We start from the raw sequence: 55,512 nt of genomic DNA on the forward strand, positions 1-55,512 counted from the left end.
TGGCCTACGAGCAACGAGGCAAACCGCAGCAGGTACTGTTTCATTCCGATCAGGGTAGTCAGTACGCCAGCCGCCTTTTCCGGCAGCGGCTATGGCGATATCGGATGGAACAGAGCATGAGTCGCCGGGGAAACTGTTGGGACAACTCGCCAATGGAACGACTGTTCCGCAGCTTGAAATCCGAATGGATTCCGGCGACAGGCTACGTGACCGCTTCGGAAGCTCAACGGGACATCAGTCATTACCTGATGCACCGTTACAACTGGATCAGGCCGCATCAGTACAACGACGGACTGCCACCTGCGGTGGCCGAAGAAAAACTTAACCCACTGTCGGGGGGGGGGGGTTGACCACTACAGAGCTACCGTAGCCCTTCCCGCTGTCAGGATAAGTTTAGGCGCCTTCAAGAGCCTGTAGTTGATCAGCAACGCGTGCTCATTATCCACCTGTGACTGGTGAATAAGAATCCGTCACGCTTGCTGCGGCGCCGTGATGCAAAATAGAGAGGTACCGCACGAGTCAGTCCCTTAAAGCTGGTGAAATTTAAAGGAACTCAGCCGAGTAGTGCGGATAACTGTTCAGTGATTGTAATAAAACCGAAACGGCTGGAAATCTGGCAAAGACACGCCGTATAAAAGCCTACACATTTTGCCGGCTTTCATGATTTCGCAAGCATGAATAAATTTCATGTCACCGCTTAATGAGGAGGATTGCATCAGCGCCAAGGTCAAAGTGTAGTCACTCCTCCTCTTCATTCACCCGATCACGCAATTCCTTGCCCGGCTTGAAGTGCGGCACGAACTTGCCGTCCAGACGCACCGACTGCCCGGTCTTGGGGTTACGGCCTACGCGCGGGGCGCGGTAGTGGAGGGAGAAGCTGCCAAAGCCACGGATTTCGATGCGATCGCCAGTCGCCAGCGCTTGAGACATCTGTTCCAGCATGGTCTTGATAGCCAGTTCGACATCTTTGTTAGAAAGCTGTCCCTGGTGGGTGACGATTCTTTCGATCAGCTCCGACTTGGTCATACTTTTCCCTTCGTTTTCAAGCGGCTATGTCACTCGATGGAAAAGGTTGTAGCACGCTGATCAGCTTTTGAACAGTCTAAAAAACCACCAGCCTTGAAAATGTGATTTACACCCTAAGCTTGATGCCGTCGTTTAAGGCGGATGAATGTAAGTCGTTGACTGTGCAGCAATGTTGTTAAACCAGATGATTGGCCCGCAATATTGCCGTGCGATGGATACGAAAGGTGATCAAAACCTGGCAAGAGCCGTCCAACAGAGCCAATGCATTCAATGGTCAGAGGCCGCCAGCGCCTCAGGAGAAAACCGTGCTGATCCCCGCCAATCTGCTTGAGGCAGATACCCTCACCCGCCTTATCGAAGATTTCGTGACCCGCGATGGCACCGATAACGGCGATGACACACCGCTGGAAACCCGGGTAACCCGCGTGCGTCATGCTCTGGACAAAGGCGAAGCGGTAATCGTGTTCGACCCAGAGAGCCAGCAGTGCCAACTGGCGCTCAAGCGTGATGTACCAAAGGAATGGCTGGTGGAGGATGACGAGTAGCGCTCACGCACTCTCACGAAGGCTGAGGGATCAAGCGTGACAGACGCCAGCACCAATCGGGCTGACCACTCGCACGCATTTACCCGCGCAAGCCTCCTTCCCTTTCCCAGGCGCATCGCACGCGCAAGGGGCCGTCCTGAGGACTGTGCAGACCACTCTCGGACTCCGCCTCCCAACGGAACGTATGGGTGCCACTCAGTTCGGTTTCCAGGTGGACCACGGCGCTGGCCCAGTAGAGCCTTTTGAGCAGCGCTTCGAACTCCGCGACCCACAGCTTCCACTCGTACTCGATGGTCTGGTAACTGGCGCCGAAGTGGATGACCTGGGTCTGATACAGGCCACTGCCCGGCTGCTGGCAGCACGCGAACATCTCGCGACCGAGAAACGGCCAGGCGTCGCCAGTGGGCAGTGCGTCGAGCACCTGCTTATTGAGCAGACGTCGAAGGCGGCTCTCGGATGGACTGTCCGACGGCCAGTCACGAATATTGCCGTAGACGATGGATTCCGATTCCACGGGGGCACTCCGCTAAAACTTGGCAGCCTTCTACCACAGCGCGCGAGGCAACGGAATGCTGTGGGCAGAACGGTCAGTCAGGACAGTGATGGGGATCATTCAATCCGGTACCGATGCTCCCTGGTTTCGCTCCGCTTTACCCAGGCTACAAGGTATTCACACCGAAGGCCGGTGCGGGCCTTTTCTCATCAACCAGGCGAGCAGCACCATCACTGCCGCCATCCCCGTCAGCACCATGAAGGGCACCTGATAGGTGCCCGCCATATCCCGTGCCAGACCGCTGAGCACTGGCGTCAGGCAGGCCACGCTATACCCCATGCCCTGCATCATTGCCGTCCAGCGACTCACTGCCATGGGTGAACCGGCTTCGTAGATGGGCAGCAGCAGCGACAATGCAAATGAGCCGCTCATGCCGAACCCCAAAGTCAGTGCCCAGAACTCCGGGATGAAGGTGGGCTGGAAGGTGATCATGCTCAGGCTGACCAGGGTCAGGCTGCCGCAGGCGACCATCAACAAGTAGTGGTTGAAACGCTGCACCAGCAGCGGTAACAGGAATGAGCTTGGCAAGCCCATCAACATAGCCAGACTGAACAGCGTGTTGCTGTGCATCGCCGGCAGGCCCGCTTCCTGATAGCGCGCAACCGTCCAGGTTGCCACGGCATAGAACAGCCCGGCCTGCAGGGCGAAATAAGCACTGACCAACCACGCGCGGCCCTCACGCCAGGGCAGACTGGCAGAAGCATCTTCGCTACTCAGCGGCGCAGCGTGCTGCTTGGGCAGGAAGCACCAGATGGCGACTGCCAGCGCAGCAGGCAATGCCCAGATGGCCAGGCCATAACTCCAGTCATCACCGAAAAGCTGGGCAACCGGCATGGTCAGCACCACACCGATGGCGCCGCCAATGGCCATGCTCAGTGAGTACCAGGCGAGCACCTGCCCCATACGGCCGGAGAAATGAAGCTTGATGAAACCAGAAAGCAACGGCCCCGCGATGGCGATGGCCGCACCGAGCAACACGGCGCTACCAACCAGAATCACGCTGGAATGGCTGATCAGGCGTAGCAGCAGAGCAAGGGCAATGGTGCCAAGGCACAGGGTGATGGTGCGCTCCAGGCCGATGCGTACAGCCAGCCTGGGTGCAAGCGGCGCCAGCAGGCCCATGCACAGCACCGGCAGAGCCGTGGTCAGGCTGATAAAGCCACGGCTCAGCGAAAGCTCTTGAGCGATGCGTTCGATAAGTGGCGCCAGCGAGGTAATGCCAGGGCGCAGGTTCACTGCGGCGGCAACGAGAGCCAGCAGCAATAAAGCGCGGGAGACGGGTTTCACACAAATTCCTGATCAGACGGCCAAGTATAGCCAGGGCGGCAACCCTACTCGTGCGCTTCGATTAGGGCAAGCGTGACCGCGGGCTCGCTCCATGCAACGGCCTAAGAACCTGTTTACGATCATCAGCCGTAACTCCATCTGCAATGACCGCAACGTGGCGAAAGCAGGCGTAGGGTGGACAACGCTCTTTTTGTCCACCATTGCAATCGCAGAGCGGTGGACGGATAAAGCGTCGTCCACCCTACGAACTGATGGTTATCTGTGGGAGCGGGCCATGCCCGCGAAAAAATCACGGGCATGGACTAGGCGGCTCCGCCCGTTCCCACAGGTAAAGCAACGATGTCCGCTTTTGCCTTATTGAAGGTGATTCACAGGATACAAGCGCCCAGAAACCCAAAGCTCGTGAACAGCTTTATGGCGTCTTCGCTTCGCGCTGCCCCGATGCCTTGGCGCGCATCTTCTCGCACATCAACGTCATCTCGTCGTAGAGCAGCTGTGGGTTCTTCTGCTTGAGCGCCCAGGCCTGACGGCCCTGCTCGTGAGGCAGGATCATGAACTCACCAGCGGCGACGGCCTTGAAGATGTAGTCGGCGATGAACTCGGCATTGATCGGCGAGCTTTCCAGCAACTTGCCGACCTGCGCCTTCATCGCCGGCGTTGGCCCGCGGAACGAGTCGAGCAGATTGGTCTGGAAGAACGATGGGCATACCACATGCACACCGACCTGCAACGGCTTGAGTTCGGCCAGCAGGCTTTCCGACAGCGCCACCACGCCGGCCTTGGCGACGTTGTAGTTGCTCATGCCCGGGCCCTGCATCAGCGCCGCCATGGAGGCGATGTTGACGATGCGCCCGCGGCTGCGTTCGAGCAACGGCAGGAACGCCTTGCAGCCCTTGACCACGCCCATCAGGTTGATCGCCAACTGCCAGTCCCAATCCTCGAGCGACAGCTCGGCGAAGAAGCCGCCCGAGGCCACACCAGCGTTGTTGATGATGATATCGATGCCGCCGAACTTCTCTTCGCACGCCTGAGCCAGGGCGGTCAGCTGACTGTAATCACGCACGTCACAGCGCATCGTGAAGCCATCGCCACCCACCTCGCGCACCAGACGCAAGGTTTCGGCAAGGCCGGCATCATTGACGTCCGACAGCGCCAGGCGCCAGCCCTCACGTGCCCAGCGCAATGCGAGCTCACGCCCCAAGCCAGAACCGGCACCCGTGATCATCATGCGATTGCTCATACCCAACCTGCCCTGCTGGCCAATGAAAGTCAGCTCGAGTGTAGCGAAGGCGCAGGCAGCTCCCAGCCATCATCAGGTTGTTGAATGGGCGTACCGCGGGGTGGGTATGGCGCAGCTTGTACGACCCGTTATTCCTGGGTATCGCTTCGGTCAACCCAGGCTACGGTTCCGGGATCACTGCTAGGTAGCCCGGGTCGAGCGTAGCAACACCCGGGTGTTCAGAGCGCTACTGGAACAGTCGTGTGCTCAGCTCGTGGCTGGCTTCCAGCAGAATCGGCAGAAAGCGGCTTTCCAGCTCCTGGCGCGATACGCGACCCACGTGGGTGCCTACGTTGAGCGCTGCCAGCACTTGGCCGGCAGAATCCTTGAGTGGCACGGCGATGGAGCGCAGGCTGACCTCCAGCTCCTGATCGATGATGACCCAGCCCTGGCGACGAATTTCTTCGATATTGGCGCGCAGGTCATCGGGCGTGTGCAGAGTGCGGCTGGTTTTCACCTGCAAGTCGGCGTGACTCAGGTAATCATCCAGCGCCGCATCATCCAGCGCAGCCAACAGAATGCGGCCCATCGACGTGCAATAGGCCGGCAATCGGCTGCCCACGCTGAGGTCGACGGAGATAAGCCGCTGCGGGGTTGCCGAACGAGCGATATAGAGAATCTCATCGCCTTCCAGGGTGGCCATCGAACAGGCTTCATGCAACTGCTCGCTGATGCGGTCAAGAATCGGTTGGGCGGTAACGGCCATCGGTGTCGAAGACAGATACGCGTGCCCCAGCGTCAAAACCTTGGGCAGCAGCGAGTACACACGCCCGTCAGTGGTCACGTAACCGAGCTTCATCAGGGTATGCAGGCAGCGGCGCACGGCGGCACGGGGAATTTCAGTGCGGTGACTGATCTGCGCGATGGTCAGGTGGCGCTTGCGCTCCTGAAAGGCATGAATCACGGCCAATCCCCGCGCAAGAGAAGTCATGAAATTCGGGTCGCCGGTAAACGCTTCGATACGCTTGGCTGGCGAGGCAATGATCGGCGGCGCCATGGGGCTGGACGCGGAGCGGGACTCTGACATGGCTCTATCACTCATCCGGATGATGTGCGCGATTATCGAACTGTGGTTCGATAATCGCAAGGCAGGCTAATGAGCAACACGCAGCGCGGCCGATGGTCGTCCAAAGGGAAAAATAGATATAGGAATTTAAATCTCTGGAAGCGTGAGCGGCGCCCCTAACTTGATCGGGGCGGCTCACGCCAAACAAGGTGAGAGGCGAGGCTTACTGAGCGTGATGACGATACAGCGCAGGTGGCACACCGGTGCTGTCCACAGGCTCCCAAGGGCCTTGCAGGGTGCCAGCCCAGCTCCAGCCATCCTGCCAGCGGTAAAAGGTGCGCTCGCGATAATAGGTGTCGTGCTCGGAGTCGATCTCATACACGCCAAGCGTGCCATTCCAATGGCTGGAGACGCCCGGTGGCGGCGCGAAGCGTGGGTGGGATTTGGTGACCGTAGGCGAGCCGGGTGGGGCCGATGGGCTACCAGTAGTACCACCCGTACCAGGTGCCGGGCTGTGCAAGGTACAGCCGGCAAGGCTCAACAAAGTTGCTGCCAGAGCAGCCGTCATCAATCTGTTCATGGTTGTGTGCCGTCAGCGCTATCGATGATCAGGCGTTGCACGTCCTGGGTGCTGCTGGCCACCGGTTGCCCCTGGCCGATCCACTCGCCGCTCTTTGCATCGCCGGCGCGCGAAATGCGCGCTACCAGTTGAACCTGGTCGAACGCGGAAAGTTTCAGTTGCGGCATCATCGCATCGCTGTCGGACAGGCTGACCGTGGCCGGCAGATCGGCCACCGTCAAACGCTTGGCCGCCAACGGCATCGGCGGCCCGGCAGCGGCGCGGGCGAAGACGAACACTACGTCGCTCGGCTGCACTTTGTCACGCAGCGCCGGCGCCAGCTCGACGCGCACCTGCAATCCGCCCACCTGCGATGCTTGTACAGCCTTGTCACCGTTTTGCGGATCGAGCTCCTCGCGAGCTCTGGCGATGCCGCCGGCAATCGCCTGACGCGAAGGATCCCCCTCGGGCAACATGGCCACCAAGCGCTCCCAGTAGCCAATGGCATCGGCGAAGCGTTGCTCCTCATAGGCGGCGATACCCAGCAGGCCGAGACTGGTCACCTCCTCCGGGTCAGCTTTTAACGCCTCGCTGGTCAGCGCATCCAGCTGCGGGCTCCACTGCTTGTCAGCGGCGAAATACAGCGCCTGGGCCCATTGCCCGAGCAGCTCAGGCTCACGACCGGCCACCTTGACCGCCTCCTCGAACGCACGGGCAGCATCCGCCGCGCGCTGCTGAGCCATGTAGCTGCGAGCGAGGAAATACCAGCCCTCGGCCGATTTTGGATTGTCCCTCACTGCCTGCTCCAGGCGCACGGTCATCTCTTCGATGCTGTGCGGCTCACCGGCGAAGGTACGCGCCTGCTCGACCTCGTCGATGGCGCCCCACTGCAGGTACAGCAACACGGCCAAAACGGGCACCAAAACCACAGCCATCAGCGGCACCGCGCGGCCCAGGCGGCGAGCCTGCCGGCTCTCACTGCCTTCGGTATCGGCGAGCAACTCACGTGCGGCCTCGTCACGCACGGCCTGCAGCTGCGCAGCGTCGAGAGTACCGGCCAGGTGTTGCTGCTCCAGCTCACGCACGCGTTCTTGATAGAGGGTGACGTTCAGCGCAGTACGGTCTTCCTCGGCCTGCACCTTGCGGCCGCGTAGCAGCGGAATGAGGAGAAAACTCACGGCGACCAGACACAGCAGGCCGGCGGACAACCAGAATTCGATCATGGGGTCTTCTTATCCTCGGACGTCTGCTCAAGCAGTTGCGCCAGACGTTGCTGTTCATCGCTCGACAAACCGGTGGAGACCTCCCCGCCAGCCTTACGGCGGCGCAGGACGATCACTCCGAGCAGCACGAAGCCACCGACCAGCAGCGCTGCCGGGCCGTACCAGAGCAACAGGGTGCGGCCGGTGACCGGCGGCTTGTAGAGCACGAAGTTGCCATAGCGGGCGACCAGGTAATCGATGATCTGCGTGTTGCTGTCGCCCGCCTCGAGCATGCGATAGATCTCGGCACGCAGATCCATGGCGATCGGTGCGTCGGAGTCGGCGATGTTCTGATTCTGGCATTTCGGGCAGCGCAGCTCCTCGGTGAGCTGGCGGTAACGGGCGCGCTCTGCCTCGCTGGCGAACTCGTAGGTGTCGATGGCCGCGTGGGCGACGCCACCCAGCGCCAGCAGCAGAGCCAGGCCGGTCAGCAGGCGCTTCATTGGCGCGCCTCGTCGACCATCTGCTGGTACAGCGGCGCCAGCTTCTCGCGCCAGATCGCCTCGTCTATCACGCCGACGAACTTGTGGCGAATGATGCCCCTGGCGTCGACGAAGAACGTCTCCGGCGCGCCGTACACCCCGAGATCCAGGCCCAAGGTGCCCTTGGGGTCGCTGATATTGAGCTGGTACGGGTCGTGGAATTCGCTCAGCCATTTCTGCGCGGCCGCGTTGTCGTCCTTGTAGTTGACGCCATGAATGTTCACGCCCATGGCGGCCAACTTGTTGAGCACCGGATGCTCGACTTTGCAGGCCACGCACCAGGTAGCCCAGACGTTGACCAGCGAAGGCTTGCCGAGCAGGTTCTCTTGGGTGACCAGCCCATCGCCCTCTACCGCCGGCAACGAGAATGCCGGGAATGGCTTGTCGATCAGCGCCGATGGCAGCTCGGATGGGTCGAGGAACAGCCCACGGTAAAGAAATACCGCCACGCCGAGAAAGATCACCAGCGGTAGCAACAAGATCAGCCGTCTCATGTACGTGCCTCCTGCAGGCCCAGCGCATCACGCACGCGGGTTTTGACCTTCATGCGATAGCGCTTGTCGGCGGCAGCGAGAAAGCCGCCGAAGCCCATCATCATCGCGCCCAGCCAGATCCAGCGCACGAAGGGTTTGATATGGATGCGCACCGCCCAGGCGCCCTGCTCCAGCGGCTCGCCGAGCGCCACGAACAGGTCGCGGGTCAGCCCGGCGTCGATGCCGGCTTCGGTCATTACCGATTGCTGCACGGTGTACAGGCGTTTTTCCGGGTGCAGCACGGCAATCTGCCGCTCGCCTTCGAAGACCCGTACCGTGCCGCGGTCGGAAATGAAGTTCGGCCCTTCGTGATGCGCCGCACCCTCGAACACGAAGCGGTAGCCACCCAGCTCCACTGCCTCGCCAGGCGCCATGCGCATGTCACGCTCAAAACTGCCGAGGCTGGTGAGGATCACGCCGAGCGCGCACACCGCCAGGCCCAGGTGCGCCAACTGCATGCCCCAGTAGCTGCGACCAAGGCTGGCCATGCCTTTGAACAGGCCCTTGTGACGGGTCTTATCCTGAATGTCGCGCAGCCCGGCGAGAACCACCCACGCGGCCAGCATGCAAACACCGAGTACCGCCCAGTGAAAATCGCCCCACAACAGGCTGGCTAGCAACGCCAATACCACGCTGGCGACCAGCACTGGTGTGAGCATGCCGATCAGCCAGCGCAGCGGCGTGTCCTTCCAGCGCACCAGCACGCCAACCGCGAGCACTGCCATCAGCAAGCCCATCAGGGGTACGAACAGCGCATTGAAATACGGCGGGCCGACCGACAGCTTGGCGCCGCTCAGGGCGTCGAGCACCAGCGGATAAAGGGTGCCGAGCAGGATCATCGAAGCGGCGACCACCAGAATCAGGTTGTTGGCCAACAACAGCGTTTCCCGCGACCACAGGCCAAAGCCGACCTGGCTGCGTACCACCGGCGCGCGCAGGGCGAACAGGGTCAGTGAGCCGCCGACCACCAGCAGCAGGAAGGCGAGAATGAACACCCCGCGCTCCGGGTCGCTGGCGAACGCGTGTACCGAGGTCAACACGCCGGAGCGCACCAAGAAGGTACCCAGCAGGCTGAGTGAGAACGCGGCAATGGCGAGCAACACTGTCCAGCTCTTGAATACGCCGCGCTTCTCGGTGACGGCCAGCGAATGGATCAGCGCGGTGCCGACCAGCCACGGCATAAACGAGGCGTTTTCCACCGGGTCCCAGAACCACCAGCCGCCCCAGCCCAGTTCGTAATATGCCCACCAGGAACCCAGGGCGATACCGATGCCGAGAAACGCCCAAGCGACGATGGTCCAGGGCCGCGACCAACGTGCCCAGGCGGCGTCGAGCTTGCCGCCGAGCAGTGCGGCGATGGCGAAAGCGAAGGCCACCGAAAAACCTACGTAGCCCATGTACAGCATCGGCGGGTGAATGATCAGGCCGAAGTCCTGCAGCAGCGGGTTGAGGTCGCGGCCATCAGCCGGCACGTTCGGCAGCAGGCGGGTAAACGGGTTGGAGGTGACGATCAGGAACAGCAGAAAGCCAACGCTGATAATGCCCATCACGCCCAGCACGCGGGCGAGCATTTCCTCGGGCAACTGCCGCGAGAAGATCGCCACGGCAAAGGTCCAGCCACCGAGAATCAGCGCCCAGAGCAGCAGGGAGCCTTCGTGAGCGCCCCACACGGCGCTGAACTTGTAGTACCAGGGCAGTGCGGTGTTGGAGTTCTGCGCCACGTAGGCTACGGAGAAGTCGTCGACCATGAAGGCGTACGTCAGGCAAGCGAAGGCGAACACCAGAAAAGCGAACTGCCCCCAGGCCGCCGGCTGCGCCAGGCTCATCCACTGACGGTCGCCGCGCCAGGCGCCGATCAGCGGTAGGGTCGCCTGCACCAGTGCCAGGCACAGAGCCAGAATCATTGCCAAGTGGCCGAGTTCGGGAATCATTGCTTGGCCTCCCCGGCCTTCCCGTATTGCTTGCTCATACCACTCTGTTCCAAAGCCTGCTTGACCTCTGGCGGCATGTAATTTTCGTCGTGCTTGGCCAAGACTTCGTCGGCGAGCAAGATGCCGTTCTCATCGACCTTGCCCATTGCGACGATGCCCTGCCCTTCGCGGAACAGATCCGGCAGGATGCCATGGAAGCGAATGGTCACCCGCGCCACATAGTCGGTGACCACGAAATCGGTCTGCAACGAATCACCGGAGCGCTTCACCGAACCTTTTTCCACCATGCCGCCGGCGCGGATACGGGTATCGCGCGGTGCTTCGCCGTTGGCGATCTGCGTCGGTGTGTAGAACAGGTTGATGTTCTGCTGCAGCGCGCTCAGGGCCAGCGCCACGGCGATACCGACGCCGGCCACGATGGCCAGCACGATAAACAGGCGCTTCTTGCGAACAGCATTCAACGTGATTCCTCCCGGCGCATACGACGCGCCTCATCCTGCAGATAACGGCGCTTGGCCTGCAGCGGTAGCAGCACATTGAGCACCAGGACGACCAGGCAGATCCCGTAAGCCGACCAGACATAAGCGCCGTGGTTGCCCATGGCGAAAAAGTCGGCAAATGAAGCAAAACTCATCGTTTACCCTCCACCAGCGCGCGGACTTCGGTTTTCACCCAGCTGCTGCGCGCTTCACGGCGCAGCACTTCGAGGCGCATGCGCATCAGCAGCACCGCGGCGAAAAAGCAGTAGAAGCCCAGCACCATGATCAGCAGCGGCAGCCACATCTGCACCGGCATCGCTGGTTTTTCGATCACGCTGAAAGTGGCCGGCTGATGCAGGGTGTTCCACCACTCCACCGAGTACTTGATGATCGGGATGTTGATCACACCGACCACCGCCAGCACCGCGGTGGCCTTGGCGGCGCTGTCGCGGTTGCTGATCGCCTGGCCGAGGGCGATGACGCCGAAGTAGAGGAACAGCAGGATCAGCATCGAGGTCAGGCGCGCATCCCAGATCCAGTAGGTGCCCCAGGTCGGCTTGCCCCAGATGGCGCCGGTGATCAACGCGATGGCGGTCATCCAGGCGCCAATGGGCGCGGCCTGCTGCAGGGCCACATCGGCCAATTTCATCTTCCACACCAGGCGGACCACACCGGCCACGGCGAGCATCACGTAGATCGACTGCGCCAAAAATGCGGCCGGCACGTGGATGTAGATGATCCGAAAGCTGTTGCCCTGCTGGTAGTCCGGCGGCGCGAAAGCCAGGCCCCAGACCGTGCCCACGACCAACAGCACCGCAGCGGCGACTGCCAGCCCAGGTAGCCAGCGACCGCTGATTTCGTAGAACCACTTGGGCGAGCCCAGCTTGTGAAACCATGTCCAGTTCATCAGGTCACTCATCATTCTCCGAGGTAAGGGCCGGCGGCCATCCCCGGTAGCACGTTCAATCACTCGCTGACGCTGATACTCAGGCCGGCGGCAATGGCGAAGGGTGTCAGGGTTACCGTCAGGGCGGTGAGGCTGGCCAGCCACAACAAATGGCCGGCCACAGGCAACCCTTGCAGACTCGCCTGCAAGGCTCCGCTGCCAAGAATCAGCACCGGGATGTACAAAGGCAGAATAAGTAGCGCCAGCAGCAGCCCGCCGCGCTTGAGCCCAACCGTGAGGGCGGCGCCGATAGCGCCCAGCAAACTGAGGACTGGCGTGCCGAGCAACAGGGATGCGAGCAGCACCGGCAGGCAGCGCCCTGGCAGCCCAAGCATCAACGCCAGCAACGGGGAAAGCAGCACCAGCGCCAGGCCGGAAAAAAGCCAGTGGGCCGAGACCTTAGCGAGCACCAGCAGCGGCAGCGGGTGGGAGGACAGCACCCATTGTTCGAGGGAGCCATCTTCGAAGTCGCTACGAAACAGGCCGTCGAGGGAAAGCAGCACCGCTAGCAGCGCCGCGACCCACACCAGGCCGGGCGAGAGGCTCTGCAGCAATTGCGTTTGCGGGCCGACGGCCAGTGGAAACAGGGCGATGACGATAGCGAAAAACACCAGTGGATTGGCCAGCTCTGCAGGGCGCCGACACAGCAGTCGCGCCTCGCGCATGACCAGCAGCATAAACACGCTATTCATGCGGCATGCTGTCCCAGATCAAGATCGCGATAGCCATCGGGCATGCAGCTCAACGAATGGTGTGTGGTCAGGATCACCAGACCGCCGCTCCGGCAATGCGCGGCTAGATGCTCCTCGAGCTGGCTGACGGCGTGCTTGTCGAGAGCCGTGAATGGCTCGTCGAGAATCCACAACGGCGGGCTATCGAGATAGAGCCGCGCCAATGCAACGCGCCGCTGCTGGCCGGCTGAAAGCGTGTGACAGGGCACGTCTTCGAAGCCGCGCAACCCGATCGCCTCCAGGGCTCCCCAGATTTGTTCGCGGCTCGCCGGACGATGCAGAGCGCACAACCAGGCGAGGTTTTCTTCGGCGCTTAACAGCCCCTTGATGCCGGCGGCATGGCCGATCCACAGCAGGTCATTCGCCAAGTCGCCATTGCGGCTGGCAAGCGGCTTGCCCTGCAAACGAATTTGCCCGGAAGTGGGCTGTCTCAATCCGGCGAGTACGCGCAGCAGGCTGGTTTTGCCGCTGCCATTGGGCCCGGAAACCTGCAGCATATGTCCGGCATCCAGGCTGATGTCGAGGTTCTCGAACAGCAGGCGCCAGTCCCGCTCGCAAGACAGCGCAGTTGCTTCGAGAAAGGGACTGCTCACAACGCGGGCACCTGGTTCAAGTCGAGACGATTGTGGCCGCTATACTCTTGCGGACGTTCGGATTGGCCGCGAGTATACATGCCCGCCCTGCTCACCCGCAGCGTGCTTCGGGCCCAGAGTATGAGACTTAATGACCGAGATCAGTGGATCGCGCCCTATTTCACCAACACCTGCGGCGAGCAGACCGGTAGTTAATGCCGCCGACCTGGCGGTAAAGCTGCTCAAGCCTCTCGAAGGCCTGATGGTCACCGGCGAAAATGCCAAGGCCGAGGTGCTCGCGTCCAAAGAGGTTGCACAGAACTTTCAGCTGATGCTGCGCCTGACCCTCGACGGCGGGCGCCAAGCCACCGTGCAAGCACAGAGCCCGCAGCCAATAGCCCAAGGCACCGCGCTGGCTGTCACTGCCCTGTCCGATACCCGTCTGGCGCTGGCTGTTCTAGCCGGTGGCAACAAGCCGCTGACCAGTATCGATCTCGAGCAACTGCCTATCGGCACCCTGCTGCAGGGTAAAGTTATGTCCCGTGAAGCATTGCCGCTGCAAGTTGCCCAGACGACGGTCTACAAGGTGCTGGTCAACTTGCTCAACACTCAATTGGCCGGCAGCAAACTCAGTCTGGAAACCAGCCTCGAGTTGCCTTTGGGCAGCCTGCTCAGTGCGCGAGTGCAGAGTGATCAATCCCTCTCCTTCCTGCCGCTCAGCGGCCGCCTCGATCAACTCGCCCTGCTCCAGCAACTGGGCAATCAGCAAAGCCGTCAGGGCTCTCTTGAGGGTTTGATGTCCGCCCTCAAAGGCATGGGTGACCAGAGCGGCCTGCCGGACGGCCTCAAAGGCAGCATCGACAAACTGCTGGCTGGGCTGCCCACCGGCGAGCAACTGAGCAATGGCAAGAGCCTGATGAAGGCCCTGGAAAACAGCGGGCTGTTTCTCGAGAGCAAACTGCTGGCAGGCCAGACTGGCGGACTGGGCACCGACACCAAAGCCAACCTGCTGCGTCTGGTGAGTCAGTTGCTGCCTTTGCTGCCTGGCGCCACGCCTCTGGCAGCGGCGACCGCCTCGGCCACCGCCATGACGCAGGCACTGCCGGCGTTCGCCCGCAATATGCTGGGCAACATTGGCCAGAGCAGCGGCCGTCAACAGGCCACAGGCTTTCCTCTGCCAAGCCGCCTGCTGCAATCGCTGGACGAAGAAGCTGACCTTGAGGGACTACTGAAGCTCGCGGCTGCAGCCATCTCGCGCCTGCAAACGCACCAGCTGTCCAGCCTGTCGCAGAGCCAGATCGGGCCTGAGGGCCAGCTACTCACCACCTGGCAAATGGAAGTGCCAATGCGCAACCAACACGAACTGGTGCCGCTGCAGGTGAAGATTCAACATGAAGAGCCGGCGGCGTCTGGCAAACAGGATCCCAAGGAGGCGCTCTGGCGTATCGACCTGGCGTTTGATCTGGATCCGCTCGGCCCGCTACAGGTACAAGCGCAACTGGCTCACGGCAGCCTGTCCAGCCAGCTTTGGGCCGAGCGATCCAGCACTGCTGGCTTGATCGACCGCGAACTGGGCAACCTGCGCGAGCGTCTGGTCGCTGCCGGCCTTACCGTTGGCGACCTGGTGTGCAGCCAGGGCACGCCACCACAAGGTCCGAAAACCTCACTGGAACAACGCTGGGTCGATGAAACCGCATGAGCAATAAGCCCACCCGCCAGGCCATCGCCCTCACCTATGACGGCCAGAACGCGCCCAACCTCAGTGCCAAGGGCGATGACGAGCTGGCCGAAGCGATCCTCGCCATCGCCCGCGCTCACGATGTGCCGATCTATGAGAACGCCGAACTGGTACGCTTGCTGGCACGACTGGAATTGGGCGAAGCCATCCCCGAACAGCTTTACCGCTGTATCGCAGAAATCATCGCATTCGCCTGGTACCTGAAAGGCAAATTCCCCGCGGGCTTCGACCCGCGCGGCAAGCCGAAGGACGGCACGCTGCTGCTCGAAGGCCCTGCAGGTAAAAACCGTAAGCGTTAGATCACCAGCCGACCGCTGTTGTCCCGGGTATCGGTTCGCTTAACGCCGGGCTACAGGTACGGAGCGCGCCCGCACGAAACTGCCTTGGCCAGGATATCTGCACGTAGCCTGGGTGGAGCGAAGCGATACCCAGGTGCGAGACTAGAAGGGATAAAAAGAACGCTTAGGAGCGGCGCGCCTGGTGCAGCTTGGCGACCAGTTCCGCTTCGGCCTTGCTGAGGCCACAGGATTGGGTCAGGTCGTCAGCACTGGCGCCCATACCAACCAGGCGCGCAGCCTGGGTGAACGACAGGCTGGTGGGGTCGCGTTGTTCGATCTGGGTCAGTTTGTCCGGCAACGGCGCCACGGTACGGCGCAGCTCGTGGAGCTCCTCGCCCATGCGAATGCTGCCGGTCAGGTAGGTGTCCAGCCGCTTGCCGAGCTCGCGGATACGCTGGTCGCGCTGAGCATCGCGCTCGGCCTGCAGTTGACTGGCCAGGCGCAAGCGCCCTGCGAGCCACACGCAGGTACCCACCAACCCGGCACAGACCAATGCCAGAACTATCAGAGCAGCTTCGAGCACGTCAGATGCTCTCCAGCTCCGACCACTCCTCCTCGCTCATCATCTTGTCCAGCTCGACCAGAATCAGCAGTTCGCCGTTCTTGTTGCAGACGCCCTGGATGAACTTGGCCGACTCGTCGTTACCGACGTTCGGTGCGGTTTCCACTTCGGACTGACGCAGGTAAACCACTTCGGCGACGCTGTCGACCAAGATACCTACGACCTGCTTGTCCGCCTCGATGATGACGATACGGGTGTTGTCGCTAACGTCGGACGAATCCAGGCCAAAACGCTGACGCGTGTCGATCACGGTGACCACGTTGCCGCGCAGGTTGATGATCCCCAGCACGTAGCTCGGCGCACCGGGTACCGGAGCGATCTCGGTGTAGCGCAGCACTTCCTGCACCTGCATCACGTTGATGCCGTAGGTTTCGTTATCCAGACGGAACGTGACCCACTGCAGGATCGGATCTTCAGCGCCTTGTGCAGAGCTTTTCTTCATGGCCTAGCCTCGTCAATGACCGCGCGTTGCGGTGCGCGGGAGTCCCGCTATTCAAGTGGTCGCACGTGTTATCGCACGGTCGACCGGTATCAGTGTATCTGTCCGTTGCTCATGCGCTTGGTCGCGCCGCTGGCGATCAGTTCAGCCAATGCGGCAACGTCCAACAGCGCACACATGTGTTCGATCACGGTACCCGCCAGCCATGGCCGCTGCGACCGCTGGCTGCGCCATTTGATTTCGTCCGGGTTCAGGCGGATCGAACGGCTGACCTGGTGAACGGCCAGCCCCCATTCATAGCCCTGGACGGAAATCACATATTGCAGCCCTTCGCGGAAATCATCACGGTAACGATCTGGCATCACCCAGCGCGCGGTGTCGAGCACCTTCAGGTTGCCAGACTGTGATGGCAGTATGCCCAGAAACCAGTCCGGTTGGCCAAACAAAGGTGTCAGATCCTGCCCGGCCAATGGATAGATCGAGCCGAGGCACACCAGCGGCACCGCAAGGGTTAAACCGGCCACATCGAACAGCAGGCACTCAAACGGCTCCTCAGCCCAATCCGGGCGGCCGTCAGGTTGCGAGGAGAAAATCTGTGGCGCGGGGCGATGCACATCCGCTACCGGCTCGACCACCGGCGGCAGGGGAATCGGCTCGACAATCGTCGGCGCAAGAGCCTCAACAGCCGGCTCGCTAACAACTTCCACCACCGGCTGAACGAGGGCCAGAGCCGGCACCTCGGCACGCGGCGTCAACTGAGCGTCACGCACCTGCTCCTCAAGCACAGCAGCCTCGAATTCATCGAGGCTGTTTTCAGCCAGTTCCTGCTCGAGCTCGATCGCGGCGTCCTGCAGCAGACCGTCGAGATAGGACTGCAGCGCCAGTTGGGGCCGTGTTGCGGTGGCAGTGGAGCGACTCATGAAGGCAACCTGCAGAAGAGTTCTGTATGAGCTATCGGCCGCAGGGGCGGCAGACTTGAGCCGGTTCGCGCAGAATAATCAGCATTCATTTTCAGGCCACCTGAGATGCAGGCTGCTGCGTGAGCAAATGCTTGAGCAATGCGCGGTAAGCGATGGTGCCACGGCTGTTGTTATCGAACTGCGAAGGCGTCAGGCCTGCCCGACTGGCATCGCGCAGACGGGTGTCGACTGGGATATAGGCTTGCCACAGGTGATCCGGATAGGTGTTCTTGAGCAGACGCAGGGTCGACATCGAGGCCTGGGTACGGCGATCGAACAGCGTCGGTACGATGGTGTACGGCAGCGCCTGTTTGCGCGAGCGGTTGATCATCGCCAGCGTGTTGACCATGCGTTCCAGGCCCTTGACCGCTAGAAACTCGGTCTGCACCGGGATCACCAGTTGCTGGCTGGCCGCCAGCGCGTTGACCATCAACACGCCGAGCAGTGGCGGGCTGTCGATGACTGCGTGATCGAAGTCCTGCCACAGCTGCGCCAGGCTCTTGGCAATTACCAGCCCCAGGCCGCTCTGCCCAGGTGACTGGCGCTCCAGCGTGGCTAGCGCGGTGCTCGACGGCAACAGGGAAATCCGTTCGTGGCTGGTCGGCAGCAGCAGCTGCTTTGGCAGCCCCTGAGGCACGCTGCCCTGATGCTGAAACAGATCGAAATTGCTTTTTTCGAGGCTGTCAGGGTCGTGACCGAAATAGCTGGTCATCGAGCCGTGCGGGTCGAGGTCGACTACCACCACGCGCTTGCCGGCGTCGGCCAAAAGACCTGCCAGGGCGATGGTGGAAGTGGTTTTACCCACGCCGCCTTTCTGATTGGATACAGCCCAAACTCTCATACTCTTCATCCTCCCGGAACAGCTTGAATCTGGCCGAGACTGAGTGCCCGCATCATTGAGCAGGCGACGGGGAATTGACGGCGCCATCGGCTGGAGCCTGTGCTGCAGGCGATGTAGCAGGTTGCGTGCCAGCACGCTGCATCGCGGCATCCGGTTGAGCATTGGCACTACCCACACCACTCACACTACGCCGCACATCGAGATTGCGCGATACCACCAGCACAACTCTCCGGTTGCGCGCCCTCCCCTCTGCTGTGGCGTTATCGGCTACCGGTTGAAATTCACCATAGCCTACAGCCGCCATACGCGACGGATCGACACCGTCCATGGCGAGCATGCGTACGATGCTCGCAGCGCGAGCCGCCGACAGTTCCCAGTTGGTCGGGAATTGCGCGGTTCTGATCGGCTGGTTGTCGGTAAAGCCTTCTACGTGCACCGGATTGCCATAGGGAGCCAGAATCTTGGCAATCTTTTCGATGATTTCGAATGCCGTGTCATTGGGCAGCGCGTCGCCACTGGGAAACAGCAGCCCGGAACTCAGTTCGATCTCGATCCACAGCTCATTGCCACGCACTTTGAGTTGATCGCTCTGCAGCAACCCGCCAAAAGCATCACGCACGGCGTCGGCAATGGTCTCCAGGGTCGATGCGGCAATCTGCTGCGGCGCGGCTTCATCGACCATCGAGCGATCCGGCTCGGTGGTTCGTGGGCGCTCGTCACCCACAGGAATCGGCTTGATCGCTCGGTCCGGCTGATTGAACACGCCGGTAAGGGTTTCCGAAAGGATCTTGTACTTGCCTTCATTGATCGAGGAGATCGAGTACATCACCACGAAAAAGGCGAACAGCAAGGTGATGAAATCCGCGTAGGAAACAAGCCAGCGCTCGTGGTTGTCGTGTTCTTCGTGACGGCGTCGACGAGCCATGATCAGTTCATGAAGCCTTGCAGCTTCAACTCGATAGACCGTGGATTCTCACCTTCACCGATGGACAGGATGCCCTCGAGGAGCATTTCCCGATAAGCCGATTGGCGCATGGCTATGGACTTCAGTTTGGCACCAACAGGCAACAACAGCAGGTTGGCAATGGCCACGCCGTAGATGGTGGCGACAAACGCAACAGCAATGCCGCTGCCAAGCAGGCTTGGATCGGCCAGGTTGCCCATTACGTGAATCAAGCCCATGACCGCACCGATGATACCGATGGTTGGGGCGTAGCCGCCCATACACTCAAAGAACTTGGCGGCCTGAAAATCGCGGCTTTCCTGCGTATACAGATCCACTTCGAGAATACTGCGAATGGCCTCGGGCTCAGCACCGTCGACCAGCAGCTGCAAGCCCTTGCGTGCATAAGGATCGGGCTCGCTGTCAGCCACAGCCTCCAGCCCCAACAGACCTTCCTTGCGCGCGGTCATGCTCCAGTTCACCACGCGATCAATACCGCCTGCCAGGTCGATCTGCGGCGGAATGAAGATCCAGCGCAGGATGACCATGGCACGTTTGAACACGGCCACCGGCGTCTGCAACAAGGCTGCGCCCAGAGTGCCGCCGATCACGATCAAAGCCGCTGGGCCGTTGAGCAGTGCCGAGACATGACCGCCTTCCAGGTAATTGCCGCCAAGAATCGCGACAAGAGCCAGGATGACGCCGATCAGACTCAGCACATCCATCAGAGACAGGCCTCGACCAGATGGCGGCCGATATCATCGAGCGGATAGATCGCGTCAGCCAGATTGGCCTTCACGATTGCCATGGGCATGCCGTAGATCACGCAACTGGCTTCATCCTGCGCCCAGATCTGGCTGCCGCCCTGCTTGAGCAGGCGAGCGCCTTCGCGCCCGTCAGCGCCCATGCCGGTCAGCACTACCGCCAGCACCTTGTCGCTGTACGACTTGGCAGCCGAGCCGAAGGTGATGTCCACACAAGGCTTGTAGTTCAGGCGCTCGTCACCCGGCAGGATGCGGATGGTGCCGCGCCCGTCGATCATCATCTGCTTGCCGCCTGGCGCCAGAATGGCCAGGCCAGGGCGCAGGATGTCACCGTCTTCGGCTTCCTTGACGTTGATCTTGCACAGCTTGTCCAAACGCTCGGCAAAGGCCTTGGTGAAGGCTGCAGGCATGTGCTGGATCAACACGATGGGCGTCGGGAAATTCGCCGGCAACTGGGTCAGCACCCGTTGCAAGGCAACCGGGCCACCTGTCGAGGTGCCGATTGCTACCAGCTTGTACGCCTTGCGCTTGGGCGCAGCACTTGCCGTGGACGCATGACGCTCAACCGGCGGGTGGCTGACGCTTGGCTGCGGACGTGTAGCGGGAGCAGGCGTACTCGGAGTAACGGCAGGTCGGCTCAGGCTACCGCCGGCAGGCGGCGTCAGGGACGCCGTGCCGATCCCCCGGCGGTTGCTGCGCGAAATGCTATGGACCTTTTCGCAGAGCAGCTGCTTGACCTTCTCGGGGTTACGCGAGATGTCCTCGAAGTTTTTCGGCAGAAAGTCCACCGCACCGGCATCCAGTGCATCCAGAGTAACCCGGGCACCTTCGTGGGTGAGCGAGGAGAACATCAGTACTGGCGTAGGGCAACGCTGCATGATGTTGCGCACTGCCGTGATGCCATCCATCAACGGCATCTCGTAGTCCATGGTGATCACATCTGGCTTGAGTGCCAGCGCCTGATCAATGGCTTCGCGACCATTGGTGGCCGTACCAACCACGGTGATGTTGGGGTCAGACGAGAGAATCTCCGAAACTCTACGCCGGAAAAAACCGGAGTCGTCGACCACCAGTACCTTGACAACCATAAACACTCCTAAGCAGCGCGGCTGCAGCCGCGCTGCGGACGATCAGAGACGCCGTGCGTAGCGCTTGAGCATGCTCGGTACATCGAGAATCAGGGCAATACGACCATCACCGGTGATGGTCGCACCGGACATACCCGGCGTGCCCTGCAGCATCTTGCCTAACGGCTTGATCACCACTTCTTCCTGACCCACCAGTTGATCGACGACAAAGCCGATGCGCTGATTGCCGACGGTAAGAATCACCACGTGCCCTTCGCCCTGCTCTTCATGGGCAGCTTTACTGACCAGCCAGCGCTTGAGGTAGAACAGCGGCAGCGCCTTGTCGCGCACGATCACCACTTCCTGGCCGTCGACCACGTTGGTTCGCGACAGGTCGAGGTGGAAGATCTCGTTGACGTTGACCAGCGGGAACGCGAACGCCTGGTTGCCCAGCATCACCATCAGCGTCGGCATGATCGCAAGGGTAAGCGGCACCTTAATGACGATCTTCGAACCCTGGCCCTTCTGCGAGAACACGTTGACCGTGCCGTTGAGCTGGGAAATCTTGGTTTTCACCACGTCCATGCCAACACCACGACCGGACACGTCGGAAATCTCGGTCTTGGTCGAGAAACCTGGTGCGAAGATCAGGTTGTAGCATTCCAGATCGGTCAAGCGGTCAGCGGCGTCCTTGTCCAGCAGGCCCTTTTCCACGGCCTTGCTGCGCAGCACGTCGGCATCCATTCCCTTGCCGTCATCGGTGATCATCAACAGGATGTGGTCGCCTTCCTGCTCAGCAGACAACACCACACGACCAGTGCGCGGCTTACCAGCGGCTTCGCGCTCATCCGGGCCTTCCACACCGTGGTCGACCGCATTACGCACCAAGTGAACCAGCGGGTCGGCCAGTGCCTCGACGAGGTTTTTATCCAGGTCGGTCTCTTCACCAACGAGCTCAAGGTTGATTTCTTTCTTGAGCTGGCGCGCCAGGTCACGAACCAAACGCGGGAAACGCCCGAATACCTTCTTGATCGGCTGCATACGGGTCTTCATGACCGAGGTCTGCAGATCGGCCGTGACCACATCGAGGTTGGACACGGCCTTGGACATGGCCTCGTCACCACTGTTGAGGCCCAGGCGCACCAGACGGTTACGCACCAGCACCAACTCGCCGACCATGTTCATGATTTCGTCGAGACGTGCGGTATCGACGCGAACGGTGGTTTCCGCTTCGTTGGCCGGCGCAGCTGCGGCGGGCGCAGCGGCTGGCTTGCTAGCTTCCCGAGCTATCGGCGCAGGCGCTGCAGCGGCCTTGGCTGGCTCCGGTTTCGCAACAGGAGCCGGAGCAGCAGCTTTAACAGGTTCGGTTTTTGGAGCACTCGCTTTTGGCGCAGGTGCAGCCGCCGCAACAGGTGCGATGGCCGTTGGCTCGACGAACTTGCCTTTGCCATGCAACTGGTCGAGCAAGGCTTCGAATTCGTCATCGGTGATCTCGTCACCAGACGCCGCCGCGGCAGCAGGCCCTGCAGGCGCAGCAGACACTGGCGCTTCCACGGCGGGAGCAACGAATTGCCCTTTGCCATGCAGCTGATCGAGCAGCGCTTCGAATTCGTCATCGGTGATTTCATCACCACCGCCAGCCGCAGGAGCTGACGCAGCTGCCTGAGCAGCAGTCGCTGGTGCAGCCACCTCAGGAGCCGAGAACTGACCTTTGCCATGCAGCTGATCGAGCAGCGACTCGAATTCGTCATCGCTGATTTCGTCATTCGAAGTACTGGCTGGCGGCGGCGACTCGTCGCCCAACGCATCGAGCAATTGCTCGAATTCGCTGTCAGAGATATCCGCCGAGGACTCAGCAACAGCTACTGCAGGCTCAACCTCAGCGGCTGGCGCGGCCACGGGCTCAGCACCACCAGGCTCGGCCAGGCGAGCGAGGGCAGCCAGCAATTCTGGAGAGGCTGGCGTCAGCTCAACACGCTCGCGCACTTCGGTAAACATGCCATTGACGGCATCCAGCGCCTCGAGCACCACATCCATCAGTTCGGCGTCGACCCGACGCTCGCCCTTACGCAGGATGTCGAACACGTTTTCGGCGATATGGCAGCATTCCACCAGCTCATTGAGCTGCAGGAAACCGGCACCGCCTTTTACCGTGTGAAACCCCCGAAAAATTGCATTGAGCAGGTTCATATCATCCGGGCGGCTTTCAAGCTCCACCAACTGCTCGGACAATTGCTCGAGAATTTCGCCGGCCTCTACCAGGAAATCCTGGAGGATTTCTTCATCGGCGCCGAAGCTCATATGACGTGCTCCTAGAATCCCAGACTGGACAGTAAATCGTCGACGTCGTCTTGAGAGGAGGCGACATCATCACGCTTATCGGCATGAATCTGCGGACCTTCACCGCGGGACGGATTTTTTTCTTTTTCTTGCTCGGCACGTAGCTCGTCGTGGCTGTGCTCGATGCCAGCAAAACGATCAACCTGGCTGGCCATCAGCACCAGTTTCAGCAGATTGCTCTCGACTTCGGTCACCAACTGCGTGACTCGCTTGATTACCTGACCGGTGAGGTCCTGGAAATCCTGCGCCAACAAAATGTCGTTGAGATGCCCGGACAATTTGCTAGTGTCACGCTGGCTGCGCGCCAGGAACAGCTCGATGCGTTTGGCCAGCTCACGAAACGCCTCAGCGCTCATCTCACGGCGCATGAAGCGGCCCCAATCCTCGCTCAGCGAATCGGCTTCGCTGCTCAGGTCGTTGACCAGCGGCGCACTCTGCTCGACCAGATCCATGGTGCGGTTGGCCGCGCGCTCGGTCATGGTCACGACATAGTTCAGGCGCTCGGTCGCATCGGAAATCTGCGAGATTTCGCTGGCGTGCGGCACCCTCGGATCGAGCTGAAAGTTGACGATTGCGTTATGCAGCTCACGGGTGAGCTTGCCGACTTCGAGGTAAAGCCCCCGGTCGCGTGCTTTGTTCAGTTCGTTGATAAGCTGTACTGCTTCGCCAAAATTACCTTGCTCGAGGCTGTCGACCAGTTGGCGGGCATTGCTTTTCAGGGTCGACTCGAGGTCAACCTCTTTAGAATCATCGTGTTCCATAACAACCTCGGGGCGGACATCAGCCGTTAACTCGCTCGAAGATTTTTTCGATCTTTTCCTTGAGCACCTGAGCAGTGAATGGCTTGACTACGTAGCCATTCACACCGGCTTGTGCAGCCTCGATGATCTGATCACGCTTGGCTTCTGCGGTAACCATCAGCACCGGCAACTGCTTGAGTCGCTCATCGGCACGTACGGCGCGCAGCAGGTCAATGCCCGTCATGCCGGGCATGTTCCAGTCAGTTACCAGAAAGTCGAAACTGCCACTCTGCAGCATGGGCAACGCCGTGACGCCGTCGTCAGCCTCTGCCGTGTTGGTGAACCCCAGATCACGCAAGAGGTTCTTGATGATCCGTCGCATCGTCGAGAAATCATCGACGATGAGGATTTTCATGTTCTTGTCCAAGTCGACCTCCGTACAGTCCTAAAACGCCTACAACCTTGTGCAGCGCTTATTAATCGTGAAACCGGCCTGGCAGAACGCCGCAAACTATTGCGCTCGGCTTTGCTGCGTTCACAGTGTGTCCAGCGCCCTGCTAATCCTGCGACCTCATACAACGGTTGGCTCGACCAACTCCAACCCCTGAACAAATTCCTATGCGCGCCATTCAGCCAACCGCGCCCGTAAGCGTGCGGCACATTGACTATGCAATTGGCTGACTCGCGACTCACTAACCCCCAGCACCTCACCGATTTCCTTGAGATTCAACTCCTCGTCGTAATACAGCGACAGGACTAGCCGCTCACGCTCCGGCAAATTACTGATGGCATCGGCCAATGCAGCCTGGAAACGATTGTCTTCCAGTTCATGCGAAGGCCCGTGAAGCAGAGAACTCGTGTCTTCCTGCAGCCCGCCACCACCCTCTCCTTCCTGCAACAGGTCGTCGAAGCTGAACAAACGGCTGCCCAAAGTGTCGCCAAGAATGCCGTAGTAATCTTCGAGACTCAATTGGAGTTCGGCAGCAACCTCGTGATCTTTAGCGTCACGACCGGTTCTGGCCTCAATTTTTCGTATTGCATCACTGACCATGCGGCTATTGCGATGCACAGAGCGTGGTGCCCAGTCGCCTTTGCGCACCTCGTCAAGCATCGCACCGCGAATACGGATACCCGCAAACGTTTCGAAACTGGCGCCTTTGCCGGCGTCGTATTTACGCGACGCCTCGAGCAAGCCGATCATGCCGGCCTGAATCAGGTCGTCGACCTGCACGTTGGCTGGCAGTCGGGCCAAAAGGTGGTAGGCAATGCGTTTTACCAACGGCGCATGGCGCTCGATCAACTGATGCTGAGAATCTTGTGCTTGTGCCTTGCTGTACATTCGGAGTCCAGAGGCTGTCGTCATACAGCCGTGTCTGCAGTCGGTTGGTGCACCAGGCGCTCCACGAAAAACTCCAGATGGCCACGCGGGTTGGCCGGTAACGGCCAAGCATCGACCTTCTGAGCAATCGCTTTGAACGCCAGTGCGCACTTCGAGCGAGGGAACGCCTCGTACACCGCACGTTGTTTCTGTACGGCCTTGCGTACCGATTCGTCGTAAGGCACTGCGCCAACGTACTGCAGCGCAACATCCAGAAAACGGTCGGTCACCTTGGTCAGCTTAGCAAAGAGATTGCGACCTTCCTGCGGGCTGTGCGCCATATTGGCCAGCACCCGAAAGCGGTTCATGCCGTGGTCACGATTGAGCAGCTTGATCAGTGCGTAAGCGTCGGTAATCGAGGTAGGTTCGTCGCACACAACCACTAGTACTTCCTGGGCAGCGCGCACGAAACTGACAACGGAGTCGCCAATGCCGGCTGCAGTGTCGACGATCAACACGTCGAGGTTTTCGCTGATATCGCTGAACGCCTGGATCAGGCCTGCATGCTGCATGGGAGTGAGCTGCACCATGGACTGCGTACCAGAGGCGGCAGGTACGATGCGAATGCCGCCCGGCCCCTGCAGCACCACATCGCGCAGGTCGCACTCGCCATCGATGACGTCAGCCAGAGTGCGCTTGGCCGTTAGGCCAAGCAGCACGTCGACGTTGGCCAAACCCAAGTCGGCATCCATGAGCATGACGCGCCGACCGAGATCGGCAAGTGCCAGTGACAAATTCACCGACACATTGGTCTTGCCAACGCCGCCTTTGCCGCCGGTCACCGCGATCACCTGTACGGGATGCATACCCATGTTATTTACACACCTTATCTAACTTCACTTTGGGCCCTAGGGCCATTGTGCGCTGCTGCGGCGAGCACGACCAGCGCCTCGCCACACTTGTCTGTTTTAACCTGCACGCCGCGCGGGGTCTTGGTAGAGCCCGGCGAACATGTCGGCCATCGTATCTTCGCTCGGCTCATCCGGAGCCTGCAGACCCACTGCACGGCTGACCAACTGATGGCTACGCGGTACGTGCACATCGTCGGGGATGCGCGGGCCATCTGCCAGGTAGGCTACCGGCAGACGGTGGCCAATAGCCAGACCCAATACTTCACCCATGCTGGTGGCTTCGTCCAGTTTACTCAGAATGCAGCCAGCCAACCCACAACGCTTATAGCTATGGTAAGCCGCCTTGAGCACCTGCGCTTGGCTGGTCGCTGCCAGAACCAGATAATTACGGGCGTTGACGCCACGGCTGGCCAGCGTTTCCAGCTGCATGCGCAGCGCCGGATCATTGGCAGGCAGACCAGCAGTATCGATCAGCACCACACGCTTGCGCGCCAGCGGCGCCAGGGACTGAGTCAGTGACTGACCTGGATCGACGTGGGTCACGGAAACACCCAGGATACGGCCCAAGGTCTTGAGCTGCTCCTGCGCGCCAATGCGATAGCTGTCCATACTTACCAGGGCGATATTCGCAGCGCCGTATTTGAGTACGTAGCGCGCAGCGAGCTTGGCCAAGGTGGTGGTCTTGCCCATACCAGCCGGACCGACCAGAGCGATCACGCCGCCCTCTTCCATCGGTTCCTGCTTGGGCGTTTGAATAGAGTGAGCCAGGTGCGCCAGCACCATGCGCCAGGCTTGACGCTGATCGCTCAGCGAAGCGACGCGTTCGAGCAGCGTGCGCGCCAGTTCTGCCGGCAGGCCCATACGCTGCAGACGACGCCACAGCGTGGCCTGTTGCGGACGGCGAGCCTGCAACTGGCCCCAGGCCATGGAACCCATCTGCATCTCGATCAGCTCACGCAAGCCATGCAATTCGGAACGCATGGATTCCAACGCAGACTGGTCAGCTGGCGCAGCAGCAGGCTTCTGCTGCTGACGCTGCAGCACTGCATCCAAACTGTCGGCCGGCGCTGTTGGCGCGGCAGCGAACAGCTGACGATCCTTGCCAGCATCGAGCTGGCTACGGGTAGTCAGCTCAGCCTGAGCGGAGGCAATGCGCGACTGCGTCTTGCGCAGCTCAGCTTCCAGCGCCGGATTGGCCTGCCGCGCCGGAGCGGGCTGAACCTGATAATCGAGCGCGGCTGTCAGTTCTACGCCACCGGCCACACGACGGTTACCGATGATGGTCGCATCAGCGCCCAATTCATCGCGAACCAGTTTCATGGCTTGGCGCATATCAGCAGCGAAAAAGCGTTTGACCTGCATGGCCCGTACCCTCGATTAGTTCTGCCCCACCGTCGCAACGATGGTGACCTGCTTGTTATCCGGAATTTCCTGGTACGCCAGAACATGCATGCTCGGGACGGCCAATCGGGCAAAACGTGAAAGCATTCCCCGAACCGGCCCGGCGGCCAGCAGAATCACCGGCTTGCCAAGCATCTCCTGACGCTGCGCTGCTTCCACCAGGGAACGTTGCAGCTTCTCGGCCATGCCAGGCTCCAGGAGGATGCCATCCTCGGAGCCTTGACCGGCCTTCTGAAGACTATTTAGCAATATCTGTTCCAACCTTGGCTCCAAGGTGATCACAGGCAGCTCCGGCTCTAGTCCCACGATGTTTTGCACGATTGCGCGGGCCAGCGAGACGCGAACCGCGGCAACCATGGCGGCGGGATCTTGACTCCGTGGTGCGACGTTGGCGATGGCTTCGGCGATGGTGCGAATGTCACGCACCGGCACCTGCTCCTGCAGCAATGCCTGCAGGACCTTGAGCAGGGTCGACAGGGAAATCAGCCCTGGAACCAGCTCTTCGGCCAGTTTTGGCGAGCTTTTCGCCAACAATTGCATCAATTGCTGGACCTCTTCATGGCCAAGCAGCTCATGGGCGTGTTTGTGCAGGATCTGATTGAGGTGTGTCGCCACCACAGTGCTGGCGTCCACCACGGTATAACCAAGCGATTGCGCCTGATCACGCTGACCCGGATCGATCCATACAGCCTCCAGGCCAAACGCCGGATCTTTGGCGGCCACGCCATTAAGGGTGCCGAACACCTGGCCGGGGTTGATCGCCAGTTCGCGATCCGGGTACACCTCGGCTTCGGCAACGCTGACGCCCATTAAGGTCAGGCGGTAAGCATTGGGCTGCAGGTCCAGGTTGTCGCGGATGTGTACGGATGGCATCAGAAAACCCATCTCCTGCGAGAGCTTCTTGCGCACACCTTTGATACGCGCCAGCAGCTGCCCACCCTGGTTACGGTCGACCAAAGGGATCAGTCGGTAACCCACTTCCAGACCGACCATATCCACCGGCACCACGTCATCCCACCCCAGCTCCTTGACCTCCTGGGCGCGCTGCGCCGGCAGTAGTTCCTGCTGGCGCTGCACTTCAATGACTTCGGCTTCCTTGGTCTTGCGCTGCTTGTTGGCGATCCAGTACGCCGCACCAGCGGCGACCAGGCCCAAGCTGATGAATGACATATGCGGCATGCCGGGCACCAGGCCCATGGCGATCATAATGGCGGCGGAAACGGCCAGCGCGCGCGGTGATGCGAACATCTGGCGGTTGACCTGGGCACCCATGTCTTCAGAGCTGGAAACACGGGTCACCATGATCGCAGCGGCGGTGGACAGCAGCAGCGACGGGATCTGCGCCACCAGGCCGTCACCGATGGTTAGCAGTGTGTAGATACGCCCGGCGTCGGCGAAGCTCAGGCCGTGCTGCAGCATGCCGATGGCGATGCCACCGATGAGGTTGATGAACAGGATCAGCAGGCCGGCGACGGCATCGCCACGCACGAACTTGCTGGCACCGTCCATGGAGCCGTAAAAGTCAGCCTCCTGCGCCACTTCGCTACGGCGCTTCTTGGCTTCGACCTGATCGATAAGGCCAGCATTGAGGTCGGCATCGATAGCCATCTGCTTGCCGGGCATGGCGTCGAGGGTAAAGCGCGCGCTCACCTCGGAAATACGCCCCGCACCTTTGGTCACGACCACGAAGTTGATGATCATCAGGATCGCGAACACCACGATACCGACCACGTAGTTGCCGCCAATCACCACTTCACCGAAGGCCTGGATCACCTTGCCCGCGGCGTCGTGACCATCCTGGCCATTGAGCAGCACCACCCGCGTGGAAGCCACGTTGAGAGCCAGACGCAGCAGCGTCGCGGCCAGCAGGATGGTCGGGAATACGGCGAAATCCAGCGGCCGCAGCGCGTAGATCGCCACCAGCAGCACGACGATCGACAGCGCGATACTGAAGGTGAACAGCACGTCGAGCAAAAACGGCGGGATCGGCAGCATGACCATGGCGAGCATGACCAGCAGCAACAACGGAATACCGAGATTGCCCTTGCGCAACCCCGAAAGGTTGCTGCGAACGTCGCCAATCATTTGTGCGCGATCTAGTGCCACGTGGGTACCCCGACTGATTCAATCTTTTGACGTCCAGGACGTCTCTGCAGCCGGTGTTGCAAGAACCTCTCCAACTCCTCAGAACACCCGCGTCATGGGACGTCGATGCCAATGAGCCTGCGCACTCGGAACAGCAGCGGGACAAAAACACGAACCCCATCGGTAAACCCCAGTCACACCAGAAGAGCAATGGTTCCCCATCGATGACCTAGAAAGGAGAAACACCATGAAACGCTGGATGATGGCCGCACTGGCCAGTTGCTGCGCTGCAGGCCTGCAGGCCGCCGACAAAACGGTCGAACTCAACGCCGTGGACGCTAATGGCGTCGGCGCATCAGTCGGCAAGGTGGTGATCAGCCAGAGCCCGTATGGCGTGGTGTTCACCCCGCAGCTGCATGACCTGGAGCCTGGCGTACACGGCTTCCATGTACACAGCAAACCCAGCTGTGATCCGGCGCCCAAGGACGGCAAGCCGTCCGCTGCCGAGGCGGCCGGCGGCCACTGGGACCCGAAGAACACTGGCAAGCACGACCTACCCTGGGGTGACGGCCACCAAGGCGACCTGCCTGCGCTGCTGGTCACCGCCGATGGCAAAGCCAACCAGCCGGTTCTGGCTCCGCGCATCAAGAGCGTGGATGAGCTCAAGGAGCTTTCGCTGATGGTTCACGCTGGCGGTGACAATCACGCGGATCATCCCAAGCCGCTGGGCGGTGGCGGCGCTCGCGTCGCGTGCGGTGTAATCGAGTAAAACGCTGCATTGATGCGGCCTGATCCTCAGGCTGCATCACACTCAGGAATCGCGCCGCAAATCAGGCGGGATTGGTAGATCCTTGAGCGGTGCAGGTCGCTTGCCCTTGCCCGCCTGGTGCTGACGAATCTGGTAGACATAAGCCAGTACCTGAGCGACCGCGAGGTACAAGCCGGCGGGGATTTCCTGATCGAGCTCGGTGGTGTGGTAGATCGAGCGCGCCAACGCTGGGGACTCCAGCAACAGTACGTTGTGCTCGGCGGCGATCTCGCGAATCTTCAGTGCCGTGAAGTCACTGCCCTTGGCCAGCAGCATCGGTGCCTGCCCGGTAGCGGGGTCATATTTCAAGGCAACCGCAAAGTGCGTCGGGTTGGTAATCACCACGTCGGCCTGGGGCACGGCCTGCATCATGCGCCGCTGAGTCATTTCGTGCTGCAGCTGGCGAATCCGCTGTTTGACCTCAGGCTTACCTTCACTGTCCTTGTATTCGTCCCTGACCTCCTGCTTGGTCATCATCAGCTTCTGCTTGTTGTCCCAGAGCTGGAACGGCACGTCCACGGCGGCAATCAGGATCAAGCCAAGGGACATCCACAGCGCGCTCCAGCCGACGACCTGGGCTGAGTGCATGATGGCCGACTCGATCGGCTCGTTGGCGATGGCTAGCAGGTCGGCGCGATCCATCGAGAGCACCACCAATGCCACCACCAGGATCACGATGAACTTGGCGAGCGCCTTGACCAGCTCGATCAGCGACTTCATCGAAAACATCCGCTTGAGCCCAGCCAGCGGGTTCATGCGGCTGAACTTGGGCGCCATGGCCTTCGCTGAAAACAGCCAACCGCCCAAGGCGATGGGGCCGACTATGGACATCACCAGCAACACGATAAGCAGCGGCAACAGAGCCTCGAGCGCTACCTGCCCGGACGCAGCCAGCCACAAGGCCATGCTGCGCTCATCCATCAACACTTCGCGCGGCAGGGCGAAATTACCACGCATGATCTCCAGCATCGCGTTGCCAATCGAGCCGCCAGTGGCCAGTAGTCCACCCGTCCCAGCCAGCATGATGGCAACGGTATTCAGCTCTTTTGAGCGTGCAATCTGGCCTTTCTCGCGAGATTCCCGACGGCGTTTATCCGTGGGTTCCTCGCTTTTATCGGCACCGCTTTCTGATTCGGCCATCAGGCAGCCCTCACCAGCTCACGCAGCATGATCAGCGCCTCGCTGGCGATCACCTGGTAGTGCGAAAGAATATCGGCCAGTGAAATCCACACGATCACCATGCCCAGCACCAGGGTGAGTGGAAAGCCGATGGAAAAGATGTTCAGCTGCGGCGCCGCACGGGTCATCACGCCAAAGGCGATGTTGATCACCAGTAATGCGGTGACCGCCGGCAGTACCAGAATCAGCGCGGCGCCCATTACCCAGCTGAGTTTGGTGGCCAGCTCCCAGTAATGCTCGACCTGCAGCCCGGAACCCGGCGGCATGGTCACGAAACTCTCGGCGAGCACCTCGAACACCACTAGGTGTCCATTCATGGCCAGAAACAGCAAGGTCACCAGCATGGTGAAGTACTGACCAATCACCGGCACAGAAATGCCGTTTGCCGGGTCGACCATGGAGGCGAAACCCAGGCCCATCTGCATCGCCAGAACCTGCCCGGCGACCACGAAGATGTGAAAGAACAACTGCAGCATGAAGCCGAGCATCACCCCGATGAGGATTTCCTGGGCGATCAGCATGAACGACTGAAGGCTGATCGAATCCACCAGCGGCATTGACGGCAGAGTCGGCACCAGCACCACGCTGATCGCCAGCGAGAGATAGAGCCGCACTCGGGTGGGTACCAGCTGCGTGCCGAAGATCGGCATCACCATCAACAGGGCGGCGATGCGAAACAGCGGCAGCAAGAAGCTGCTGACCCAGCTGCCAATCTGCGCATCGCTCAGCTCGAACATCGGTTCAGCCGATCAGTTGCGGAATGTTCATGATCAGGTTCTGCGTGTACTCCATCAGCTGCTGCACCATCCACGGCCCAGCGACGATCAGAGTCAGCAGCATCACCAGCAGGCGTGGCAGAAAGCTCAGAGTCTGTTCGTTGATCTGCGTGGCCGCCTGGAACATCGCCACCAGCAAGCCCACAAGCAGGCTGGGCATGACCAGCAGGCCGACCATCAGACAGATCAGCCACAGCCCTTCACGGAAAAGGTCGACAGCAACTTCAGGAGTCATATGAGCCTCGCTATAACGTGCCGAAACTGCTGGCCAGAGTGCCCATGATCAACGCCCATCCATCGATCAGCACAAACAGCATGATCTTGAATGGCAGCGAAATGATCAGCGGCGACAGCATCATCATGCCCATGGCCATGAGGATACTGGCCACCACCATGTCGATGATCAGGAACGGGATGAAGATCATGAAGCCGATCTGAAATGCGGTCTTGAGCTCGGAGGTCACGAACGCCGGCACCAGAATGGTCAAAGGGGCGGCTTCTGGCGTGGTGATATCGGTACGCTTGGACAACCGCACGAACAGCTCCAGATCGCTTTCACGAGTCTGCGCCAGCATGAAGTTCTTGATCGGCACTTCTGCCCGCTCGATTGCCTGCTGCGCCGGCAACTGCTGATTCAGATAGGGCTGCAGCGCCTCGCGGTTAATCTGGTCGAATACCGGCGCCATGATGAACATGGTCAGAAACAGTGCCAGGCCGATGAGAATCTGGTTGGACGGCGTCTGCTGCAGGCCCATGGCCTGACGCAGGATCGAGAATACGATGATGATCCGCGTAAAACTGGTCATCAGCATGACGAACGCTGGGATAAAGCTCAGCGCGGTCATGATCAGTAGAATCTGCAGGCTGACCGAATACTCCTGCTGCCCCTCGGCATCGGTGCTCAGGGTAATCGCCGGAATGGACAACGGGTTACTGCCCTGCTGGATCAGCGAGCTGGCCGTCGGCGGCTCCTGGGCAAAGGCTAGCGAGGCGCCGAGCGTAAACACCAGCACCAGCAGAAGTCGCAGCATCAGGACTTGTCCTTCTGATCCTTGCCCAGCAGCTCCATGAGGCGCTGGGAAAACTCGGTGGAAGCCGGCTCGCCGTCAGGCAAGTGAACCGGCTCGCTCATCACGTGTAACGAGTTGATTCGCCCAGGCGTAAGCCCTAGCAGCACCTGCTCGTTACCCACCTGCACCAGCACCAACCGGTCACGCGGGCTCAAGGCCTGGGTGGCGACGATCTTGATCACCTTGCCGTTGTTGGGCCCCAGACGCTGCACGCGGCGCGCCATCCAGGCCAGCAGGAAAATCAGGCCGATCACCAACAGCAGGCCGATTACCAACTGCGCCAGCTGCCCTGCAATTCCACCGCTGGCGGCAGGTGCATGGGAGACGGATTCGGCGGCGAGCGCGGTGAACGGCAGCGCCAGGAGCGCGAGCAGGATTCTGTTCATGATTTCAACGCAGCTTCTTTATACGTTCGCTGGGGCTGATCACGTCGGTCAGGCGAATGCCGAATTTTTCGTTGACCACCACCACTTCGCCGTGAGCAATCAGGGTGCCGTTGACCAGCACATCGAGCGGCTCGCCAGCCAGACGATCGAGCTCGATCACCGAGCCCTGATTGAGCTGCAGCAAGTTGCGAATGGTTATATCGGCATTGCCCACTTCCATGGAAATGGATACGGGAATATCTAGAATCACATCGAGGTTCGGGCCGTCCAGACTGACCGGATTATTGGCCTTGGGCATGCTGCCGAACTCTTCCATGGGCGCACGTGGCGCCGATGGCTGGCTGGCCGCGCTGGCGGCCAACATCGCATCGATGTCGTCCTGGCCGTCCGCATCGCCGGACTCGGACAGCGCTGCCGCCCATTCGTCAGCGAGCGCCTGTTCCTCGGGGCTGGTTTGTTCGTTCTCGTCTGCCATCGTTCAACCTCGGCTGGCGTTTATCGGCTTGGCTGCGCACGCGGCGCAGCGAAAATGTAGGGCTAGCGGTGACGATCGACCGGATCGAGCACCTGCAGCGACAGGTTGCCCTTGTGCGAACCGAGCTTGACCTTGAAAGACGGCACGCCATTGGCGCGCAGGATCATGTGCTCGGGCAGCTCGACGGGAATCACGTCGCCAGGTTGCATATGCAGGATGTCGCGGACTTTGAGCTGGCGTCGTGCAACGGTCGCGCTCAGCGGTACGCTGACGTCGAGAATGTCTTCGCGCAGAGCCTTGACCCAGCGCTCGTCCTGATCGTCGACGTCGGACTGAAAGCCGGCATCGAGCATCTCGCGAATGGGTTCAATCATCGAATAAGGCATGGTGACGTGCAGGTCACCGCCGCCGCCATCGAGCTCGATGTGAAAGGTCGATACCACGATGACTTCGCTGGGGCTGACGATGTTGGCCAGCGCCGGGTTGACCTCGGAGCCTACGTACTCGAAGTTGATGTCCATCACCGCCGCCCAGGCTTCGCGCAGGTCGACGAACGCCTGATCGAGCACCATGCGCACAACCCGCAGTTCAGTCGGAGTGAACTCACGCCCTTCGATCTTTGCGTGGCGACCATCACCACCGAAGAAGTTGTCGACCAGCTTGAACACCAGCTTCGCATCGAGAATGAACAGCCCGGTGCCACGCAGCGGTTTCATCTTCACCAGATTGAGGCTGGTCGGCACGTACAGCGAGTGCACGTATTCGCCGAATTTCATTACCTGCACGCCGCCAACCGCCACATCGGCAGAACGACGCAGCAGGTTGAACATGCTGATGCGCGTATAACGCGCGAAACGCTCGTTGATCATCTCCAGCGTCGGCATGCGCCCACGCACGATGCGGTCCTGGCTGGTCAGGTCGTATTGCTTGACGCTCCCAGGCTCGACGAACTCCTCGGTTTCCACCAGGCCATCATCGACGCCGTGCAGCAGCGCATCGATTTCGTCCTGGGACAGCAGGTCTTGTACAGCCATTAGCGGACTCCTGCCCTATTGCAACACGAGGTTGGTGAATAGCACCTGCTCGACAACCACCTTGCCCGTCTCCTTCTCGGCCAGTTGCTGCACGCTGGCGGTAGCCTGCTGACGCAACATTTCCTTGCCGACCGGAGTGATCAAAGTGGCGAAATCTTGACCGGAAAACAGCATGACCAGGTTGTTGCGCAACACTGGCATATGCACCTTCAGCGCATCCAGGCCGGCCTGATCACGGGTCATCAGCGCAACGCTGACCTGCATGTAACGCGCCCTGCCGTTCTGGGTGAAATTGACCACGAAAGCAGGCGTCAGCTCTTCGTAGATCGCGGGCTGTTTGATCGGCGCAGCATTCTCCGCTTGCTCGTGTTCTGCATCAGGCTTGGCGCTGTCTTTGCTGAGAAAGAACCAGGTGCCGCCCACCGAAAGCCCAACGGCCAACAAAAGTGCCAGAACTATCGCGATTATGAGCTTGAGTTTGCCAGGCGGCTTGCTGCCAGCTTCAGCGGCAGCAGCGGGCGGCGCGTTCTTCTTAGCCATGCCAAAAATCCGTCACGTAGCGGAGATTCCTCCGCTTTCAATAGGTTAAGAGCAAGTGTTATGCCAGCTCGCAAGCATGGCTGCAATCGCCAAGCGCGCCATGGTACGCGAAAGCGTGATGCCTGACCCGCTTGCGGCCGTGCCATAAAACGAAATCACCCCGCTCGACACATCGGGCGGGGTGATTCGAAGTCTAGAGCAGCACTCGGTAAACGGGATTGCGCCATCGTTTATCAGAGGTTTTTTGCGAGAGAAGCGTCAGGCGTAATAATCGACCATACCGCGACCAGCGCCTTGGGCTGGATCACGAATCTCGACACTGCCGATAACCCGCTCTTCGCTCTCACCGGCTGAGCTGCCCTCGTCTGCCATACGCCCACCACGCCCCCGTCCATCGCCCTCCTGGCCCTGCCAGGCACGGCCCTGGGACTGATCGGAAACGTTCACGTCCGCCAGGTTCATGCCTTGCTGGGTGAACATCTCACGCAGGCGATGCACCTGACCTTCCAGTGCTTCACGTACGCTCGGGTGGGCGCTGGCGAAGGTGATCTGGGTTTGATCCTGATTCAGACTGATGCGCACATCCAGACGCCCGAGCTCAGCGGGGTCGAGCTGAATTTCCGCAGACTTGAGGTTCTGGCTGGACATCCACATCACTTTGTCCACGACGCCTTCACTGAAGCCAGCCTGTTGCATGGCCAATGGCTGGCCAGGCACCACCGGAACCCGAGCCACCTGCGAAGCCTGCTGACCAATCGCCTGACTCAACGCGCTAAGCTTGCTGACAAACTGTTCCGGAGCGGTGTCGGCAGAACTTTCCTTGAGCGCCTCGAGGGCCTCGGTACTAAGCTCGAAAGACGGTAAAGCTGTCGTGTCACCAGCCTCACCCTCCTGCACAGTCGTTTTCATGCCCATGGCCGTCATGGCGCTGGCAAAGGCCTGACCGCTGCTGGCCGATGAGGATGCTGCAGCGCCACCTGGAGTGGTAGTAGCCTGAGCAGCAGCCTTCTCCTGAGCACCGACTTCAAGCGCCAGCTGCACTGCCGGCTGCTGATTGAGCGCATCGATTTCCGGATCGAAGCTGGCCTCGGTCATGCTTGCAGGGCCTGAGCCGATCAGGCTCGTAGATACCACGGCAGCCGTAGCTTGCTCTGGAGTAACCTCCGGCTCGACGGCTACAGGCTCGACTTCTGGCTGAAACAGCCCCAGCAGCACCAATGGATCGACAGCATCCTCTGCGAGCGAAGGATCTTCAGGCAAATCCTTGCCGCTATCGGCAACTGCAGGCTCTGCCGCGGTGGCTGTTGCCGGATCGCTGGCACTCGCTTGCGGATCGGCTTTGCTGTCGCGGGCGCTCTTGGCGGCAGCATCCTGACGGTCTGCGGCCTTGGCCTGGCGCTCTTTGGCGTATACCTGCGAGAAGCTGGAGGCCTCCTGCTTACGCGGTTGCGACGTGTTCTGCGAGGTATTGGCCGGCGCAGCCTTGGGCTTGGCGGTAGCCGCAGGGGTCAGCAACAGATCAGGGGCAACGGGCATGAATGCTCTCCGCTTGAATAATGACGTTTGCCTAACCAAAGCAAGGGTCGGGCCAACCTTCAGGCAAAACAGCTAACTGGCGGGAAAGCGCTGACGCTCTGACTTCAACAGAATGCGCAGGATGGCGAACTCACGCTCGATGCGCGCCACCAGCAACGCCGACTCGGCAAGATCGCCGCGACGGGCCAACTCCTCCAGATCCCGACAGGAGTCTGCCAGCACCTTGGCACCCATGTTGCTGCAGCTGCCTTTGAAACTGTGTGCAGCACGGCGCATGGCTTGAGCGTCCTGCTCCTGCCCGGCGATCAACAGCAGGCGCAAGCGCTCCTCGGAGTCGGTGACGAAGGTATCCAGCAGCACGGGATACTCGTTTTCCATGATCTCCTGCAGGGAGTTCAGCACATCACGATCTAGATGATTATCGGACACCCTTGGCTCCAGGACTGCCGCGAAGAACGGTTCACCGTTTCCAAGCGTACCGCGAAAGCCGCGAATTATGCCTGTGCGACCCAGGAAAACTCCACACTGACCCGACGCCCGTCCGCGGACCACTCACTGCGCTCGCTCAGTTCCCGGATCAGGCCCATGCCACGCCCACTGAAACCACCCGCCTTGCGCTGGTGCGTCATCACTGCCGCAGAATCGAACCCTGCACCACTGTCTTCGACGGTCAGTATCAGCCGCCCACCGCCCTCTTCCTGGCGAACATCGAAGGCGACACTGACGCAACCATCTTGTAGCGCATCGAGGCGTTCAGCGCGCAATCGGTAGTACTCGCCGAAGCCGGCAGCATCGCACTTGAGCGAAGAATCCAGCGCCAGCACGCCATGCTCAAGCGCATTGGTGTAAAGCTCGCAAAGCACGCTATAGAGATTGCCGCCATTACCGCGTAACCCAGGTACTTCAAGCAGGAGCTGGAGCAGGTGCGGTAGTGGATAAAAATCGCGCAGCGTGGAGCCGCGAAAATCGTAGCGGGCCGACCAGTGTTCGGGCCCAGCGCGCAGCTCGCCGGGCGACAGCGGCGGGCGAATGACAGCGTCGTCCTCGACCATGGTCACCTCGACCAGGCTGACGTCGTCACGTGCCTCACCGTGAAAGTTCTGCAGCGCCTGCTGAATGTCGGCAAAAAGGGTCGAAGGATCGCGACTGACATCCAGAACCTCGAGCAGGCGCTTCTCGCCAAACAGCTCATCGTGCTCGTTCTGTGCCTCGAGTACGCCGTCAGACAACAGGAATACCCGATCCCCCAGCTCCAGTGAGTAAGACTCATAGTCATCGCGGAAGCTGTCCGGATCGAGCACACCGAGTGGCAGGTGGCGCGAAACCAGTGGCACCCGCTCGCCGCTGCCATGGCGCAATACATAACCAGCCGGCAAGCCGCCGCCCCAGAACTCAACGACTCGGCGTCGAAAACTGATATTCAAAAGCGTTGCGCAACAGAAAACACCGCGAGGCAGGATGCGCCGCAGCTTGGCATTACCTTCGTGGAGAATCTCCACGAGAGAATGGCCTTTGCCCGTCATGCGGTAGAAAACTTCGGCCAGCGGCATCGCACCGATAGCCGCCGGCAAGCCGTGACCGGTGAAATCACCGAGCAGTACGTGCATGTCCCCACTGGGATGAAAGGCAGCGAGCAAGAGATCGCCATTGAACAACGCGTAGGGTGATTGCAGGTAACGAATGTTGCCGGCGCCTAGGCAGCCGGAATGGGCCACCTTGTCGAAAACCGCCTTGGCAACTAGCTGTTCGTTTTGCAGGTGTTCGTTGTGCCGGGCAATCTGGTCGCGCTGGCGCAGCACTTCCTGATGCAGGCTGCGCATCCGGTCCATCGCCTTGATCTTGGCTTCGAGGATTACTCGGCTGTAGGGCTTGGCGAGAAAGTCATCGCCACCCGCCTCCAGACAGCTGACCAAGGCTTCTTCTTCGCTGAGCGAAGTTAGGAAGATGATTGGCACCATGGCTTCACCCGCCATGGCCTTGATCCGCCTGGCCGCCTCGAAACCGTCCATCACCGGCATCAGTGCATCCATCAACACCAGTTGCGGCCGCTGCGACTCGAACAGCGCGACCGCTTCCAGACCATTGGCCGCTGCCAACACGCGATGGCCCTGACGACCGACGATGGTCGACAGCAGCATGCGGTCAGTAGCGCTGTCCTCGGCAATCAGGATGGTGAGGGATGAGGCGTTCATCGCGCCTCAGTCGATCTGAAAAAGCTGTTCGAAATTGGAAATGGAAAGAATCTTACGAACGTCGGCATTACAGTTGAGCAGACGAATCTGCGCACGATCACCGCCGGCATGGTCGCGCAACAGCAGCAACATACCGAGCGCTGAGCTATCTAGGTAAGTCGTGCCCTTGAGATCAACCGCATAACGCTTGGGGCGGATATCAACGCGCTCGTAGGCTCGTCGAAACTCCTGATGGGCGCCGAAATCGAAGCGCCCCTGGATGGTGATGGTCAACTCTTGCCCGTCTTCCGAGGGCACCGAGGTGATGGGCATGAAACACTCCTTGATATCCGGGATACCCGCAGCCCGCCTTGGCGGGTCAGCATGGTCGAACCTGCTCGCTAGAGCAGCTGTTACCTTGTTGACCTACGTGGTGGCGCGGTGTCTCACCTGTTTTTCCTTGCCCTGCCCAGTGCGCTCTCCAGCGATCTGAATTCCGGCCTATGAAGATTTAGCATTAGCCCGCGTCAGCGGCAACCATCATTCGTGGGAATCTCGTCGCGGCAGCCGCTGAGACAGCTCATCAAGCAGCTTTTGTTCACGTTTATCCTCGGCGATTCGCGCTTCATCGATATAACGCTGCACCAGTTTGCGCAGCCCCTCCAGGCGCGCATAACGCTGCTGCCAGACCTCGCGCACCTTGTCCAAATTGTTGCGGTGCCAGTTCACGGCTTGCTGCTGCTGGGCGATGGCCACATCAAGCTGAGACAAAAAGCGCTGGTAGTTCATCAGCCATTGGCCGGACACGCCGTGCTGGCCTTCGCTGATCCATTGCTGCTGATAACCCTGCAGGTACTTTTCCAGATCCGCCAATTTGCTTTGCGCCTGCCCCAACATGCCCTGCGCACGCCCGAGCTGCACAGCGGCTTCGCGTTCGGCCTTTTCGGCCATATCGACGACCGGCGCCAGGCGCGCGGCACGGCTGGCAGCCATGAATTAAGGCGCCACTGCGGGGTTCAATACCGCGCCCAGCAGCTCACGGCTGCTCTCCAGGCTTTCGCTTTCACCGAGGGCCTGGCGCAGATAGCGCACCATCACCGGCTGGCGAGCGATGGCCAGGTCGGTATCGGCATCGCCGCCCGGCACGTAGGCGCCAACGCTGATCAGGTCGCGACTTTGCTGGTAGCGCGACCACAGCTGCTTGAAACGCTGGGCGTTGCGCATGTGTTCCGGGCTGACTACCTGCGGCATGACCCGGCTGATCGACGCTTCGATATCGATGGCGGGATAGTGACCTTCTTCAGCCAGGCGCCGCGACAGCACGAAGTGACCGTCGAGCACACCACGAGCGGCGTCGGCAATCGGATCCTGCTGATCATCACCCTCGGACAGTACAGTGTAGAAGGCTGTGATCGACCCACCGCCCTCCTCGGCATTACCGGCGCGCTCGACAAGCCGGGGCAGCTTGGCGAATACCGATGGCGGATAGCCTTTGGTGGCAGGCGGCTCGCCGATGGCCAGGGCGATCTCCCGCTGCGCCTGGGCAAAACGGGTCAGCGAATCCATCAAAAGCAGGACGTTTTTACCCTTGTCGCGAAAATATTCGGCGATGCGCGTGCAATACATGGCAGCGCGCAGGCGCATCAGCGGCGCGTCGTCTGCTGGCGACGCCACTACAACCGAACGCTTGATGCCCTCAGCACCGAGAATTTCGTCGATAAATTCCTTCACCTCACGACCACGTTCGCCGATCAGGCCGACCACGATGATCTCGGCCTCGGTGAAGCGCGTCATCATGCCGAGCAATACTGACTTACCCACGCCGGTACCGGCGAACAGGCCGAGGCGTTGACCGCGACCGACGGTGAGCAGGCCATTGATGCTGCGAATGCCGACGTCCAACGGCTGGCTGATCGGGTGGCGTTTGAGCGGGTTGATGGTCGGGCCATCCATTGGTACCCAGTCTTCGGCTTTCATGCCGCCCTTGCCATCCAGCGCCCGGCCAGCGCCATCGAGCACTCGGCCAAGCATCGACATCCCCATGGGCAGGCGACCGGTGTCGGGCAGCGGCACTACGCGCGCGCCCGGAGCGATGCCGGCAAGGCTGCCAACAGGCATCAGGTAGATTTTGCCGGAAGAAAAACCCATCACCTCGGCCTCGACCTGCACCGGGTGATAGCTGTCGTCATTGATCACCAGGCAGCGACTGCCCAGCGCGGCCCGCAAGCCTTCGGCTTCGAGCGTGAGGCCGACCATGCGCAGCAGACGCCCTTCGACGATGGGCTGGGTCGGCAGCTTTACCGCATCGCCGTACCCTTCCATGCGGCGGGAGAAGCTGATGCGCTCAAGGCGCATTGGAGTCATCCAGGTCGATCACCATATCCGCCGCACGCGGCGTGGTGGCGTGCTCACGCTGTTGCTCGAACAGCTGCTTGAGCGCCTGGCTCAGCCTGGTTTCGACACTGGCGTCGATACGGCTGTGTTCGCTCTCCACCCGACAGCCACCAGGTAGCAGCGAGTCATCTTCGAGAATCCGCCAGTTTTCTTCATGCCGGTCGCGCAGCGATTTGACCAGCTCGAAGTCCTGCGGATTGAGGTGGATACGGATATTTTCCGCGCCCATGGGCAGCAGCTTGAGTGCCTCGCGCAGCACCTGGCGGATCTGACTGGAGTCGCCGCTGAGCTCGCGCTGAATCACTTCACGGGTGATCTGGCCAACTAGCGTGACAAGGGCGACTTCGAGCTGCTGATCCTGCTCGGCAATCGGCTCGAACAGATGGCGCATAACCTGCTCAAGCGCCTCCACCCGACTAGCCAAGGCGGTATCTGCTTCCTGCTTGGCCTTGAGCTGACCGGCACGGAAGCCGTCCTTCTCGCCGGTGGCGAAACCTTCGTTGTAAGCATCCTGGCGGATGGCTTCGAGCTCATCGAGCGTCAAGGGTTTGACATCTTCGAATGCCACATCCTCGCTTTCCTGCGCAGGTGGCGGAGGCGCTTCGGCGGCGACGGGCTCTACCGCTGGGGCTTCCTCCTGCGACTCGTCGTGCTCATCGAAGCTGGGCAGCGACCAGCGATCGACACGGCGCACGTCCTTGGCGCGAATCAGCTCGCTCATTGGTTCCTTGCCGGCCATGGTTTAAACCATCTCCTCGCCGCCTTTGCCGCCCAGAACGATGTCGCCGGCCTCGGCCATGCGCCGGGCGATAGTAAGGATTTCCTTCTGCGCCGTTTCAACATCGCTGACCCGTACCGGCCCTTTGGCTTCCAGATCATCACGCAGCAGCTCTGCAGCACGTTTGGACATGTTCTTGAAAACCTTCTCCTTGATCGCCTCGTCCGCGCCCTTGAGCGCCAGCACCAGCACATCTGACGACACCTCGCGCAGCAGCGCCTGGATGCCACGGTCGTCGACATCGGCCAGGTTGTCGAACACGAACATCAGGTCTTCGATCTGCGACGACAGGTCTTCGTCGATCTCGCGAATCGAGTCCATCAGTGGCCCTTCGACCGAGCTGTCGAGGTAGTTCATGATATCCGCAGCACGCTTGACGCCGCCCATGGTGGCGCGTGTGGTGTTGGAGCTGCCGGAGAACTGTTTCTCGAGGATAAGGTTGAGTTCCTTGAGCGCTGCAGGCTGCACGGTATTCAACGAGGATACCCGCAGCACGATGTCCAGGCGCACCTTGTGGTCGAAATGCCCGAGCACTTCGCCGGCCTGATCAGGATCCAGATAGGCGACCACGATGGCCTGAATCTGCGGGTGCTCGTAGCGGATCACGTCCGCAACCGCGCGCGGCTCCATCCACTTCAGGCTATCCAGGCCGCTGGTGCTGCCGCCGAGCAGAATACGGTCAATCAGGTTGCCGGCTTTGTCCTCGCCCAGAGCCTGGGTGAGCATCTTGCGAATGTAGCCGTCAGCGCCGACGCCGAGGCTGGTTTGATCGCCGACGGTTTCGACGAACTCGCCCATAACCTGCTCGACCTGCTCGCGGTGGATGTTGCGCATGGCAGCCATGGCCACGCCCACGCGCTGGACCTCCTTGGGGCCCAGATGGCGGAGCACCTGGGCGGCGTCGGTTTCACCGAGCGAGAGCAGAAGAATCGCGGCCTTCTCGACCTTGCTCATCTTGGCGGCGGTGCGATTCTCACTCATCGGCGTTGATCCAATCTTTGACTACCTGGGCGACACGGCCCGGATCTTCCGCGACCAGACTTTTGATCGCATTGAGTTGTGCATCATACCCTTCGCTCGGGCTCGGCAACATAATGCTCTGCGGCCCGCCGAGGCTTACCCGATCAGAGGACAAGCCATCAAGGCCGCCCATCTCGCCAAGATCCACATCACCATCGCGGCCGCCACCAGCCAGAGCGAGATCCTTGCCTTTGCCACCGCCGGTGATGTTGTTGAGCACCGGACGGAGCACGAACCACACCAGCAGGAAGATCAGTAGCGCCGGGAACAGCGATTTGAGACCGCCCATGGCCATCAGGAACAGCTCGCTCTGATACCACGGCACCTCGATCACTTCAGCAGCCTCACTGCTGAACGGGGTATTGATCACGCTGACGCTGTCACCACGGCTGGCATCGAAACCGACCGAGTCCTGCACCAGGCGAGTGAAGCGTGCCAGGTCATCGCTGGTCCACGGCACGCGAGTCGCTTCACCGGTGGCCGGATCGACACGCATCTGGTCATCCACGACAACCGCGACAGAAAGCCGGCGCAGGCGCCCCTGCTGCTGTTTGGTATAGCTCACCGAGCGGTCGAGCTCGAAGTTACGGGTCGACTGGTCACGCTTGTCAGCCGGGTACGGTGCGAGCATCGGCTGGCCGGTGGCCGGATCCATGATCTGCTGACCGTTGGCATCGACCAGCGGCTGACCAGGCGCAATCGGGCCACCAGGCGCGGCTGCACCACCCGTCTGCTGCGGCGCGGTTGCCGGACCAGGCGGTTGATTGCTCAGCGCACCCGGGACGCCCTGCGGGCCGCTGCCACTGCTGCGTTGCTCGTTGACCTGCTGCTCACTGCGCAGTGCCGGCTGGTCCGGGTTGAAGGTTTCCGAGGTCGACTCGACGGCGCTGAAATCAACGTCTGCCGAGACCTCAGCCTTGTAGCGGCCCATGCCGAGCACCGGCTGCAGAATGTTGTGCACGCGCTGGGTGAACAGGCTTTCCATGCGGCGGCTGTAATCGAACTGCTTGCCAGCCATGCTCAGCTCGGACATTTCCTGCTGATCGGACAGCAGATTGCCCTTCTGGTCAACGACAGTAACTTGACCCTTGTCCATTTCCGGCACGCTGCTGGCGACCAGATTGACGATGGCCATCACCTGGCTTGGCTCCAGGTTGCGGCCCGAGTACAGCTCGACCAGTACCGATGCGCTGGGCTTGCGTTCATCACGCACAAACACTGAGCTTTTCGGGATGGCCAGATGCACGCGAGCGGCCTTGACGTTGTTCAGGCTCGATACGGTGCGCGCCAACTCGCCTTCCAGGCCACGACGATAGCGGGTGGCCTCCATGAACTGACTGGTACCGAGGCCCTGCTCCTTGTCGAGAATCTCGAAACCCACACTGGTATCGGTAGGCGCAACGCCAGCTGACGCCAGGAGAATGCGCGCACGCGCCATGTCTTGGGACTTGATCAGCAGCGCGCCGGAGTTCGGCTCCATGGTGTAGTCGATATTGGCGGTGGTCAGGGTTTCCATAACGCCGCGGGCGTCCATCCCGTCGAGGCTGCCGTATAGCGGCTTGTATTCCGGCTGCTGCGACCACAACACCACGGCAAAACCGATCGCCACGCTGGCTGCTAGCCCGACCAAAAGGCCGGCCTGGCGCAGCACTGGCATATCGGACAGGTTTTCCAGGAAGGTCAGCCCGAACAGCGGCTTCTTCGGCGCGCTGCTGGCAGCGGTGGCGGGTACGTTTACGGCGAGTGCGTCGGCCATGATCGAAATCTACCCCTTAAACCGGCATCTGCATGATGTCTTGGTACGCCTGAACCAGCTTGTTGCGCACTTGAGTCATGGCCTGGAAGGAAACACTGGATTTTTGCGATGCGATCATCACGTCGGTCAGGTCGACCCCGCTCTGGCCCATTTCAAAGGCCGTAGCGAGCTGGCTGGCAGCCTGCTGGGTGTCGCTGACCTTGTTCACCGCTTGCCCGAGCATGTCCGAGAAGCTCGGCGCACCGGCTTCCTGGGCTTCGGCCACAGCCGGTTTACGCACCATGGCCTCAGCCTGCATGGAGCGCATTTCCAGCATTAGACGATTGAACGCGACGCCCTGACTCATAACCCTTCCTCCACTGACCGCGGTTTTTTGACGCCGCGTGTGCTTTGTAAGGGTGATTGCAACAAGGGTGCCAACTACCGGAAGCGTCAGAACAACTGTCCGAGTCGACGCAGCATTATGATGGTAAGCAGAAAGCGAGCCAGGAAATGGCTGATGAGTTTCTTACATACAGGCTAAATGCCAGTCATAAAAAAGCCGCGCTCTGGGAGGAGACACGGCAAGAAAGAGCCTGGCTTTACTGGTTGACAGTCAGCTTGCTGCGGTTGCGCTCCAGCAAGGCTTCGCCAATACCTTTGACTTCGAGCAGCTCATCAACCGAGGCAAACTCGCCGTGCGTATCGCGGTAGGCGACGATGGCTTGCGCCTTCACCGCGCCCACACCACTGAGCTCACGCTGAAGGGTTTCGGCGTCGGCGGTATTGAGGTTGATGGGGTTGAGTTCGGCAACTTGCTGAGCGACCGGTTCGGTGGCGGGCGTCTTCGTCGTCTCGTTAGCGGTGGCCAACAGCGACATGCCAGCAATGGTGGCGAACAGCAGGGCTTGCAGGGTAGTTTTCAGCATGATCGAACGTCCTGTAGTGATTCATCTCGAGGTGAGCGACGCGGGCACTCCTTACGCCGCATGTTGAAAACTAGTCCGCGTGCCTGAGCTGTCAAAGGTTGGCTTTGTAACCACTTTTTCCGTGGCTATCTCGCAGCTATCTAAAGCACTTGCTCGCCGCTAAGATGCGCGTCTCCATTTCCACGCGTGTTCGATCATGCCCGCCACCGCCCGCTTTCCTCTGCTTCCTTATATCTGTGCCTGCATCATCGGTTTTCTCGCGCTGGGCAGCCTTTGGCAAACCATCGGCAAGCCGGTCGTACTGGCTGACGCGGCAACGCCGACGCACAAGCTGCAATGCGCGTCCTACACGCCATTCGGCAAGGATCAATCGCCGTTCGACCTGCCTCTGCAAATTCACCCCGAGCAGATGGACACCGACCTGGCATTGCTCGCCGAGCGCTTCCAGTGCATCCGCACCTACTCTGTCACCGGGCTGGAAAAGCTGCCAGAGCTGGCACGCAAACACGGCCTGAAGCTGATCACTGGCGCCTGGGTCAGCCGCAACCCACATGACACGGCCATTGAAATCCAGGGCCTGATCAAACTGGCCAAGGAAAACCCGGACGTCGTCGAAGCCGTGATCGTCGGCAACGAGGCACTGCTGCGCAAGGAAGTCACCGGCGGCCAACTGGTCGAGCTGATCAACCAGGTCAAAGCCGAAATCACCCAGCCGGTGACGTACGCCGATGTCTGGGAGTTCTGGCTCAAGCACCCCGAAGTGGCCCCAGCGGTGGACTTCATCACCATCCACCTGCTGCCTTATTGGGAAGACAACCCTGCCGGCATCGACGCGGCCCTGCATGAAGTAACCGAAGTACGCGAGCTGTTCGGCAAGCAGTTCGCGCCAAAGGACATCATGATCGGCGAGACCGGCTGGCCCAGCGAAGGCCGTCAGCGCGAGACCGCCGTGCCCAGCCGCGTCAACCAGGCGACCTTCATCCGAGGCTTTGTCGCCCTGGCCGAGCAGCATGGCTGGCGCTACAACCTGATCGAGGCCTTCGACCAACCTTGGAAGCGCGTCAGTGAAGGTGCTGTCGGCGGCTTCTGGGGGCTATACGACGCGGACCGCCAAGACAAATCGATTCTCGCCGGGCCGGTTTCCAACCTGCCGCACTGGCCGCTATGGCTTGCGATCAGCGCTGGTGTTCTAGCCTTCGGCCTGCTGGTTGGCGGGCGTCCGAGTTCGACACGCAACGCCGTTTTGCTGCCACTGCTGGCTGCACTGGGCGCTGGCTGTATCGGCCTGTGGGCTGAGTTGGCCTGGGTTACCAGCCGCTACGTCGGTGAATGGTTATGGGCTAGCGCCCTGCTCGCTCTCAACCTGCTGGTACTGGCCCACGCCGCGTTGGCGTTGTCCACGGCGCAAGGCTGGCGTGCTGGGGTTTTCAGCTGGCTGGAGCGTCGTGCAGGCTGGTGGTTGGCGGCGGCGGGCTTCGCCGGTGCGGTGATGATGCTGGCAATGGTCACCGACGCGCGCTATCGCAGCTTCCCGAGCGCCGCACTGCTGCTACCGGCGCTGGTTTACCTGATACGCCCGGTCACGGCGCCACGTCGAGAAATTGCCCTGCTGGCAGTATTGATCGCCGCAGGCATCGTGCCGCAGCTCTATGAAGAGACGCTGGATAACCTGCAAGCCATCGGCTGGGCGATCACCAGCGCCTTGTTGGCAGCTGCCCTGTGGCGCAGCCTGCAGCGCTCCAGACAGCACTGAGCAGACCTGCCTGACGCTGCGTCATCACGCAGCGTCAGGCTCGATCAGCGAAGTGCCAGGGCGGGTTTGCGGACCAGACGAAGCAAAGACAATACGACTGCAAACACCGCCAGGCTGGCTGTATACAGCGCCAATGCCGGCAGGGCGAGTAGCAGGCCAGGCACCGCCAGGCGCCAGCCCCAGACACCCGGCAATACGAATGACAGCAGCGCACAACCCAGCGCAGCCCAGGCGATGATGCGCAGGTGGATCATCCAACCCAGTGTCGCGCGCACCTGGCATGCCAGGTTGGTTGGGTCTTCGACACAGCGGCCGACCCACTGATCACCCTCCATAAGCAGATAGCGCAACGCGTAACTGGCGATCACGCAGAGAAGCGCGGCGATTACCAACGCAACGATAGACAGACGACGAGGCATGCTGCACTCCAGAGGGCTTGAAAACGGCGCCCAGCATAATCTCCCAGCAGACGGATGCAAGCGGCAAATCAGCGATGGTCGAATACGCCGCGAAGTCCCGTCTACTCGGCCGTTGGCGGCAAATCCACCATCTGGTATACCCCTTCGGCAACCTGGCAAAATTTCCCATGGCACTTTGATACAACGGTGGTTGTCCTAGTCATCGCGGCTGACGCCGAAAGCACGGGCTCGTGGGCCCCACCTCTGAAAAGAATGTTCTCTTCCAAAGGGATCTTGTATGTCTTTCACCTCACGTCTTGCAGCCTTGCTCGGCACCCTGCTGTTCAGCGCGTCCCTATGGGCCGCTGACATCGACCCGCAGACCTACGGCTACCCGCTGACCAATCCGTTCGAAGCGACCATCGCAACCACGCCGCCGGAGTTGCGCCCGAAGCTGCCGGAAGATGCGGACATAAAGCAGGCCGACTACCAGGTGCGCCTGCGCCCGGAGCGTGAATTCCAGCTGCCCGACAACTTCTGGGCAGTGACCAAGATGAGCTACCGGTTGGCCGAGCAGGATGGTCCTGCCCCGCTGATTTTCATCATCGCCGGTACCGGCGCGCCCTACTCGAGCAGCACGCCCGAATACCTGAAGAAGCTTTTCTATGGGGCCGGCTACCACGTTGTGCAGCTGTCATCGCCGACCAGCTACGACTTCATGACGTCCGCCTCGCGCTTTGCCACGCCGGGCATCAGCCGTGACGATGCCGAAGACATGTACCGCGCCATGCAAGCCGTACGCGCCCAGCATCCGCGCCTGCAGGTCACCGACTATTACCTGACCGGTTACAGTCTCGGCGCCCTGCATGCGGCGTTCGTCAGCCAACTGGACGAAACTCGCCGCAGCTTCAACTTCAAGCGCGTACTGATGCTCAATCCGCCGGTCAATCTGTACACCTCGATAACCAATCTGGATCGCCTGGTCCAGACCGAGGTGAAAGGCATCAGCAACCGCACCACCTTCTATGAGCTGGTGCTGGCCAAACTGACCCGCTACTTCCAGCAGAAGGGTTACGTCGATATCAACGACGCCCTGCTCTACGACTTCCAGCAGTCCAAGGAGCACCTCACCAACGAGCAGCTGGCCATGTTGATCGGCACCTCGTTCCGCTTCTCGGCTGCCGATATCGCCTTCACCTCGGATCTGATCAACCGCCGCGGCCTGATCACGCCCGTTGACTACCCGATTGGCGAGGGCACCAGCCTCACACCGTTCTTCCGCCGCGCGCTGCAGTGCGATTTCGACTGCTACATGGCCGAGCAGCTGATCCCGATGTGGCGCGCCCGTTATGACGGCGGCAGCATGACCCAGCTGATCAACGAGGTCAGCCTTTACGGCATCGAGGATTACCTGAAGAACAGCCCGAAAATCTCCGTGATGCACAACGCCGATGACGTGATTCTGGGCCCAGGTGACCTTGGCTTCCTGCGTCGCACCATGGGCGACCGCCTGACCGTGTACCCGTACGGCGGCCACTGCGGCAACCTCAATTACCGCGTCAACAGCAACGACATGTTGGAGTTCTTCCGTGGCTAAGTCCTTCCCTACTCTCGCGCTGTTCGCTGCCATGCTGAGCTGTGGCACTGTTTCCGCTCAAACCACCGTCGAGGACGACGGCTTCAAGCAGCCGCTCAAGGAGCTCAAGTTCAACCCGGGCCTAAACCAGCGTGAATTCGAACGCTCGACGCTTTCGGCTCTGGAAATCCAGGATCCGCTGGAGTCATGGAACCGGCGCGTCTACCACTTCAACTATCGCTTCGATCAATGGGTGTTCTTGCCAGTTGTCGACGGTTATCGCTACGTCACGCCAGGCTTCGTGCAAAAGGGCGTGACCAACTTTTTCAGCAACCTTGGCGACGTCCCTAACCTGGTCAACAGCGCCTTGCAGCTAAAGGGCGAGCGCGCCCTGAGCACCACTGCGCGCCTGCTGTTCAACACCACGCTGGGTGTGGTCGGCCTGTGGGATCCAGCCACACTGATGGGGCTGCCCAAACACAGTGAGGATTTCGGCCAGACCCTGGGCTTCTATGGCACCCCTGCCGGCCCCTACCTGATGTTACCGATCCTCGGCCCCTCCAACCTGCGAGATACCACGGGCCTGGTAGTGGATTATGGGGTCTCTCAGGAGATCAACTACCTCAACGTCGCCGAAATCACCAAGAGCCACCCCGAAATCATCGTGATCAGGGGCATCGATCAGCGTGCGACTACCAGCTTCCGCTACGGCCAGCTCAATTCGCCGTTCGAATACGAGAAGCTGCGCTTCTTCTACACCGAGTCGCGCAAATTGCAGATTGCCGAGTGATGCAGTAGGCGGCGCCAAAAGGCGCCGCCTACCAGATCGATTTTCTCGATCATTGACGTGATCTTTTCCCACCCATCTCCCGAACCAGCTCGCCTACCATAGGCTCATTGCTTTTCAGGAGACATCGCATGAACCAGCTACGTCGCGTACTTGCCGTTCAACCTGGCCAACCGGCCTCTGACGGCGCTGGTGTGCGCCTGAATCGTGTTATTGGTGGTGCCGGCATCGAGCGCTTCGATCCGTTTCTGATGCTCGACGAGTTCAGCACCGACAACGCCGATGACTACATCGCCGGGTTCCCCCCCCATCCACACCGCGGCTTCGAAACTATCACCTACATGCTTGAAGGCCGTATGCGTCATGAGGACCACATGGGCAATGTAGGCTTGCTGCAAGGCGGCGACGTGCAATGGATGACCGCCGCACGCGGGATCATTCACAGCGAGATGCCCGAGCAAGAACAAGGCGCCATGCGCGGCTTCCAGCTGTGGCTCAACCTGCCCGCAGACAGCAAAATGGCCGACCCGGACTATCGCGACATTCCCAGCACGCAGATTCCGCGCCTGCACACAGCTGAGGGTGTCGAGGCGGTGGTGATCGCCGGCACCTTCGTAGAAGCCGAGTTTCGCCAGGCCGGCGCGGTTCAGCGCCCACGCACCGAGCCGCATATCTACGACCTGCGCCTGCCTGCTGGCAGCGCGGTACGCCCCGAACTACCCGCTGGCCACCGCGCTGTGCTGTATGTGTACCAGGGCGAAATCCAGGCACAGCAGAGTCATGAGGTCAAAGCAGGTCGACTGGTCAGGCTCGATGATGACGGTGAGTTGCTCTTGAGCAGTGAAGGCGGCGCTTGCATTCTGCTGATTGCCGGCAAGCCGTTGAACGAGCCGATCGTGCAGTACGGGCCGTTCGTGATGAACAGCCGGGAAGAAATCGAACAGGCGCTGCGCGACTTCCGTGATGGCACCTTTGGCTGAACAGAGATACACGCAGGTGCATCCGCTTAACGCAGGTGGTTACGCCTGAAGGTCTCCTCCCCCATCGCCGCGATCTGCCCCTCGATCAAAGCATCGAACGGTTTGAGCAGCTCCCCGTAATCATTAGGGGCCTCAAGAACGTTCAATGCCGCAACTATCGCCTCCAGCGTCGACAACGATCCCTCCATCGGTGCTTTGCGCAATCGATAGCGTGAAGGCGGCACATCTCGCAGAGTCACACGCGGCAACGCTGCCAAGAGTGGATTCAGATGCAAGAGCTTGCGGGCCTTGCGCCACGTCCCATCTGGCACGACCAGGCGCATCGGGCGGCTCTCCTCTTCGCTGCTGGCCAAGGTCAGCGGCTGCGCCTCATCACCGGGAAACAGCAAACGCACACGATAGCCCGGCTCTGCCAACCAGGCCGGCAAATCGTCGAATACTTCGCCCACCCACAAGTTGGCATTGCGCAAACCCAGCACAGCGAGATTGGCTGTATTGAGCGCATGGTCGACTTCATCGGGGTGCTGCAGCACGAGCACTTCGGTGCAGCTCGACAGATCAGGGATCAGCGCGCACAGGCAGTGGCTTGCCGGGCGCTTGCAGCAGGAACAGCGGGGGCGTGACATGGGCGGGTCTCCTCGGCCGCGCAGTGTGCCATAGCACACCCGCGCAGCCGAGAAGCGGTGTACGTATGGCTAGCGGTTGAAGCGCTCGGCCAGGCTGTGCAGGTAATCGGCCATGGTTTCCAGCTCTTTGCCGATGGCAGCGCCCTGGTGGGCCTGCTCGGCGCCCTGCTCGGACAACTGGGCGATACGGGTGATCTGCCGGCTGATGTCGTCAGCCACCTGTCCCTGCTCTTCGGAAGCTGCCGCGATCTGCTGACTCATGCCGCTGATGCGACTCACCGATTCGCTGATGCCGTCCAGCGCGATCCGCACTGCTTCCACACTCTGCACGCTTTCCCGGGAGATCTCTTCACCGCGCCCGGCCGTGGCGACGGCCCGCTCGGCCCCGGCACGCAGCGAGGCGATGATCTGGTGAATCTGCTGGGTCGATTCGCGGGTGCGCGAGGCCAGCGAACGCACTTCGTCGGCCACCACGGCGAAGCCCCGCCCCTGCTCGCCGGCACGGGCTGCTTCGATAGCGGCGTTGAGTGCCAGCAAGTTGGTCTGCTCGGCAATCGAGGTAATCACGTCGGCCACGCTGCCGATCGATTGGGTGGAGTTGGCCAGATCGTTCACTGCCTGGCCGATATCCACGACTGCCTGGGCCATATGATGCATGGACTCCAGGCTGCCACCGGCGAGCTGCCGCCCTTCTTTTGCGAGCCGATCCGCCTCCTCGGCGGCATGGCTGGTGCTTTGCACGTTCTGGCTGACCTCCTGAATGGTCGCCGCCATCTGATTGATCGCGGTTGCCGACTGATCGGTCTCGCTGCGCTGCTGGTCGAGCATTTCAGCGCCCGAGCGCGAATAGCCGGCAGCCTGGGCCGCCTGCTTCTTGACGTTGACGCCGGCGTCTTCAAGGCGCGTCAGAGCCGTCTGCAACCGCGCTTCTTCGCTGATCATGGCCATGTCGAGTAGCGCCTGGGCGCCACGGTTGTCACTATAAGTGAGCGCGACCAGGCTGCTGGTAAAAGCCTTGGGATGCTCATCAAGGGTGCGCCGAATCAGCGCGCGTTTGCTGTACAGCTGATAGGAGGCCAGCGCCGTCATTACCACGATCACCAGCAGCGCCAGCCATACCCCGGAGAGTGCCGTCTGAGCCGCCAGGATAATCAACGCCGCGATGATTAGCGGCCAGGAGCGGATCAGGTCATAAGTCAGGTGTTCGATCGCCGGCACCGGCGACTTGCCATTACGCAAACGGGCGTACAACTTCTCCGCACGGCGCTTCTGATCTTCGGTGGGCAAAGAACGGACCGACTCGTAGCCTGCGACCTTGCCATTCTCATAAACCGGCGTGACATAGGCGCTAACCCAATAGAAATCGCCATTCTTGGAGCGATTCTTGACGATGCCCATCCAGGGTTTGCCCTGCTTGATGGTGTCCCACATATGGCCAAATACAGCTGGCGGCATATCGGGATGACGTACCAGATTGTGCGGCTCACCTATTAGCTCTTCACGCGTAAAGCCGCTGATAGCCACGAAGGCATCGTTGCAATAGGTGATTTTGCTGTTCAGGTCGGTAGTGGAGATCAACCGCTCATGGCCAGGAAAAGTCCTTTCCCTTTGAGTCACCGGAAGATTCTGACGCATGGCTGTAATCCTTTAATACGTGAAGGGTACGTCCTTTCCATTCCACTATGTCTAGCACAGCAAAACTACAGTGCCAGCATGGGTAGGCGGTTGATATCTCAATTATCAAAAACAGGAAAAGGCATATGGCATCCGTGCTAGCCGGCTCCTTGCCATTACTTTCCCTGCTTACCCGAACGGGCTTTTCATAATGTCGGCAAGCAGGTCGATGACTTGAGAGCATCGAGAAGGCTGCATCACTACCGCTTTTGCAAACAGAGCCCCGAACCTGCAGTTGCGGCGGTCACTCGAGGCCAGGCCGCGCGCGTAGTAAAGCCCCTGATAAATCGCGGGCTTATTGGCAATCAACAGGCGGGGAAATCGATCAGATATCTACCGCAACAACAGCAGAGCGATAGCTGGCGAGAAGAATTGGGTAATTGAAATACAACGTCCGACAAGGAAGGATTCGAACGAGACGGCGGAGAAGGTGCACAAGCAAGTTGTACGTGCACGCAGGAGCAGAGCTGATTAGACAGCAATGAGAAAGCAGCTTCGCCGCTTTAAAAGCCCAAGAGCGCCAGGGCGGCGCTCTTGATCAGCTGACTGGAACGATCAGCGACGTCGGCGGCGTTGCTCTTCGGCCAAGCGACGCTGCTCTTCGCTACGGATCGGAATTGGCTGCATGCGCGGAGCAAACAGAGCGGTGAACTGGGCAGTGACTTTTTCGAACCAGGCTTTCATAAGGATTTCCTCGAACTACGCGCGGCTATGGTGACCACTTGCCTTGAGAGTAGCTGAAAGCTGCACGGTAGTGGAGAGCAAAACAGCCGCAAAGCATTGCAAGTCGCTACCGAACGTCGCTTAGTTTGCAACTGGCAGCGGCTCTCGCTACCAAGCCTGCCCATCGGCCAGCAGCACCGCTGCAGTGGCCGCTTAAAATTGGTACTCCACACCTGCGCCCGCATACCAAGAACGTCCGGGCGCAGCCTCGTAATAACGGTTGTTACCGTCGCCCACGATCACCGAACCGACATATTGCTTATCCAGCAGATTATCCAGGCGCAGAGTCTGGTGGGTTTTCCAGGGCCCGAAGTTCTGCTCGAAGCGGGTGCGCCAGTTGAACACTGCATAGCTCGGCGCAGCTTTCTGGATGTTGGTATCTTCAACGTAGACCTTGCTGCGATATGACCCTTCCACAGCGGTGCTGATGCCATCGACTGGCTTCCAGGCAACCTCTGCAAACAATGTGGTGCGTGGCACGCCAGGCAGGTTGTTGCCCTTGTCGATGATGTTATTGCCAGCAGCGA

At 60.5% G+C, this 55,512-nt stretch carries 62 protein-coding genes (1 of these 62 only partly in view); 9 read left to right on the forward strand and 53 right to left on the reverse strand.

The window, feature by feature from the left end:
• Positions 1-350, forward strand: a 350-nt coding sequence (locus tag BUC40_RS19975) for an integrase core domain-containing protein (protein ID WP_139272212.1), incomplete at its 5' end; no start/stop codon positions are given.
• 388 nt (positions 351-738) lie between these two features.
• Here the strand turns inward: BUC40_RS19975 and ihfB are convergent.
• Positions 739-1,026, reverse strand: a complete 288-nt coding sequence (ihfB, locus tag BUC40_RS19980) for an integration host factor subunit beta (protein WP_042553988.1) — start codon at positions 1,024-1,026, stop codon at positions 739-741.
• Positions 1,027-1,331: 305 nt separating this feature from the next.
• On the opposite strand from ihfB, the gene BUC40_RS19985 reads away from it, so the two are divergent.
• A complete protein-coding gene (locus BUC40_RS19985; protein ID WP_073268348.1) occupies positions 1,332-1,571 on the forward strand; it encodes a YheU family protein in 240 nt (79 codons plus the stop codon).
• A 79-nt stretch (positions 1,572-1,650) separates the two neighbouring features.
• Here BUC40_RS19985 and BUC40_RS19990 read toward each other — a convergent pair whose 3' ends face one another.
• From BUC40_RS19990 to ccmA, 14 genes are all read right to left on the reverse strand, one after another.
• Positions 1,651-2,085 (reverse strand): hypothetical protein, encoded by a 435-nt coding sequence (locus tag BUC40_RS19990; RefSeq protein WP_073268109.1) that lies wholly within the window; start codon positions 2,083-2,085, stop codon positions 1,651-1,653.
• A gap of 156 nt (positions 2,086-2,241) precedes the next feature.
• The gene (locus BUC40_RS19995; RefSeq protein WP_073268111.1) at positions 2,242-3,411 is read right to left on the reverse strand and encodes an MFS transporter; all 1,170 of its coding nucleotides are present in this window, start codon (positions 3,409-3,411) and stop codon (positions 2,242-2,244) included.
• 412 nt (positions 3,412-3,823) lie between these two features.
• On the reverse strand, positions 3,824-4,651 hold the full coding sequence (locus BUC40_RS20000; RefSeq protein ID WP_073268113.1) for an SDR family oxidoreductase: 828 nt from the start codon (positions 4,649-4,651) through the stop codon (positions 3,824-3,826).
• Positions 4,652-4,877: 226 nt separating this feature from the next.
• Positions 4,878-5,717 carry an IclR family transcriptional regulator domain-containing protein gene (locus BUC40_RS20005; RefSeq protein WP_073268115.1) on the reverse strand — a complete coding sequence of 280 codons (840 nt, stop codon included), beginning with the start codon at positions 5,715-5,717 and terminating at the stop codon, positions 4,878-4,880.
• A 202-nt stretch (positions 5,718-5,919) separates the two neighbouring features.
• Positions 5,920-6,276 carry a hypothetical protein gene (locus tag BUC40_RS20010; protein ID WP_083593650.1) on the reverse strand — a complete coding sequence of 119 codons (357 nt, stop codon included), beginning with the start codon at positions 6,274-6,276 and terminating at the stop codon, positions 5,920-5,922.
• Complete coding sequence (ccmI, locus tag BUC40_RS20015; protein ID WP_073268119.1) at positions 6,273-7,478, reverse strand: c-type cytochrome biogenesis protein CcmI; 1,206 nt, start codon at positions 7,476-7,478, stop codon at positions 6,273-6,275. Before ccmI ends, BUC40_RS20010 begins: the two co-directional genes overlap by 4 nt.
• Positions 7,475-7,960: a cytochrome c-type biogenesis protein gene (locus tag BUC40_RS20020; RefSeq protein ID WP_073268121.1), complete on the reverse strand. Its 486-nt coding sequence runs from the start codon at positions 7,958-7,960 to the stop codon at positions 7,475-7,477. Before BUC40_RS20020 ends, ccmI begins: the two co-directional genes overlap by 4 nt.
• On the reverse strand, positions 7,957-8,493 hold the full coding sequence (locus tag BUC40_RS20025; RefSeq protein ID WP_073268123.1) for a DsbE family thiol:disulfide interchange protein: 537 nt from the start codon (positions 8,491-8,493) through the stop codon (positions 7,957-7,959). Before BUC40_RS20025 ends, BUC40_RS20020 begins: the two co-directional genes overlap by 4 nt.
• Positions 8,490-10,463, reverse strand: a complete 1,974-nt coding sequence (locus tag BUC40_RS20030; RefSeq protein ID WP_073268125.1) for a heme lyase CcmF/NrfE family subunit — start codon at positions 10,461-10,463, stop codon at positions 8,490-8,492. The genes BUC40_RS20025 and BUC40_RS20030 overlap by 4 nt, the downstream gene beginning before the upstream one ends.
• Positions 10,460-10,924 carry a cytochrome c maturation protein CcmE gene (ccmE, locus tag BUC40_RS20035; protein ID WP_073268126.1) on the reverse strand — a complete coding sequence of 155 codons (465 nt, stop codon included), beginning with the start codon at positions 10,922-10,924 and terminating at the stop codon, positions 10,460-10,462. The genes BUC40_RS20030 and ccmE overlap by 4 nt, the downstream gene beginning before the upstream one ends.
• Positions 10,921-11,097 carry a heme exporter protein CcmD gene (ccmD, locus tag BUC40_RS20040; protein WP_073268128.1) on the reverse strand — a complete coding sequence of 59 codons (177 nt, stop codon included), beginning with the start codon at positions 11,095-11,097 and terminating at the stop codon, positions 10,921-10,923. The genes ccmE and ccmD overlap by 4 nt, the downstream gene beginning before the upstream one ends.
• On the reverse strand, positions 11,094-11,852 hold the full coding sequence (locus BUC40_RS20045; protein ID WP_167369186.1) for a heme ABC transporter permease: 759 nt from the start codon (positions 11,850-11,852) through the stop codon (positions 11,094-11,096). Before BUC40_RS20045 ends, ccmD begins: the two co-directional genes overlap by 4 nt.
• Before the next feature lie 56 nt (positions 11,853-11,908).
• Entirely contained in the window at positions 11,909-12,580 is a 672-nt protein-coding gene (gene ccmB, locus BUC40_RS20050; protein ID WP_073268130.1) for a heme exporter protein CcmB, read from the reverse strand.
• Positions 12,577-13,212: a cytochrome c biogenesis heme-transporting ATPase CcmA gene (gene ccmA / locus BUC40_RS20055; protein ID WP_073268132.1), complete on the reverse strand. Its 636-nt coding sequence runs from the start codon at positions 13,210-13,212 to the stop codon at positions 12,577-12,579. The genes ccmB and ccmA overlap by 4 nt, the downstream gene beginning before the upstream one ends.
• A 130-nt stretch (positions 13,213-13,342) precedes the next feature.
• On the opposite strand from ccmA, the gene fliK reads away from it, so the two are divergent.
• Positions 13,343-14,890, forward strand: a complete 1,548-nt coding sequence (fliK, locus tag BUC40_RS20060) for a flagellar hook-length control protein FliK (RefSeq protein WP_073268134.1) — start codon at positions 13,343-13,345, stop codon at positions 14,888-14,890.
• Complete coding sequence (locus tag BUC40_RS20065; RefSeq protein ID WP_073268136.1) at positions 14,887-15,228, forward strand: EscU/YscU/HrcU family type III secretion system export apparatus switch protein; 342 nt, start codon at positions 14,887-14,889, stop codon at positions 15,226-15,228. The genes fliK and BUC40_RS20065 overlap by 4 nt, the downstream gene beginning before the upstream one ends.
• A 163-nt stretch (positions 15,229-15,391) precedes the next feature.
• On the opposite strand, the gene BUC40_RS20070 is transcribed toward BUC40_RS20065, so the two are convergent.
• The 14 genes from BUC40_RS20070 to flhA form a co-directional block, all read right to left on the reverse strand.
• A complete protein-coding gene (locus BUC40_RS20070) occupies positions 15,392-15,790 on the reverse strand; it encodes a DUF2802 domain-containing protein (protein ID WP_027911376.1) in 399 nt (132 codons plus the stop codon).
• 1 nt (position 15,791) lies between these two features.
• Entirely contained in the window at positions 15,792-16,271 is a 480-nt protein-coding gene (locus BUC40_RS20075; RefSeq protein ID WP_073268137.1) for a chemotaxis protein CheW, read from the reverse strand.
• Between the two features lie 89 nt (positions 16,272-16,360).
• Complete coding sequence (locus BUC40_RS20080) at positions 16,361-17,188, reverse strand: CheW domain-containing protein (protein ID WP_073268139.1); 828 nt, start codon at positions 17,186-17,188, stop codon at positions 16,361-16,363.
• A 91-nt stretch (positions 17,189-17,279) separates the two neighbouring features.
• Positions 17,280-18,068 (reverse strand): ParA family protein, encoded by a 789-nt coding sequence (locus BUC40_RS20085; RefSeq protein ID WP_073268141.1) that lies wholly within the window; start codon positions 18,066-18,068, stop codon positions 17,280-17,282.
• Between the two features lie 52 nt (positions 18,069-18,120).
• Positions 18,121-18,993, reverse strand: coding sequence for a flagellar motor protein MotD (motD, locus tag BUC40_RS20090; RefSeq protein ID WP_073268143.1), 873 nt, complete (start codon positions 18,991-18,993; stop codon positions 18,121-18,123).
• Between the two features lie 2 nt (positions 18,994-18,995).
• Positions 18,996-19,736: a flagellar motor protein gene (locus tag BUC40_RS20095; RefSeq protein WP_073268145.1), complete on the reverse strand. Its 741-nt coding sequence runs from the start codon at positions 19,734-19,736 to the stop codon at positions 18,996-18,998.
• On the reverse strand, positions 19,736-20,863 hold the full coding sequence (locus BUC40_RS20100) for a protein-glutamate methylesterase/protein-glutamine glutaminase (RefSeq protein ID WP_073268147.1): 1,128 nt from the start codon (positions 20,861-20,863) through the stop codon (positions 19,736-19,738). The genes BUC40_RS20095 and BUC40_RS20100 overlap by 1 nt, the downstream gene beginning before the upstream one ends.
• 42 nt (positions 20,864-20,905) lie before the next feature.
• Complete coding sequence (locus BUC40_RS20105) at positions 20,906-23,143, reverse strand: chemotaxis protein CheA (RefSeq protein ID WP_073268149.1); 2,238 nt, start codon at positions 23,141-23,143, stop codon at positions 20,906-20,908.
• 11 nt (positions 23,144-23,154) lie between these two features.
• Positions 23,155-23,943 carry a protein phosphatase CheZ gene (locus BUC40_RS20110; protein ID WP_073268151.1) on the reverse strand — a complete coding sequence of 263 codons (789 nt, stop codon included), beginning with the start codon at positions 23,941-23,943 and terminating at the stop codon, positions 23,155-23,157.
• Positions 23,944-23,962: 19 nt separating this feature from the next.
• On the reverse strand, positions 23,963-24,337 hold the full coding sequence (locus BUC40_RS20115) for a chemotaxis response regulator CheY (RefSeq protein WP_177430873.1): 375 nt from the start codon (positions 24,335-24,337) through the stop codon (positions 23,963-23,965).
• A gap of 201 nt (positions 24,338-24,538) precedes the next feature.
• Positions 24,539-25,285, reverse strand: a complete 747-nt coding sequence (fliA, locus tag BUC40_RS20120; protein WP_073268155.1) for an RNA polymerase sigma factor FliA — start codon at positions 25,283-25,285, stop codon at positions 24,539-24,541.
• A complete protein-coding gene (fleN, locus tag BUC40_RS20125; protein ID WP_208605793.1) occupies positions 25,282-26,112 on the reverse strand; it encodes a flagellar synthesis regulator FleN in 831 nt (276 codons plus the stop codon). The genes fliA and fleN overlap by 4 nt, the downstream gene beginning before the upstream one ends.
• Positions 26,113-26,208: 96 nt before the next feature.
• Positions 26,209-27,513 carry a flagellar biosynthesis GTPase FlhF gene (gene flhF, locus BUC40_RS20130; RefSeq protein WP_073268157.1) on the reverse strand — a complete coding sequence of 435 codons (1,305 nt, stop codon included), beginning with the start codon at positions 27,511-27,513 and terminating at the stop codon, positions 26,209-26,211.
• A 15-nt stretch (positions 27,514-27,528) separates the two neighbouring features.
• Positions 27,529-29,637, reverse strand: a complete 2,109-nt coding sequence (gene flhA / locus BUC40_RS20135) for a flagellar biosynthesis protein FlhA (protein WP_073268159.1) — start codon at positions 29,635-29,637, stop codon at positions 27,529-27,531.
• A gap of 247 nt (positions 29,638-29,884) precedes the next feature.
• On the opposite strand from flhA, the gene sodC reads away from it, so the two are divergent.
• On the forward strand, positions 29,885-30,406 hold the full coding sequence (gene sodC / locus BUC40_RS20140) for a superoxide dismutase family protein (protein ID WP_073268161.1): 522 nt from the start codon (positions 29,885-29,887) through the stop codon (positions 30,404-30,406).
• A gap of 42 nt (positions 30,407-30,448) precedes the next feature.
• Here the strand turns inward: sodC and flhB are convergent, their stop codons facing one another.
• The 19 genes from flhB to BUC40_RS20235 form a co-directional block, all read right to left on the reverse strand.
• Entirely contained in the window at positions 30,449-31,585 is a 1,137-nt protein-coding gene (flhB, locus tag BUC40_RS20145) for a flagellar biosynthesis protein FlhB (protein ID WP_073268163.1), read from the reverse strand.
• Positions 31,585-32,361, reverse strand: a complete 777-nt coding sequence (fliR, locus tag BUC40_RS20150; protein WP_073268164.1) for a flagellar biosynthetic protein FliR — start codon at positions 32,359-32,361, stop codon at positions 31,585-31,587. The genes flhB and fliR overlap by 1 nt, the downstream gene beginning before the upstream one ends.
• A 4-nt stretch (positions 32,362-32,365) precedes the next feature.
• Entirely contained in the window at positions 32,366-32,635 is a 270-nt protein-coding gene (fliQ, locus tag BUC40_RS20155) for a flagellar biosynthesis protein FliQ (protein WP_073268165.1), read from the reverse strand.
• A 10-nt stretch (positions 32,636-32,645) separates the two neighbouring features.
• Entirely contained in the window at positions 32,646-33,431 is a 786-nt protein-coding gene (fliP, locus tag BUC40_RS20160) for a flagellar type III secretion system pore protein FliP (protein ID WP_073268167.1), read from the reverse strand.
• Entirely contained in the window at positions 33,431-33,856 is a 426-nt protein-coding gene (fliO, locus tag BUC40_RS20165; RefSeq protein WP_073268169.1) for a flagellar biosynthetic protein FliO, read from the reverse strand. The genes fliP and fliO overlap by 1 nt, the downstream gene beginning before the upstream one ends.
• Before the next feature lie 4 nt (positions 33,857-33,860).
• Positions 33,861-34,331, reverse strand: coding sequence for a flagellar motor switch protein FliN (gene fliN, locus BUC40_RS20170; RefSeq protein WP_073268171.1), 471 nt, complete (start codon positions 34,329-34,331; stop codon positions 33,861-33,863).
• Between the two features lie 62 nt (positions 34,332-34,393).
• A complete protein-coding gene (fliM, locus tag BUC40_RS20175) occupies positions 34,394-35,365 on the reverse strand; it encodes a flagellar motor switch protein FliM (RefSeq protein ID WP_073268173.1) in 972 nt (323 codons plus the stop codon).
• A gap of 15 nt (positions 35,366-35,380) precedes the next feature.
• Positions 35,381-35,905, reverse strand: a complete 525-nt coding sequence (gene fliL, locus BUC40_RS20180; RefSeq protein ID WP_073268175.1) for a flagellar basal body-associated protein FliL — start codon at positions 35,903-35,905, stop codon at positions 35,381-35,383.
• A 258-nt stretch (positions 35,906-36,163) separates the two neighbouring features.
• Positions 36,164-37,441, reverse strand: coding sequence for a flagellar hook-length control protein FliK (locus BUC40_RS20185; RefSeq protein WP_073268177.1), 1,278 nt, complete (start codon positions 37,439-37,441; stop codon positions 36,164-36,166).
• A gap of 72 nt (positions 37,442-37,513) precedes the next feature.
• On the reverse strand, positions 37,514-37,870 hold the full coding sequence (locus tag BUC40_RS20190) for an Hpt domain-containing protein (RefSeq protein WP_073268179.1): 357 nt from the start codon (positions 37,868-37,870) through the stop codon (positions 37,514-37,516).
• A 65-nt stretch (positions 37,871-37,935) separates the two neighbouring features.
• Positions 37,936-39,633, reverse strand: coding sequence for an ATP-binding SpoIIE family protein phosphatase (locus BUC40_RS20195; protein ID WP_073268181.1), 1,698 nt, complete (start codon positions 39,631-39,633; stop codon positions 37,936-37,938).
• A gap of 6 nt (positions 39,634-39,639) precedes the next feature.
• The gene (locus tag BUC40_RS20200; protein ID WP_073268183.1) at positions 39,640-39,945 is read right to left on the reverse strand and encodes an STAS domain-containing protein; all 306 of its coding nucleotides are present in this window, start codon (positions 39,943-39,945) and stop codon (positions 39,640-39,642) included.
• A gap of 207 nt (positions 39,946-40,152) precedes the next feature.
• Positions 40,153-40,605 carry a flagellar export protein FliJ gene (gene fliJ, locus BUC40_RS20205; RefSeq protein ID WP_073268185.1) on the reverse strand — a complete coding sequence of 151 codons (453 nt, stop codon included), beginning with the start codon at positions 40,603-40,605 and terminating at the stop codon, positions 40,153-40,155.
• A 3-nt stretch (positions 40,606-40,608) separates the two neighbouring features.
• Positions 40,609-41,967 carry a flagellar protein export ATPase FliI gene (fliI, locus tag BUC40_RS20210; protein ID WP_073268187.1) on the reverse strand — a complete coding sequence of 453 codons (1,359 nt, stop codon included), beginning with the start codon at positions 41,965-41,967 and terminating at the stop codon, positions 40,609-40,611.
• Positions 41,957-42,745 (reverse strand): flagellar assembly protein FliH, encoded by a 789-nt coding sequence (gene fliH / locus BUC40_RS20215; protein ID WP_073268189.1) that lies wholly within the window; start codon positions 42,743-42,745, stop codon positions 41,957-41,959. Before fliH ends, fliI begins: the two co-directional genes overlap by 11 nt.
• Before the next feature lie 3 nt (positions 42,746-42,748).
• Positions 42,749-43,765, reverse strand: a complete 1,017-nt coding sequence (gene fliG / locus BUC40_RS20220) for a flagellar motor switch protein FliG (protein WP_073268191.1) — start codon at positions 43,763-43,765, stop codon at positions 42,749-42,751.
• Entirely contained in the window at positions 43,758-45,560 is a 1,803-nt protein-coding gene (fliF, locus tag BUC40_RS20225) for a flagellar basal-body MS-ring/collar protein FliF (protein WP_073268193.1), read from the reverse strand. Before fliF ends, fliG begins: the two co-directional genes overlap by 8 nt.
• A gap of 16 nt (positions 45,561-45,576) precedes the next feature.
• Positions 45,577-45,906: a flagellar hook-basal body complex protein FliE gene (gene fliE, locus BUC40_RS20230; RefSeq protein ID WP_073268195.1), complete on the reverse strand. Its 330-nt coding sequence runs from the start codon at positions 45,904-45,906 to the stop codon at positions 45,577-45,579.
• A gap of 235 nt (positions 45,907-46,141) precedes the next feature.
• A complete protein-coding gene (locus BUC40_RS20235) occupies positions 46,142-46,468 on the reverse strand; it encodes a ComEA family DNA-binding protein (RefSeq protein ID WP_073268197.1) in 327 nt (108 codons plus the stop codon).
• Positions 46,469-46,664: 196 nt separating this feature from the next.
• Here BUC40_RS20235 and BUC40_RS20240 point away from each other — a divergent pair, with 196 nt between their 5' ends.
• The gene (locus tag BUC40_RS20240) at positions 46,665-48,221 is read left to right on the forward strand and encodes a glycoside hydrolase family 17 protein (protein ID WP_073268199.1); all 1,557 of its coding nucleotides are present in this window, start codon (positions 46,665-46,667) and stop codon (positions 48,219-48,221) included.
• Positions 48,222-48,265: 44 nt separating this feature from the next.
• Here BUC40_RS20240 and BUC40_RS20245 read toward each other — a convergent pair whose 3' ends face one another.
• On the reverse strand, positions 48,266-48,640 hold the full coding sequence (locus BUC40_RS20245; RefSeq protein WP_073268201.1) for a hypothetical protein: 375 nt from the start codon (positions 48,638-48,640) through the stop codon (positions 48,266-48,268).
• Between the two features lie 277 nt (positions 48,641-48,917).
• Between BUC40_RS20245 and BUC40_RS20250 the strand changes: the two genes are divergently transcribed.
• The 3 genes from BUC40_RS20250 to BUC40_RS20260 all read left to right on the forward strand — a co-directional run bounded on the left by BUC40_RS20250 (position 48,918) and on the right by BUC40_RS20260 (position 51,962).
• Positions 48,918-50,216, forward strand: coding sequence for a serine/threonine protein kinase (locus BUC40_RS20250; RefSeq protein WP_073268203.1), 1,299 nt, complete (start codon positions 48,918-48,920; stop codon positions 50,214-50,216).
• Between the two features lie 31 nt (positions 50,217-50,247).
• Positions 50,248-50,985, forward strand: coding sequence for an MlaA family lipoprotein (locus BUC40_RS20255; protein WP_139272216.1), 738 nt, complete (start codon positions 50,248-50,250; stop codon positions 50,983-50,985).
• A gap of 128 nt (positions 50,986-51,113) precedes the next feature.
• Positions 51,114-51,962, forward strand: coding sequence for a pirin family protein (locus tag BUC40_RS20260; RefSeq protein ID WP_073268207.1), 849 nt, complete (start codon positions 51,114-51,116; stop codon positions 51,960-51,962).
• 26 nt (positions 51,963-51,988) lie between these two features.
• Here BUC40_RS20260 and BUC40_RS20265 read toward each other — a convergent pair whose 3' ends face one another.
• From BUC40_RS20265 to BUC40_RS20275, 4 genes are all read right to left on the reverse strand, one after another.
• Positions 51,989-52,588: a tRNA-uridine aminocarboxypropyltransferase gene (locus tag BUC40_RS20265; protein WP_073268209.1), complete on the reverse strand. Its 600-nt coding sequence runs from the start codon at positions 52,586-52,588 to the stop codon at positions 51,989-51,991.
• Between the two features lie 69 nt (positions 52,589-52,657).
• Positions 52,658-54,223, reverse strand: a complete 1,566-nt coding sequence (locus tag BUC40_RS20270; protein WP_073268211.1) for a methyl-accepting chemotaxis protein — start codon at positions 54,221-54,223, stop codon at positions 52,658-52,660.
• 594 nt (positions 54,224-54,817) lie between these two features.
• Positions 54,818-54,946, reverse strand: a complete 129-nt coding sequence (locus BUC40_RS23260; protein WP_279627155.1) for a PA1414 family protein — start codon at positions 54,944-54,946, stop codon at positions 54,818-54,820.
• 192 nt (positions 54,947-55,138) lie between these two features.
• Positions 55,139-55,512, reverse strand: the 3' end of a protein-coding gene (locus tag BUC40_RS20275) for a TonB-dependent receptor family protein (protein ID WP_073268354.1). 1,744 nt of this gene lie beyond the right edge of the window; 374 of the gene's 2,118 nt are visible here — the last part of the coding sequence; the start codon falls outside the window, past its right edge; the stop codon is at positions 55,139-55,141.

Origin of the sequence: Phytopseudomonas punonensis, assembly GCF_900142655.1 — a bacterium.
GTDB lineage: Bacteria > Pseudomonadota > Gammaproteobacteria > Pseudomonadales > Pseudomonadaceae > Aquipseudomonas > Aquipseudomonas punonensis.

Bases quoted from the DNA above. Each gene is read 5' to 3' on its own strand.
- ihfB (WP_042553988.1), bottom strand. From the start codon at position 1,026: ATGACCAAGTCGGAGCTGATCGAAAGAATCGTCACCCACCAGGGACAG.
- BUC40_RS20000 (WP_073268113.1), bottom strand. From the start codon at position 4,651: ATGAGCAATCGCATGATGATCACGGGTGCCGGTTCTGGCTTGGGGCGT.
- BUC40_RS20005 (WP_073268115.1), bottom strand. From the start codon at position 5,717: ATGTCAGAGTCCCGCTCCGCGTCCAGCCCCATGGCGCCGCCGATCATT.
- BUC40_RS20010 (WP_083593650.1), bottom strand. From the start codon at position 6,276: ATGAACAGATTGATGACGGCTGCTCTGGCAGCAACTTTGTTGAGCCTT.
- ccmI (WP_073268119.1), bottom strand. From the start codon at position 7,478: ATGATCGAATTCTGGTTGTCCGCCGGCCTGCTGTGTCTGGTCGCCGTG.
- BUC40_RS20020 (WP_073268121.1), bottom strand. From the start codon at position 7,960: ATGAAGCGCCTGCTGACCGGCCTGGCTCTGCTGCTGGCGCTGGGTGGC.
- BUC40_RS20025 (WP_073268123.1), bottom strand. From the start codon at position 8,493: ATGAGACGGCTGATCTTGTTGCTACCGCTGGTGATCTTTCTCGGCGTG.
- BUC40_RS20030 (WP_073268125.1), bottom strand. From the start codon at position 10,463: ATGATTCCCGAACTCGGCCACTTGGCAATGATTCTGGCTCTGTGCCTG.
- ccmD (WP_073268128.1), bottom strand. From the start codon at position 11,097: ATGAGTTTTGCTTCATTTGCCGACTTTTTCGCCATGGGCAACCACGGC.
- ccmB (WP_073268130.1), bottom strand. From the start codon at position 12,580: ATGAATAGCGTGTTTATGCTGCTGGTCATGCGCGAGGCGCGACTGCTG.
- fliK (WP_073268134.1), top strand. From the start codon at position 13,343: ATGACCGAGATCAGTGGATCGCGCCCTATTTCACCAACACCTGCGGCG.
- BUC40_RS20065 (WP_073268136.1), top strand. From the start codon at position 14,887: ATGAGCAATAAGCCCACCCGCCAGGCCATCGCCCTCACCTATGACGGC.
- BUC40_RS20075 (WP_073268137.1), bottom strand. From the start codon at position 16,271: ATGAAGAAAAGCTCTGCACAAGGCGCTGAAGATCCGATCCTGCAGTGG.
- BUC40_RS20080 (WP_073268139.1), bottom strand. From the start codon at position 17,188: ATGAGTCGCTCCACTGCCACCGCAACACGGCCCCAACTGGCGCTGCAG.
- BUC40_RS20085 (WP_073268141.1), bottom strand. From the start codon at position 18,068: ATGAGAGTTTGGGCTGTATCCAATCAGAAAGGCGGCGTGGGTAAAACC.
- motD (WP_073268143.1), bottom strand. From the start codon at position 18,993: ATGGCTCGTCGACGCCGTCACGAAGAACACGACAACCACGAGCGCTGG.
- BUC40_RS20095 (WP_073268145.1), bottom strand. From the start codon at position 19,736: ATGGATGTGCTGAGTCTGATCGGCGTCATCCTGGCTCTTGTCGCGATT.
- BUC40_RS20100 (WP_073268147.1), bottom strand. From the start codon at position 20,863: ATGGTTGTCAAGGTACTGGTGGTCGACGACTCCGGTTTTTTCCGGCGT.
- BUC40_RS20105 (WP_073268149.1), bottom strand. From the start codon at position 23,143: ATGAGCTTCGGCGCCGATGAAGAAATCCTCCAGGATTTCCTGGTAGAG.
- BUC40_RS20110 (WP_073268151.1), bottom strand. From the start codon at position 23,943: ATGGAACACGATGATTCTAAAGAGGTTGACCTCGAGTCGACCCTGAAA.
- BUC40_RS20115 (WP_177430873.1), bottom strand. From the start codon at position 24,337: ATGAAAATCCTCATCGTCGATGATTTCTCGACGATGCGACGGATCATC.
- fliA (WP_073268155.1), bottom strand. From the start codon at position 25,285: ATGACGACAGCCTCTGGACTCCGAATGTACAGCAAGGCACAAGCACAA.
- fleN (WP_208605793.1), bottom strand. From the start codon at position 26,112: ATGGGTATGCATCCCGTACAGGTGATCGCGGTGACCGGCGGCAAAGGC.
- flhF (WP_073268157.1), bottom strand. From the start codon at position 27,513: ATGCAGGTCAAACGCTTTTTCGCTGCTGATATGCGCCAAGCCATGAAA.
- flhA (WP_073268159.1), bottom strand. From the start codon at position 29,637: ATGATTGGCGACGTTCGCAGCAACCTTTCGGGGTTGCGCAAGGGCAAT.
- sodC (WP_073268161.1), top strand. From the start codon at position 29,885: ATGAAACGCTGGATGATGGCCGCACTGGCCAGTTGCTGCGCTGCAGGC.
- flhB (WP_073268163.1), bottom strand. From the start codon at position 31,585: ATGGCCGAATCAGAAAGCGGTGCCGATAAAAGCGAGGAACCCACGGAT.
- fliR (WP_073268164.1), bottom strand. From the start codon at position 32,361: ATGTTCGAGCTGAGCGATGCGCAGATTGGCAGCTGGGTCAGCAGCTTC.
- fliQ (WP_073268165.1), bottom strand. From the start codon at position 32,635: ATGACTCCTGAAGTTGCTGTCGACCTTTTCCGTGAAGGGCTGTGGCTG.
- fliP (WP_073268167.1), bottom strand. From the start codon at position 33,431: ATGCTGCGACTTCTGCTGGTGCTGGTGTTTACGCTCGGCGCCTCGCTA.
- fliO (WP_073268169.1), bottom strand. From the start codon at position 33,856: ATGAACAGAATCCTGCTCGCGCTCCTGGCGCTGCCGTTCACCGCGCTC.
- fliN (WP_073268171.1), bottom strand. From the start codon at position 34,331: ATGGCAGACGAGAACGAACAAACCAGCCCCGAGGAACAGGCGCTCGCT.
- fliM (WP_073268173.1), bottom strand. From the start codon at position 35,365: ATGGCTGTACAAGACCTGCTGTCCCAGGACGAAATCGATGCGCTGCTG.
- fliL (WP_073268175.1), bottom strand. From the start codon at position 35,905: ATGGCTAAGAAGAACGCGCCGCCCGCTGCTGCCGCTGAAGCTGGCAGC.
- BUC40_RS20185 (WP_073268177.1), bottom strand. From the start codon at position 37,441: ATGCCCGTTGCCCCTGATCTGTTGCTGACCCCTGCGGCTACCGCCAAG.
- BUC40_RS20195 (WP_073268181.1), bottom strand. From the start codon at position 39,633: ATGAACGCCTCATCCCTCACCATCCTGATTGCCGAGGACAGCGCTACT.
- BUC40_RS20200 (WP_073268183.1), bottom strand. From the start codon at position 39,945: ATGCCCATCACCTCGGTGCCCTCGGAAGACGGGCAAGAGTTGACCATC.
- fliJ (WP_073268185.1), bottom strand. From the start codon at position 40,605: ATGGCTGCCAGCCGTGCCGCGCGCCTGGCGCCGGTCGTCGATATGGCC.
- fliI (WP_073268187.1), bottom strand. From the start codon at position 41,967: ATGCGCCTTGAGCGCATCAGCTTCTCCCGCCGCATGGAAGGGTACGGC.
- fliH (WP_073268189.1), bottom strand. From the start codon at position 42,745: ATGGCCGGCAAGGAACCAATGAGCGAGCTGATTCGCGCCAAGGACGTG.
- fliG (WP_073268191.1), bottom strand. From the start codon at position 43,765: ATGAGTGAGAATCGCACCGCCGCCAAGATGAGCAAGGTCGAGAAGGCC.
- fliF (WP_073268193.1), bottom strand. From the start codon at position 45,560: ATGGCCGACGCACTCGCCGTAAACGTACCCGCCACCGCTGCCAGCAGC.
- fliE (WP_073268195.1), bottom strand. From the start codon at position 45,906: ATGAGTCAGGGCGTCGCGTTCAATCGTCTAATGCTGGAAATGCGCTCC.
- BUC40_RS20235 (WP_073268197.1), bottom strand. From the start codon at position 46,468: ATGCTGAAAACTACCCTGCAAGCCCTGCTGTTCGCCACCATTGCTGGC.
- BUC40_RS20240 (WP_073268199.1), top strand. From the start codon at position 46,665: ATGCCCGCCACCGCCCGCTTTCCTCTGCTTCCTTATATCTGTGCCTGC.
- BUC40_RS20245 (WP_073268201.1), bottom strand. From the start codon at position 48,640: ATGCCTCGTCGTCTGTCTATCGTTGCGTTGGTAATCGCCGCGCTTCTC.
- BUC40_RS20250 (WP_073268203.1), top strand. From the start codon at position 48,918: ATGTCTTTCACCTCACGTCTTGCAGCCTTGCTCGGCACCCTGCTGTTC.
- BUC40_RS20255 (WP_139272216.1), top strand. From the start codon at position 50,248: ATGCTGAGCTGTGGCACTGTTTCCGCTCAAACCACCGTCGAGGACGAC.
- BUC40_RS20260 (WP_073268207.1), top strand. From the start codon at position 51,114: ATGAACCAGCTACGTCGCGTACTTGCCGTTCAACCTGGCCAACCGGCC.
- BUC40_RS20265 (WP_073268209.1), bottom strand. From the start codon at position 52,588: ATGTCACGCCCCCGCTGTTCCTGCTGCAAGCGCCCGGCAAGCCACTGC.
- BUC40_RS20270 (WP_073268211.1), bottom strand. From the start codon at position 54,223: ATGCGTCAGAATCTTCCGGTGACTCAAAGGGAAAGGACTTTTCCTGGC.
- BUC40_RS23260 (WP_279627155.1), bottom strand. From the start codon at position 54,946: ATGAAAGCCTGGTTCGAAAAAGTCACTGCCCAGTTCACCGCTCTGTTT.